The 56,822-nt window shown below is 66.6% G+C and carries 49 protein-coding genes, 1 tRNA gene, 1 other RNA gene and 1 pseudogene (2 of these 52 only partly in view); 32 read left to right on the top strand and 20 right to left on the bottom strand.

Translation table 11 applies throughout. The annotated features are described in order from the left end of the window. From rsmH to HEQ16_14960, 4 genes are all read right to left on the bottom strand, one after another. Window positions 1-716: the 5' portion of a 16S rRNA (cytosine(1402)-N(4))-methyltransferase RsmH gene (rsmH, locus tag HEQ16_14975; protein MCO4055319.1), read on the bottom strand. The gene continues 343 nt to the left of window position 1, outside the view; only the first 716 of its 1,059 coding nucleotides appear in the window; its start codon is at window positions 714-716; its stop codon lies off the left edge, out of view. A gap of 38 nt (window positions 717-754) precedes the next feature. Then, window positions 755-1,240, bottom strand: a complete 486-nt coding sequence (locus tag HEQ16_14970) for a division/cell wall cluster transcriptional repressor MraZ (protein ID MCO4055318.1) — start codon at window positions 1,238-1,240, stop codon at window positions 755-757. Between the two features lie 694 nt (window positions 1,241-1,934). Beyond that, window positions 1,935-2,335, bottom strand: an RNA gene (gene rnpB, locus HEQ16_14965) — RNase P RNA component class A. Window positions 2,336-2,367: 32 nt separating this feature from the next. Beyond that, on the bottom strand, window positions 2,368-3,309 hold the full coding sequence (locus HEQ16_14960; protein ID MCO4055317.1) for a LysR family transcriptional regulator: 942 nt from the start codon (window positions 3,307-3,309) through the stop codon (window positions 2,368-2,370). A gap of 152 nt (window positions 3,310-3,461) precedes the next feature. On the opposite strand from HEQ16_14960, the gene katG reads away from it, so the two are divergent. Then, window positions 3,462-5,624, top strand: coding sequence for a catalase/peroxidase HPI (gene katG / locus HEQ16_14955; protein ID MCO4055316.1), 2,163 nt, complete (start codon window positions 3,462-3,464; stop codon window positions 5,622-5,624). A 102-nt stretch (window positions 5,625-5,726) separates the two neighbouring features. Here the strand turns inward: katG and HEQ16_14950 are convergent, their stop codons facing one another. Then, complete coding sequence (locus HEQ16_14950; protein ID MCO4055315.1) at window positions 5,727-6,239, bottom strand: lytic transglycosylase domain-containing protein; 513 nt, start codon at window positions 6,237-6,239, stop codon at window positions 5,727-5,729. Window positions 6,240-6,536: 297 nt separating this feature from the next. Between HEQ16_14950 and HEQ16_14945 the strand changes: the two are divergent. The 8 genes and pseudogenes from HEQ16_14945 to HEQ16_14910 all read left to right on the top strand — a co-directional run bounded on the left by HEQ16_14945 (window position 6,537) and on the right by HEQ16_14910 (window position 13,819). Continuing rightward, window positions 6,537-6,810: pseudogene (locus tag HEQ16_14945) on the top strand (hypothetical protein). A 44-nt stretch (window positions 6,811-6,854) separates the two neighbouring features. Next, window positions 6,855-7,604 carry a DnaJ domain-containing protein gene (locus HEQ16_14940; GenBank protein ID MCO4055314.1) on the top strand — a complete coding sequence of 250 codons (750 nt, stop codon included), beginning with the start codon at window positions 6,855-6,857 and terminating at the stop codon, window positions 7,602-7,604. Window positions 7,605-7,629: 25 nt separating this feature from the next. After that, window positions 7,630-8,421, top strand: a complete 792-nt coding sequence (locus HEQ16_14935) for an N-acetylmuramoyl-L-alanine amidase (protein ID MCO4055313.1) — start codon at window positions 7,630-7,632, stop codon at window positions 8,419-8,421. Window positions 8,422-8,522: 101 nt separating this feature from the next. Then, window positions 8,523-10,217 (top strand): HlyD family efflux transporter periplasmic adaptor subunit, encoded by a 1,695-nt coding sequence (locus tag HEQ16_14930; protein MCO4055312.1) that lies wholly within the window; start codon window positions 8,523-8,525, stop codon window positions 10,215-10,217. Between the two features lie 8 nt (window positions 10,218-10,225). Continuing rightward, on the top strand, window positions 10,226-10,972 hold the full coding sequence (locus HEQ16_14925) for an ABC transporter ATP-binding protein (GenBank protein ID MCO4055311.1): 747 nt from the start codon (window positions 10,226-10,228) through the stop codon (window positions 10,970-10,972). Further along, entirely contained in the window at window positions 10,969-12,201 is a 1,233-nt protein-coding gene (locus HEQ16_14920; GenBank protein ID MCO4055310.1) for an FtsX-like permease family protein, read from the top strand. Before HEQ16_14925 ends, HEQ16_14920 begins: the two co-directional genes overlap by 4 nt. A 287-nt stretch (window positions 12,202-12,488) precedes the next feature. Then, on the top strand, window positions 12,489-13,262 hold the full coding sequence (locus HEQ16_14915; protein MCO4055309.1) for a LuxR family transcriptional regulator: 774 nt from the start codon (window positions 12,489-12,491) through the stop codon (window positions 13,260-13,262). A 374-nt stretch (window positions 13,263-13,636) separates the two neighbouring features. After that, the gene (locus tag HEQ16_14910) at window positions 13,637-13,819 is read left to right on the top strand and encodes a hypothetical protein (GenBank protein MCO4055308.1); all 183 of its coding nucleotides are present in this window, start codon (window positions 13,637-13,639) and stop codon (window positions 13,817-13,819) included. A 292-nt stretch (window positions 13,820-14,111) separates the two neighbouring features. On the opposite strand, the gene HEQ16_14905 is transcribed toward HEQ16_14910, so the two are convergent. The 4 genes from HEQ16_14905 to HEQ16_14890 are packed head-to-tail and all read right to left on the bottom strand — an operon-like array spanning window position 14,112 to window position 20,181. Beyond that, a complete protein-coding gene (locus HEQ16_14905; GenBank protein ID MCO4055307.1) occupies window positions 14,112-14,447 on the bottom strand; it encodes a hypothetical protein in 336 nt (111 codons plus the stop codon). Further along, window positions 14,444-18,196, bottom strand: coding sequence for a methionine synthase (gene metH / locus HEQ16_14900; protein MCO4055306.1), 3,753 nt, complete (start codon window positions 18,194-18,196; stop codon window positions 14,444-14,446). The genes HEQ16_14905 and metH overlap by 4 nt, the downstream gene beginning before the upstream one ends. Before the next feature lie 52 nt (window positions 18,197-18,248). Then, window positions 18,249-19,166, bottom strand: coding sequence for a methylenetetrahydrofolate reductase [NAD(P)H] (metF, locus tag HEQ16_14895; GenBank protein ID MCO4055305.1), 918 nt, complete (start codon window positions 19,164-19,166; stop codon window positions 18,249-18,251). A 1-nt stretch (window position 19,167) separates the two neighbouring features. Further along, window positions 19,168-20,181: a metalloregulator ArsR/SmtB family transcription factor gene (locus tag HEQ16_14890; protein ID MCO4055304.1), complete on the bottom strand. Its 1,014-nt coding sequence runs from the start codon at window positions 20,179-20,181 to the stop codon at window positions 19,168-19,170. A 233-nt stretch (window positions 20,182-20,414) separates the two neighbouring features. On the opposite strand from HEQ16_14890, the gene ftsW reads away from it, so the two are divergent. The 3 genes from ftsW (at window position 20,415) to HEQ16_14875 (ending at window position 24,179) form a co-directional block, all read left to right on the top strand. Then, entirely contained in the window at window positions 20,415-21,560 is a 1,146-nt protein-coding gene (ftsW, locus tag HEQ16_14885) for a putative lipid II flippase FtsW (protein ID MCO4055303.1), read from the top strand. Continuing rightward, window positions 21,553-22,689 carry an undecaprenyldiphospho-muramoylpentapeptide beta-N-acetylglucosaminyltransferase gene (murG, locus tag HEQ16_14880; protein MCO4055302.1) on the top strand — a complete coding sequence of 379 codons (1,137 nt, stop codon included), beginning with the start codon at window positions 21,553-21,555 and terminating at the stop codon, window positions 22,687-22,689. Before ftsW ends, murG begins: the two co-directional genes overlap by 8 nt. An 83-nt stretch (window positions 22,690-22,772) precedes the next feature. Further along, window positions 22,773-24,179, top strand: a complete 1,407-nt coding sequence (locus tag HEQ16_14875; protein ID MCO4055301.1) for a UDP-N-acetylmuramate--L-alanine ligase — start codon at window positions 22,773-22,775, stop codon at window positions 24,177-24,179. A gap of 65 nt (window positions 24,180-24,244) precedes the next feature. On the opposite strand, the gene HEQ16_14870 is transcribed toward HEQ16_14875, so the two are convergent. Next, window positions 24,245-25,042 (bottom strand): porin family protein, encoded by a 798-nt coding sequence (locus tag HEQ16_14870; GenBank protein ID MCO4055300.1) that lies wholly within the window; start codon window positions 25,040-25,042, stop codon window positions 24,245-24,247. A 563-nt stretch (window positions 25,043-25,605) separates the two neighbouring features. Here HEQ16_14870 and HEQ16_14865 point away from each other — a divergent pair. Together HEQ16_14865 and murB are read left to right on the top strand one after the other, a co-directional pair. Then, window positions 25,606-26,364 carry a hypothetical protein gene (locus HEQ16_14865; protein MCO4055299.1) on the top strand — a complete coding sequence of 253 codons (759 nt, stop codon included), beginning with the start codon at window positions 25,606-25,608 and terminating at the stop codon, window positions 26,362-26,364. 48 nt (window positions 26,365-26,412) lie between these two features. Then, on the top strand, window positions 26,413-27,336 hold the full coding sequence (gene murB / locus HEQ16_14860) for a UDP-N-acetylmuramate dehydrogenase (GenBank protein ID MCO4055298.1): 924 nt from the start codon (window positions 26,413-26,415) through the stop codon (window positions 27,334-27,336). A gap of 78 nt (window positions 27,337-27,414) precedes the next feature. On the opposite strand, the gene HEQ16_14855 is transcribed toward murB, so the two are convergent. Beyond that, window positions 27,415-27,762, bottom strand: coding sequence for a hypothetical protein (locus HEQ16_14855; GenBank protein ID MCO4055297.1), 348 nt, complete (start codon window positions 27,760-27,762; stop codon window positions 27,415-27,417). Between the two features lie 10 nt (window positions 27,763-27,772). Then, entirely contained in the window at window positions 27,773-27,982 is a 210-nt protein-coding gene (locus HEQ16_14850) for a DUF2892 domain-containing protein (protein MCO4055296.1), read from the bottom strand. 282 nt (window positions 27,983-28,264) lie between these two features. On the opposite strand from HEQ16_14850, the gene HEQ16_14845 reads away from it, so the two are divergent. The 8 genes from HEQ16_14845 to ligA all read left to right on the top strand — a co-directional run bounded on the left by HEQ16_14845 (window position 28,265) and on the right by ligA (window position 39,589). Further along, window positions 28,265-29,179, top strand: a complete 915-nt coding sequence (locus HEQ16_14845) for a D-alanine--D-alanine ligase (GenBank protein ID MCO4055295.1) — start codon at window positions 28,265-28,267, stop codon at window positions 29,177-29,179. After that, window positions 29,146-30,132, top strand: coding sequence for an FtsQ-type POTRA domain-containing protein (locus HEQ16_14840; GenBank protein ID MCO4055294.1), 987 nt, complete (start codon window positions 29,146-29,148; stop codon window positions 30,130-30,132). The genes HEQ16_14845 and HEQ16_14840 overlap by 34 nt, the downstream gene beginning before the upstream one ends. Then, complete coding sequence (gene ftsA / locus HEQ16_14835; protein ID MCO4055293.1) at window positions 30,129-31,457, top strand: cell division protein FtsA; 1,329 nt, start codon at window positions 30,129-30,131, stop codon at window positions 31,455-31,457. Before HEQ16_14840 ends, ftsA begins: the two co-directional genes overlap by 4 nt. A 127-nt stretch (window positions 31,458-31,584) precedes the next feature. Next, complete coding sequence (gene ftsZ / locus HEQ16_14830) at window positions 31,585-33,282, top strand: cell division protein FtsZ (GenBank protein MCO4055292.1); 1,698 nt, start codon at window positions 31,585-31,587, stop codon at window positions 33,280-33,282. A gap of 293 nt (window positions 33,283-33,575) precedes the next feature. Next, on the top strand, window positions 33,576-34,514 hold the full coding sequence (locus tag HEQ16_14825; protein MCO4055291.1) for a UDP-3-O-acyl-N-acetylglucosamine deacetylase: 939 nt from the start codon (window positions 33,576-33,578) through the stop codon (window positions 34,512-34,514). Window positions 34,515-34,843: 329 nt separating this feature from the next. Then, window positions 34,844-35,713, top strand: coding sequence for an outer membrane protein assembly factor BamD (locus tag HEQ16_14820; GenBank protein ID MCO4055290.1), 870 nt, complete (start codon window positions 34,844-34,846; stop codon window positions 35,711-35,713). Between the two features lie 7 nt (window positions 35,714-35,720). Continuing rightward, window positions 35,721-37,397 (top strand): DNA repair protein RecN, encoded by a 1,677-nt coding sequence (gene recN / locus HEQ16_14815; protein ID MCO4055289.1) that lies wholly within the window; start codon window positions 35,721-35,723, stop codon window positions 37,395-37,397. A gap of 8 nt (window positions 37,398-37,405) precedes the next feature. Next, window positions 37,406-39,589: an NAD-dependent DNA ligase LigA gene (ligA, locus tag HEQ16_14810; GenBank protein ID MCO4055288.1), complete on the top strand. Its 2,184-nt coding sequence runs from the start codon at window positions 37,406-37,408 to the stop codon at window positions 39,587-39,589. 61 nt (window positions 39,590-39,650) lie between these two features. Here the strand turns inward: ligA and HEQ16_14805 are convergent, their stop codons facing one another. Then, on the bottom strand, window positions 39,651-41,474 hold the full coding sequence (locus tag HEQ16_14805) for an ABC-F family ATP-binding cassette domain-containing protein (protein MCO4055287.1): 1,824 nt from the start codon (window positions 41,472-41,474) through the stop codon (window positions 39,651-39,653). Between the two features lie 347 nt (window positions 41,475-41,821). Between HEQ16_14805 and HEQ16_14800 the strand changes: the two genes are divergently transcribed. Then, on the top strand, window positions 41,822-43,360 hold the full coding sequence (locus HEQ16_14800) for a 2-isopropylmalate synthase (protein MCO4055286.1): 1,539 nt from the start codon (window positions 41,822-41,824) through the stop codon (window positions 43,358-43,360). A gap of 149 nt (window positions 43,361-43,509) precedes the next feature. Continuing rightward, window positions 43,510-44,415: a DMT family transporter gene (locus HEQ16_14795; protein ID MCO4055285.1), complete on the top strand. Its 906-nt coding sequence runs from the start codon at window positions 43,510-43,512 to the stop codon at window positions 44,413-44,415. Window positions 44,416-44,427: 12 nt separating this feature from the next. Here HEQ16_14795 and HEQ16_14790 read toward each other — a convergent pair whose 3' ends face one another. Continuing rightward, window positions 44,428-44,670 (bottom strand): Lrp/AsnC family transcriptional regulator, encoded by a 243-nt coding sequence (locus tag HEQ16_14790; GenBank protein MCO4055284.1) that lies wholly within the window; start codon window positions 44,668-44,670, stop codon window positions 44,428-44,430. Here HEQ16_14790 and HEQ16_14785 point away from each other — a divergent pair, their 5' ends adjacent. Further along, complete coding sequence (locus HEQ16_14785) at window positions 44,671-45,135, top strand: hypothetical protein (GenBank protein ID MCO4055283.1); 465 nt, start codon at window positions 44,671-44,673, stop codon at window positions 45,133-45,135. A 4-nt stretch (window positions 45,136-45,139) separates the two neighbouring features. Here HEQ16_14785 and HEQ16_14780 read toward each other — a convergent pair whose 3' ends face one another. Next, the gene (locus tag HEQ16_14780) at window positions 45,140-45,964 is read right to left on the bottom strand and encodes a DMT family transporter (protein ID MCO4055282.1); all 825 of its coding nucleotides are present in this window, start codon (window positions 45,962-45,964) and stop codon (window positions 45,140-45,142) included. A gap of 297 nt (window positions 45,965-46,261) precedes the next feature. Here HEQ16_14780 and HEQ16_14775 point away from each other — a divergent pair. Beyond that, window positions 46,262-46,337, top strand: a tRNA-Lys gene (locus HEQ16_14775). Window positions 46,338-46,635: 298 nt separating this feature from the next. Beyond that, window positions 46,636-48,024 carry an 8-oxoguanine deaminase gene (locus tag HEQ16_14770; GenBank protein MCO4055281.1) on the top strand — a complete coding sequence of 463 codons (1,389 nt, stop codon included), beginning with the start codon at window positions 46,636-46,638 and terminating at the stop codon, window positions 48,022-48,024. Window positions 48,025-48,040: 16 nt separating this feature from the next. Here HEQ16_14770 and HEQ16_14765 read toward each other — a convergent pair whose 3' ends face one another. From HEQ16_14765 to uraH, 3 genes are all read right to left on the bottom strand, one after another. Beyond that, entirely contained in the window at window positions 48,041-48,703 is a 663-nt protein-coding gene (locus tag HEQ16_14765) for a L,D-transpeptidase (protein MCO4055280.1), read from the bottom strand. 193 nt (window positions 48,704-48,896) lie between these two features. Next, window positions 48,897-50,330 (bottom strand): allantoinase PuuE, encoded by a 1,434-nt coding sequence (gene puuE / locus HEQ16_14760; GenBank protein ID MCO4055279.1) that lies wholly within the window; start codon window positions 50,328-50,330, stop codon window positions 48,897-48,899. Window positions 50,331-50,335: 5 nt separating this feature from the next. Continuing rightward, entirely contained in the window at window positions 50,336-50,689 is a 354-nt protein-coding gene (gene uraH / locus HEQ16_14755) for a hydroxyisourate hydrolase (GenBank protein ID MCO4055278.1), read from the bottom strand. A gap of 79 nt (window positions 50,690-50,768) precedes the next feature. Here uraH and HEQ16_14750 point away from each other — a divergent pair, with 79 nt between their 5' ends. Both HEQ16_14750 and HEQ16_14745 read left to right on the top strand, forming a co-directional pair. Further along, window positions 50,769-51,308: an AbrB/MazE/SpoVT family DNA-binding domain-containing protein gene (locus tag HEQ16_14750; protein MCO4055277.1), complete on the top strand. Its 540-nt coding sequence runs from the start codon at window positions 50,769-50,771 to the stop codon at window positions 51,306-51,308. Next, window positions 51,191-52,420: a cysteine desulfurase gene (locus HEQ16_14745; protein MCO4055276.1), complete on the top strand. Its 1,230-nt coding sequence runs from the start codon at window positions 51,191-51,193 to the stop codon at window positions 52,418-52,420. Before HEQ16_14750 ends, HEQ16_14745 begins: the two co-directional genes overlap by 118 nt. A 285-nt stretch (window positions 52,421-52,705) precedes the next feature. Here the strand turns inward: HEQ16_14745 and HEQ16_14740 are convergent, their stop codons facing one another. After that, entirely contained in the window at window positions 52,706-53,137 is a 432-nt protein-coding gene (locus HEQ16_14740) for a heme-binding protein (protein ID MCO4055275.1), read from the bottom strand. A gap of 530 nt (window positions 53,138-53,667) precedes the next feature. Between HEQ16_14740 and lysM the strand changes: the two genes are divergently transcribed. Continuing rightward, the gene (gene lysM, locus HEQ16_14735) at window positions 53,668-54,111 is read left to right on the top strand and encodes a peptidoglycan-binding protein LysM (protein ID MCO4055274.1); all 444 of its coding nucleotides are present in this window, start codon (window positions 53,668-53,670) and stop codon (window positions 54,109-54,111) included. Between the two features lie 3 nt (window positions 54,112-54,114). On the opposite strand, the gene HEQ16_14730 is transcribed toward lysM, so the two are convergent. Then, on the bottom strand, window positions 54,115-55,134 hold the full coding sequence (locus HEQ16_14730; protein ID MCO4055273.1) for a hypothetical protein: 1,020 nt from the start codon (window positions 55,132-55,134) through the stop codon (window positions 54,115-54,117). A 191-nt stretch (window positions 55,135-55,325) separates the two neighbouring features. On the opposite strand from HEQ16_14730, the gene HEQ16_14725 reads away from it, so the two are divergent. After that, window positions 55,326-55,640, top strand: coding sequence for a sulfurtransferase (locus HEQ16_14725; GenBank protein MCO4055272.1), 315 nt, complete (start codon window positions 55,326-55,328; stop codon window positions 55,638-55,640). 109 nt (window positions 55,641-55,749) lie between these two features. Next, window positions 55,750-56,822: the start of a xanthine dehydrogenase family protein molybdopterin-binding subunit gene (locus HEQ16_14720; protein ID MCO4055271.1), read on the top strand. 1,228 nt of this gene lie beyond the right edge of the window; 1,073 of the gene's 2,301 nt are visible here — the first part of the coding sequence; its start codon is at window positions 55,750-55,752; the stop codon falls past the right edge of the window.

Below are 56,822 nucleotides of genomic sequence, written 5' to 3'. Positions count from 1 at the left end.
TGGAAGCTCACGACAACGAGCCGGCCGCCCGGCTTCAGGGCCTCTTCGGCGCCGTGGAGCGCGCGCACCAGCTCGCTGAGCTCGTCATTGACCGCGATGCGCAGCGCCTGGAAGGTGCGGGTGGCGGGGTGGATGCCGCCGGGCTCGGCGCGGACCACGCTGGCCACGACTTCGGCAAGGCGGCGCGTGGTCAGGATGGGAGCCTGACGGCGCGCCTCGATGATGGCGCGCGCCACGGCGCGGGAGCGTCGCTCCTCGCCATAATGGAAGATGATGTCGGCCAGCTCGACCTCGGCGCCCTCATTGACGAGATCGGCCGCGCTGAGGCCTGATCCGCCCATGCGCATGTCGAGTGGACCGTCGAAGCGGAAGGAAAAGCCGCGCTCGGCCTGATCGAGCTGCATGGAGGACACGCCGATATCGAGCACGACGCCGTCGAGCGGGACAAAGCCGGCGCGGGTCGCCTCGGCCGCCAGTTCGCTGAAAGTCGCCTCGACCAGCCTGAGACGCCCCTCGCTGGCGGCGACGAGTTCGTAGCCGCCGAGGATCGCGCTGGGATCACGGTCGAGCGCGAGGACCTCGACGCCGGGCGCGGCAGCGAGGATCGCGCGGGTGTAGCCGCCTGCTCCGAAGGTGCCGTCGAGGATGCGCGCTCCGGGCACGATGGCGAGCGCCTCGACCGCCTCGCGCAGGAGAACGGGCGCATGACGGACCATTCCGCCAGCGACCGGCTCAGATGCCGTGCCGCCGCCCGTCATGGCGCGCCCCCTCCCGTGCGCGACGGCTCGTGCGGGCCAGGGCTGCCCAGATGCCGCTTCAAGGCACGAAGCCTGGCGCGCGCATTCTCGAGGTGAAGGCGGAAGCGCTCGGGCTCCCAGATCTGGAACTTGCGGCCCAGGCCCACGAAGGTGACCTGATCGGCAATGCCCGCATAGGATTTGAAGCTGTCCGGCAGCTGCACGCGCCCCTCCGGATCGAACTTGAGCACATCCGAAACGCCGAGCAGGGCCGTCGAGAGATGGTCCCGCTCGTCCGAATAGGGCGAGAGGCCAGACAGGAGCCTGTCGATGTCCGAAAGCAGCGCATTGCCACCGGCGTCCAGGGCCATCATATCGAGTGCCGGATGCACATAGAGCCCCTCGAAGCCGTCGCGTCCCAGAACCAGCCGGAAGCCCGCAGGGATCGAAACCCGCCCCTTCGCGTCCACGCGGTTGGTGAAATTCGACACAAAGCGGTCCATTGACCCGACGCTCACTCACCCGACGCATGACATGACCGGCGACGGTGAAACTCGCGCCGGCACCATCGAACCCTCCAAGCCCGGCAGCCGCCGGCCTGTCGTCCGGACCCATCGCAGCGGCGCCATGGAGCCGGACAGCCGAACCGGCCGGCCGTGACGCCGACAGTCCGGGCGCCCGAAAAACCCGGACCGGACTCAATCTTGGCGGGATGACTTGGGATATCATGGGTGTTTATGGGCGTCAACGAAATGAGCGGCGGTGCGGCCTGGTTAGGGCCCTGCGTCATCACACATCGTTAGGGTTAAGGAAGGGTTTGCTCGCCCGCCCAGCCGGGAGGGCGCGCTGTGCCCGCGCCGGGAAACGCAACGGGAAGCAAGCCATCCGTGGGGGCACCCTGACCTCCCGCGCTTCAGCTATGGCCTCTTGCCAGGGCGCCTTGCCGACCCGTGGCTGCGAGCGGACTGGCGCGCCGTCGATGGCGGCGGCCAGAGCGCGTATCCGGGCGCAGGGTGGGAAACTGGCCTGCCACCGCTCCTGTGCGCAATGCATGGCGGACTTCGGCTGGAAGCGCATTTATCACACGGCTCCGCCGCTAAAGCTGGGCACGCACGAGAGTGACCCCGGCGACAGGGTTGACGCAAGACCTCTGTCATATGCCCGTGGTTCGCGACAGCACATGAAGCGCAGAAACGAGTTGCCAGTCGGCCTGTAAGCCGGGTTCTGGATGGCCGGGGTCGCCCCCGGCGTGACGGCCATTCCTCTGGGACGGCTGTCGCCAGCCGCCTCAAGCAACCAACCCGGATGACTGGGCCGGAAACGGGCCTGCCGCCCTTGCGGGCGGCGCGTCATCCCTATTCGGTCTTGCTCCCGATGGGGCTTGCCATGCCGTCCCCGTTGCCGGGTCCGCGGTGCGCTCTTACCGCACCTTTTCACCCTTACCGCGCGGAACGGAGCCCAGGGGCCCCTGGCGCGGCGGTTCGATCTCTGTGGCGCTATCCCTGGGGTCGCCCCCGCCGGACGTTATCCGGCATCGTTGTTCCGTGGAGCCCGGACTTTCCTCGGCGCTTGCGCGCCGCGGCCGTCCGGCCGACTGGCGCGGCCGGTGTGCGCCCCGTGCGGGTGCGAGTCAAGCCTGGGGCTCGGGGGCGGCCGGCGCCGGCCATGCGGCTCGTCCTGCAAGGGCGGCGGCGCTGGCGCGCACGCAATCGGCAATGCGCTCGAGCTGCCGCGCCATCGGGTTGCTCTTGCGCCAGACGATGCCGATCCGGCGCGAGGGGCGCGGAACGGCGAGGGCCGCGATGGCCACATTCGCGGCGCGTGTCTCGATGGGCAGGGCCATTTGCGGGATGAGCGTGACGCCAATGCCGGCACCGACCATCTGAACGAGCGTCGACAGCGAGCTGCCTTCCATCAGCGGCCGCGCCATGGTGCGTGAGGGCTTGCAGAAGGACAGGGCCTGGTCACGGAAGCAATGGCCCTCCTCCAGCAGCAGCAGGCGCATCTCGCGCAGCATGTCGGTGTCGGGCACAGGCTTGTGCGCATCGCCTGCGGGACGGACCAGCACGAACTCCTCCTCGATCAGCATGTGCGCCACGATCGATGGCTCCGGGACCGGCAGCGCCACGATGGCGGCATCGAGCCGGCCGTCCCCAAGATCCGCCATGAGCCTCGCCGTGACCGCCTCGCGGGGGTGCACGTCCAGCTGCGGGAAGCGAGCGCCCAGATCGCCGATCAGCGAGGCGAGCAGATAGGGCGCGACCGTGGGGATGACCCCGAGGCGGAGCGGACCAGCGGGCGGGCCCGACACCGCGCGCGCCATGTCCGCCAGCTCGTCCACCGCCCGCAGGATGTCGCGCGCCCTCATCGCCAGATCCTGTCCAAGCACGGTGAGCCGGATCTGCCGGGCGCCACGCTCGACCAGCGGCGCCCCGAGCAGGGACTCCAACTCCTTGATCTGCAGCGAGAGCGCCGGCTGGGAAATCGAGCAGGCCGCAGCCGCGCGCCCGAAATGGCCATGCTGCGCCAGCGCGTCGAAATAGCGAAGATGCCTCATGGAAAGGTTGTTCATTTGAAAAATCTATCGCTTCGATTTGAAAATGCAAATTTCCTTTATCGGTCCAAGGTGCTAGACTGACTGCTTCAAAGCTTGAACGTCAGCATGTCGCCGGTTGGTGAGCGGACCGGCCGCGACGACGCGACACGGAATCGGAGGCAAGGATCATGCACGGCAGCCAACAGAATGGGGCGGGCAAATGCCCGGTGATGCACGGCGCGAACACAACCGTCAGCGCGAGCGTGATGGACTGGTGGCCACGGGCGTTGAACCTCGACATCCTGCACCAGCACGACGCCAAGACGAAGCCGCTGAAGGGCTTCAACTATCGCGAGGAAGTCCTGAAGCTCGACCATGCCGGGCTCAAGCGCGATCTCAATGCGCTGATGACCGACAGCCAGGATTGGTGGCCGGCCGACTGGGGCCATTATGGCGGCCTGATGATCCGCATGGCCTGGCATGCCGCCGGGAGCTACCGGGTGGCCGATGGGCGCGGCGGCGCCGGAACCGGCGACCTCAGGTTCGCGCCGCTCAATTCCTGGCCAGACAACGCAAATCTCGACAAGGCGCGCCGCCTGCTCTGGCCGATCAAGAAGAAGTATGGCAACCGCATCAGCTGGGCCGATCTCATGATCCTGGCCGGTACGGTGGCCTATGAGAGCATGGGCCTCAAGACCTTCGGCTGCGCGCTCGGCCGCGAGGATGTCTGGCACCCGAACAAGGATGCCTATTGGGGCTCCGAGAAGGAGTGGCTCGGCGCCTCGCGCTATGCCGACGAAAGCCGCACCTCGCTGGAAAACCCGCTGGCGGCGGTGCAGATGGGCCTCATATACGTCAACCCACAGGGCGTGGCAGGCCGTCCGGACCCGCTGCGCACCGCCATGGACGTACGCGAGACCTTCGCGCGCATGGCGATGAATGACGAGGAGACCGTGGCGCTCACCGCAGGTGGGCACACGGTCGGCAAGTGCCACGGCAACGGCCGCGCCGAGAACCTCGGGCCCGAGCCGGAAGGCGCGGGCATCGAGGAGCAGGGGCTTGGCTGGATCAACGGCGCATCGCGCGGCGTGGGCGGCGACACCGTGACCTCCGGGCTCGAAGGCGCCTGGACCACGCACCCAACCCGCTGGGACAATGGCTATTTCCACCTGCTGCTCAACCATGACTGGGAACTGCGCAAGTCGCCCGCCGGGGCCTGGCAGTGGGAGCCGATCAACATCCGCGAGGAAGACAAGCCGGTGGATGCGGAGGACCCGACCATCTGCCGCAATCCGATCATGACCGACGCCGACATGGCGATGAAGGTCGATCCGATCTACCGCGAGATTTCCGAGCGCTTCTACAAGGACCCGGCCCGTTTCTCGGATGTCTTCGCCCGCGCCTGGTTCAAGCTGACCCACCGCGACATGGGGCCGAAAGCGCGCTATCTTGGCCCAGACGTGCCAGCTGAGGACCTGATCTGGCAGGATCCCGTGCCTGCCGGCCGCACGGATTACGACGTCGCGGCCGTGAAGGCGAAGATCGCCGCCAGCGGGCTCTCGACCACCGACCTTGTATGCACGGCGTGGGACAGCGCGCGCACCTTCCGCGCCTCCGACATGCGCGGCGGCGCCAACGGGGCGCGCCTCCGCCTCGCGCCGCAGAAGGACTGGGGCGGCAACGAGCCCGAGCGCCTTTCCCGCGTGCTGTCGGTTCTTGGTCCGATTGCGGCCGCGACAGGCGCGAGCCTCGCCGACGTGATCGTGCTGGGTGGCAATCTCGGCATCGAGCGTGCCGCCAAGGCCGCCGGCTTCGATCTTGCGGTGCCTTTCGCCCCAGGGCGCGGCGATGCGACGGCCGAGCAGACCGATGCGGCCTCCTTCGAGGTTCTGGAGCCGGTGGCCGATGGCTACCGCAACTGGCTGAAGAAGGATTACGCCGTCTCGGCCGAGGAGATGCTGCTCGATCGCACGCAGCTCATGGGCCTGACGGCGCAGGAGATGACGGTTCTCGTCGGCGGCATGCGCGTGATTGGCGCCAATCATGGCGGAGCGGCGCATGGCGTCTTCACGGATCGCGTGGGGGCGCTGACGACCGACTTCTTCACGAACCTGACCGACATGGCCTATCGCTGGAAGCCGCGGGCGGACGGACACTACGACATCGTCGAGCGCGCCTCGGGCGCCACGAAGTGGACCGCCACCCGCGTCGATCTGGTGTTCGGCTCCAATTCGGTGCTGCGCGCCTATGCGGAAGTCTATGCGCAGGATGATGGCGCAGCGACCTTCGTGCACGACTTCGTCGCCGCATGGACCAAGGTGATGAACGCCGACCGGTTCGACCTCGCCTGAGGGCGGGTCGCCCCTTCCGGGTCGCCGCCAGAAGGGGCGCCGCGCTCACGCCGGCGCCAGGAGGCGGCGCCTTCAGGGGGATGGTCTTGATGAGGCTGGTTTTCAGTCAGCCTGGGCCATGATGACCTTGGCCTTGCTGCAATAGGTGCGGTTGGCGCCGTTCATGCGGATGGACCTGAGCCCGCTCTGGTAGCGCATGATCGCGCCGCAGGTTTCGCCGCCTGCCAGCCTGTAGGCCTCCGCAAGATACTTCATGCCGTAGGTCAGGTTGGTTTCCGGCTCCATCAGCCCCGATACGCCGCCGCGGTAGCCCATCGAGCGGGCGGTGGCGAGGCGGATCTGCATCAGCCCGAAATTCCCCGCATTGGCGGCCTGCGGCTTGAAGTTGCTTTCGAGCCTCACCACGGCCCGGGCCAGCGTCACGGGCACTCCGGCCTTATGGGCGTGACGTGCGATCTTGGCGTCGAGCGCGCTACGCGATGGCATCGCGGTGGAAGTGGCTTCGATCCTGGAAGTGCCGGATGCACTCGTCGCAGCGGTTTTTGAGGTTGCCGTGCAGGCAGCGAGAAACAAGGGCATGATGAGGACGGCAGAGGCATGAATCACGCGTGGCATGGCGTATCCTTCGGCTTTGGGGAAGCGCTGCCTCGCGCAGCCGATCCGTTCCAAGCGCGCTGGGTCCCAGAACTTGGTGTCCAAATCATGGCAGCGGCGAATCCGGGACGCGAGACTCCAGGGCGTGAAGCTCCGGGGCGCTCTCCCTCAGGCTCTAGCTTTTTGCGAAAGCAGGGCTGTTATGAATAGCCATGCGCGGTCCCGTCGCCGACTCGTGACGGGAGGCGCCGACAAGCGGCGTCAGCCGCATGGCGATACGGCCGCCCTTGCCGCACAACCAAAGTTCGGGAGCGAACCATGAAAACCAAGATCTTCGCACTGGCCCTCGTCGGCCTCACGCTCGGCGCCTGCAACAGCCCTGGTGAACGCGCTGTCGGCGGCGGCCTGATCGGCGCCGGCGCCGGCTGCCGTGCTGGGCGGCGCAGTGGCCGGTTCACGCGGTGTTGCGGCTGGTGCGGCCATCGGCGCCGTCAGCGGCGCGGTTATCGGCGCAGCAACCACCCCGCAGCGCAGCGGCCGCTGCCCGCGCGGCACCTATCTCGCCAGTGACGGCTACTGCTATCGCTATTGACCGATGACGCGCGGCCGACGCCGCGCCAGCCAGGGCAGGGTTCCATGTGGAGCTCCATGTGGGGCAAGCTTGGCGGCGCGGGCGTCGGCCTGGCGATTGGCGGGCCGCTCGGCGCGCTGATCGGGCTGTTCGCCGGCCATGTGCTGGTGGACCGCGAGGGCGCACCGTTCGGCGCTCCGGACCGCGCTACCCTGTTCTCCACCGGCATGATCGCGCTGTCAGCCAAGATGGCGCGGTCCGATGGCGTGGTCACCCGCGACGAGGTGAGCGCCTTTCGCCAGATCGTGGATGCGCCGGATGCCGACATGCCGCGCATCCAGGCGCTCTTCGACATCGCAAAGGCGAGCACGGCCGGGTTCGAGGCCTATGCCGCCCAGCTCGGCGCCCTTTTCGCCGAAGAGCCAGCGCTTCTCGAGGATGTCCTCGATGGCCTGTTCCATGTCGCTGCGGCCGATGGCGTGCTGCATGAGGCCGAACATGATTATCTGGCGGCGGTGGCGTCGATCTTCGGGCTCGACGAGGCCCGCTTCGCCCAGATCGAGGCCCGCCATGTCCGCCGCGCCGACGATCCTTATCGCGTGCTCGGCGTCTCCCGCGACATGACGACCGAGGAGATCCGCAGCGCCTGGCTCAAGCTTGTCACCGCGCATCATCCGGACCGTGCGCTGGCCAGAGGCCTGCCGCCCGAAGCCGTGACGATCGCCAATGAACGGCTGGCCGCGCTGAACGGCGCTTGGGAGCGGATCGGCCGCGAGCGCGGCGCAAAGAAGCCCAAGGCCGCGATATCGTCATGAACCGCGAACCGGAAGGCCGCGCCCGATGAACGAGCGCCTGCAACCGGACAGCGCCGGGGCGGCAAAGGTATTCGCCTCGCCCAATCATGGCCCGCGGCGGCATGCTGACGGCACGGAGGGCCGCCGCCCCGACATGCTGATCCTGCACTACACCGGCATGGCCGATGCCGGCCAGGCGCTGCAATGGCTGTGCAATCCCGTTTCAAACGTGTCCTCGCATTACTTCGTGTTCGAGAACGGGCATGTCCTCCAGCTTGTGCCGGAGGCACGTCGTGCATGGCATGCCGGCGTGTCCCACTGGCAGGGCGATGCAGACATCAACTCCTGCTCGATCGGCATCGAGATCGCCAATCCGGGCCATCCCGGAGGGCTGCCGCCCTATCCGGTTGGGCAGATCTCGGCCGTTCTGGAACTGTGCCGCGACATCTGCGAGCGCTGGTCGATCCGGCCCGATCGGGTGCTGGCGCATTCGGATGTCGCGCCCGGCCGCAAGATCGACCCGGGCGAACTCTTCCCCTGGCGGCGCCTGGCGGAGGGCGGCGTCGGCCTATGGATAGAGCCCGCGCCGATCCGCAGCGGCCGGTTCTTCCAACGCGGCGAGAGCGGCCCTCCCATCGAGGCGCTGCAGGCGATGTTCGTGATGCTGGGCTATGGCGCGCCGGTGAACGGCGTGTTCTGCGAGCGCACGCAAGCCGTGGTGGAGGCTTTCCAGCGGCACTGGCGGCCCGCGCGCGTGGATGGCGTCGCCGATGCCTCGACCATCACCACCTTGCGTGACCTGATCGCGGCATCAGGCGCCGCCTCGCAGGTGGCGTGAGGGTTCGACATTGCTGATTTGTCATGAGGCGGCGGCCTTTTTCCGTGATAGACCACACGAGGCAGTATTGGTGACGGCCCGCATCTGATGAGGGTTTCGGCTTGAAACGGTGGCTCTGGCCCGCGCTGGTCCTTGGAGGCGTGATGCTTGCTGGCGGCTATGTGCTGTCGGTGTCGCGCGGACAAAGCCAGGACCCGGCCTATCGTCTGGCCAGCCTCGACCGGGGGGCGATCATCGCCTCGGTGCGGGCCACGGGCACGCTGACGCCTGTCTCGACCGTGCTCGTCGGATCGCAGCTCTCGGGGCTGATCGTCGACATCCTCGCCGACTTCAACAGCGAGGTGAAGGCGGGGCAGGTGGTGGCCCGGCTGTTCTCCGAACAGATCCGCTCGCGGCGCGACGCGGCGGCTGCGGAGGTGGCGGGCGCTGAGGCCGATGTCGGCGTCAAGACCGCACAGCTCGAACGCGCCAGGGCCACGCGTCTGAGGGCCGACTCGACCCTGCGCGACATAGCCGCCCAGCGCGAACGGGTGGTGGCCACGCTGGCAGAGAACAGACGCCAGCTGGAACGCCAGAGTGACCTCACCCGGTCCGGTTCCGGCTCGCGCTCCGCGCTCGAGGCGGTGCGCACGCAGGTCGATGTCCAGACCGCGCAGCTGGCGTCGGTGGATGCGCAGGCTGGCTCGGCCCGCGCCGAGATCATGGCGTTCGACGCCGACATCGCGCTGGCCATGGCGCAGGTGGAAGCGTCGCGCGCGGTGCTGCTGCAGCGCCAGTCGCGCCTGAAGGACATCTCCATCGATCTGGCCAACACAGAGATCCGGTCCCCTGTGGACGGGGTGGTGGTGCAGCGGCAGATCGAGCTGGGGCAGACAGTGGCGGCTTCGCTCTCGGCGCCCACGCTCTTCACCATCGCGCAGGACCTGCGCCGCATCGAGATCTACGCCAATATCGACGAGGCCGATGTGGGCCGCATCAAGCCCGGCCAGAAGGTCAGCTTCAGCGTCAATGCCTATCCCAACCGCACCTTCGAGGGCTCCGTCCGGCTGGTGCGGCTTGCGGCGCAGACCGTGCAGAACGTCGTCACCTACACCGGCGTCATATCGGTGCGGAACGATGACCTTGCGCTGATGCCGGGCATGACGGCCAACCTCCAGATCATCACCGATGAGCGCCGCGACGCGCTGCGTGCCCCCAATGCCGCTCTGCGCTTCCGCCCGGTGACCGCGGCGACGACCGGCTCAGGCAATGGCGCGGCGCCGGCGGAGGATGCCAATCCCTTCGCCGCCGGCCCTGCGGGTGGCGGGGGACCGGGCGGGGCGCGGGCCATACAGGTCTGGCGCGAGCGGCTGGTCGCGGATGTTCGGCCGACGCCCGAGCAACTGGCGGCCATCGACGCGCTGCTGGACGCTGGACGCGAGCGCTTGCGCGCCGAGCGGCAGGGCGCAAGCCCCGAGGAGATCCGGCGCAACGCGCAGATGGTGCGGCGCGACAATGGCCGCGCGATTGCGGAATTGCTGGACCCTGAGAGGCGGGCCCGCTTCGAGGCCATGGTTCAGGCGCAGACCGCTCAGGGGCGCCAGCGCCGCGACCGCGAGACGACGCCGGGCCGCCTGCATGTGCTGGGCCCTGACGGCCAGCCCAAAGCCATCGAGGTGCGCCTTGGCGTGAGCGACGGCGCCGTGACGGAGATCGTCGGCAGCGATGTCGCGGCCGGCGCCAGCGTCATCACCGGCGGCGGGCCGCTCCGGCCTGCGCAGCCTGCCGTGCGGCCGCGCGCGCCGCGCCTGTTCTGAGGCTGGCCATGGCCCTTATCGAGGCGAGGGGGCTCTCCAGGGTCTATCATCTGGATGCCGGGCAGGTGGTGGCGCTCGCCGGCATCGATCTCGATATCGAGGCAGGCGAGATGGTGGCCGTGATGGGCCCGTCCGGCTCCGGAAAATCGACCCTGATGAACCTGATCGGCTGCCTCGACCGGCCCACCGGCGGGAGCTACCGGCTTGACGGCGTGGATGTCGGCGGGCTCGACGCGGATGCGCTTGCCGGGCTGCGCAACCGCAAGATCGGCTTCGTATTCCAGCAGTTCAATCTGCTGGCGCGGGCCGATGCCGCCACCAATGCGGAACTGCCCATGCTTTATGCGGGGCTGGGCGGCCGGGCTCGGCGCGCGCGTGCGCTCGAAGCGCTGGCGCGCGTCGGGCTTGCGGATCGCGCGGGGCACAGGCCCATGCAGCTTTCGGGCGGGCAGCAGCAGCGCGTCGCCATTGCGCGCGCTCTCGTGAATGATCCCCGGCTCATCCTCGCGGACGAACCCACCGGCGCGCTGGATTCGCGCACCGCGCTCGACATTCTCGCGCTCTTCCAGGCGCTCAATGCGGAAGGCGTGACCGTGATCCTTGTGACGCATGATCCGGAGGTCGCGCGCCATGCACGGCGCGTGGTGCGCTTCCGCGATGGCAGCGTGATCGCCGATGAGCGGCAGGAGCCGGCCTCGGCTGCGGCGGCGCTGGCGCAGCTCTCGCCTGGGGTGATGGCGGGGGCGGCCTCATGAGCCTGACCGAAGCGCTGCGATCCGCCTTCCAGGCCATTCTGGCCAATGCGCTGCGCAGCATCCTCACCATGCTCGGCATCATCATCGGCGTCGCGGCCGTCATCGCCATGGTGGCGATCGGATCGGGGGCACGGGCGCGGGTCAATGACCAGATCAGGAGCCTTGGCGCGAACCTCGCGGTCATCTCGGCCGGCAACGTGCAGATGGGCGGGGTGCGGCTGGGCGCCGGCGCCTCGTCGAGCCTGACGGATGACGATGCGCGGGCGATCAAGCGGGAGATCGATGGCGTCGAGGCCGCCGCGCCCTTCATCCGGGCGCAGGCGCAGGCGATCTTCCAGGGCGCCAACTGGTCCACCGGCATCCAGGCCGTGGACAATGACTTCTTCGCAGCGCGGGAGTGGGACGTGCCGTCGGGGCGCCTGTTCGACCCCGAAGAGCTGCGTCGCGGCGAGATCGTCGCCATCATCGGCCAGACGGTGGCGGCCACCCTGTTCGGAACGGATGATCCGATCGACCAGGTGGTGCGCGTGCGCAACACGCCGTTCCGGATCATCGGAGTGGCCGCGCCCAAGGGCCAGTCGGCCTTCGGGCAGGATCAGGATGACGTGATCTTCGTGCCGCTCGAAACGGGACGACGGCGGATCATGGGGCGCAACTATGCGCGCGACCGCTCGGTCGCCTCGATCTTCGTCAAGTTCTCGCAAGAAAGCGCCATGACGAACGGCATCGAGGAGATCAGGGCCCTGCTGCGCCAGCGTCACAGGCTGCCCGAGGAGGCCGAGGATGACTTCACGGTGCGCAACCTGACCGAGATCGCCAATACGGCAACCGCGAGCGCCCGCACCTTGTCCTTCCTGCTGGCGGCGGTGGCTGCGGTGTCGCTGCTGGTCGGCGGCATCGGCATCATGAACATCATGCTCGTGTCCGTAACCGAGCGCACGCGCGAAATTGGCCTCAGGCTCGCCGTGGGGGCTCGCCCGCGCGACGTGCTGGCGCAGTTCCTCATTGAGGCGACCACGTTGGCCGCGCTGGGCGGGGCGGTCGGCGTGGCGCTCGGGCTCGGCATCGCGATGACGATCGCCAGCACGGCTGGGTGGCCCATGCTGGTGGCGCCGGAATCCATTCTGATCGCTGTGGGCGTGTCGGGGCTGGTCGGCGTGTTCTTCGGCTACTACCCAGCGCGCCGCGCGGCCCGCCTTGACCCGATCGAGGCGCTCCGGCGGGAATGATCCGTCCCCCGGTCGGATGCCCTGCCGACGCGCGGCGTGGCAGACCTCCTGGGACTTGACGCTTTACTGGCGCGACATAACTCTAGGACGCCGGCACCTCAAAGTCCGGCGTCAGCGCCAGCCTGTCCTCTTCGTACTATTTTCTGCGGAGGAGCGTTGCGCCTTGAGCCTGAAAGCTGGATGATTATACGAGTGTCTATGCCATTATGGAATTGGTTTAAGATAAAGTTATCAAAAAATCGATTTTCGCCCTAGTCGCATTCCCGTAAGAGACGCAGTCTTGAACCATGAACAAGCGCTCACGCCCATACCCGACGATCAGCGCTGACGACCTGCTGGGCTGCACGGCCCTGATGGCGCGGCAGGCAACCGCCGACGACCTGCGCGATTGCCTGGCGACATTTCTCGCGGGTTTCGGCTTTAAGGGCTTCACCCTGGCTGTCGTGCGCCGGGTCAAGAGCCTTTATCTGCATGCCCGGATGCTCTCGACCTGGAGCGCTGCGATGCAGTCCAGCTTCGAACAGGAGCGCCTTTTCAATTCGGATCCTGTCATCATCCGTTCGCGCACCGCGCTCGAACCCTTCGTCTGGGACCTGTCGATCTACCGCACTGACGACCCTGTCCAGGTCGAATTGCGCGATTTCCGGAAGCAGAATTTTGTGAGCGGGGGCGTCTGCATTCCGCTTGCTGAGGCCTTCCAGGGGCGCTGCGTTCTTTACCTCAGCGGCGACGGATTCGCGGTCGGCGAGCGCACCCTGCTGATCCTGCAGCTTTTGGCGCAGCATCTGTGCGTCTGCTTCAACCGCCTCAACAGCCTCGACAAGACCTTGTCCATGCCCGGTGGCGTGTTCCAGAGCGATGGGGAGCTTTCGCCGCGTGAGCGCCAGGTCTTTGGCTGGATCGCCTTCGGCAAGTCCAGCAAGGACATCGCGCTGATCATGGCCATCAGCGAGCACACCGTAAACGACTATATCGCCTCCGCAGTGGCTAAGCTGAAGGCATCGAACCGGACCGAAGCGCTGCTGCGCGCGTTCCTCACCAATCAGGTCGACCTCACCTGAATGCAGTCACAGGTTGTATATGCAGCTTGCAAATCGCAGCTGTGACCTGAATCATAGAGCTGCCGCAATCTTGATGGCCTAGCCTATGACGGCCAAAAAATAGCACGATATACGCCAAATTCGCCCATATGGACGGCGATAAAGTCCGAATGAGTTGCAGGCGATCACTGATTTAACCAAACTTACGCCATCTTTGCGCGTTTTTCGAGCCAGCAAAAATAGGGGGGTTGCGGGACGAATTGCTCGTGATAGTTGTAATTATAGCCGGGTGATTCGGACTGACCGACCGGCGGTTCTGTCGAGTTCCAGTGTGTGTGCAGGCGTAAGCGTCCGCCGGGCGCTCCACCATTTTTGGGAACAAGGATTCAAGCGTCATGAAACACATGGCCTCAGACAGCATTAGCAACCGCACCGCGCAGCTGGCCTATCTCGCCGAGGATAAGCAGCTCGTGGACCTGATCTGGAAGATTTCGGCGTTGCCGGAAGAGGCGCGGTTGATCGTCAGCCTGATGGTTTCGCATCTCTCGGATGTCGAGAAGGTCCGCAAGGCGGCGTGAGCCTCATCCGTGGCGACCGTTCAGGCCTGCAGGACGGTCCTCGACTTCACCTGTGCTTTCTCCTGGCGCAAGCACCAGGGCCGTGACAGTTCAGGCCGTTCGCGACATGACGGCTTGTCCCTTGTCGGGCAAACTCACCGGGCGAGCACCGGGCAGGCCCAGGGGCCGCGATGGCGGCCGGATGCTGTCTGCGCCTTGCACTTCACGAATCTTGGCTCGCCGTGACCATGGCCGTCCGCTCCCGGCGGCGTCTGATTGATCGCCTACGGCCAGGAAAAGGCCCTGCCTAACCTCACCGCGGGCAACGGAAGGGCGGAAAGGTGCTGGCCGTGCCGGCATTCATCGCCGCGATCACCATGATGTTCGCGACATTCAGCTCCGCAGCTGATTGTGGGCATACATCTGGCGCGCTTGTGCAGCCCGAGACGATGAAGGCTTCATGGCGGCCGAGGAAATCAGCGCCGAGGCCGTAGGGGCCGCGCCGGGTCATGAGCGCGGACCAGGCAGCCGTGTAACGCGCGCATTTCGTCTCGCTCCAGCTTGAGGGCTGGCCGGAGGCGAGGGCAGGTCCGGCCCAACTCGAACAGGCCAGAACCAGCGCGACGGCGGCCGCGATGCAGCCCTTCACTCGGCCGCTTCCACGCGATAGGCAAGCGGATCGTAGTTGAGGATAGGCGTCAGCCAGCGCTCGACCTCGATGATGCTCATGCCCTTGCGGGTGGCATAATCCTCGACCTGATCACGCTCCACCTTGGCGACGCCGAAGTAATGCGCGTCGGGATGGGCGAGATACAGGCCCGAGACCGAGGAGCCTGGCCACATGGCGAAGCTTTCCGTCAGCTTCACGCCAACCTGCCGTTCGGCGCCCAGCAGCGTGAAGAGCGTGGACTTCTCGGTGTGGTCGGGCTGGGCGGGATAGCCCGGCGCCGGGCGGATGCCCTGATACTGCTCCAGGATCAACTCCTCATTGGAGACCGTCTCGTCGGCGGCGTAGCCCCAGAACTCCTTGCGCACGCGCTGGTGCATGCGCTCGGCGAAGGCCTCGGCGATACGGTCGGCCAGCGCCTTCACCATGATCGAGCGATAATCGTCATTGTCGCGCGCGAAGCGCTCGGCGATGCGCTCCTCCTCGGGGCCTGCTGTCACGACGAAGCCGCCGATGTAATCCGCCATGCCGCTGGAGACTGGCGCCACGAAGTCGCTCAGGCACAGGTTCGGGCGGCCATCGCGCTTGGAAAGCTGCTGGCGCAGCCCGTGGAATGTGGCCAGTTCCTCCGTGCGGCTCTCGCCCGTGAAGAGGCGGATGTCGTCGCCGTCGGCGTTGGCCGGCCAGAAGCCGATCACGGCCTTGGGGTTGAACCAGCGTTCGTCGACGATGCGCTTGAGCATGGCCTGGGCGTCGTCCCACAGAGCGCGGGCGGCGGCGCCCTGCTTCTCGTCGGAGAGGATGGCGGGATAGCGCCCCTTCAGCTCCCAGGTCTGGAAGAAGGGGGTCCAGTCGATGCAGCTCACCAGATCGGCGAGGTCGTAGGTGCGGAAGGTGCGCGTTCCGGTGAAGCTTGGCCTTGGCGGCGTGTAGCTCGCCCAGTCGATCTTCTGCGCATTGGCGCGGGCCTTCGCCAGCGAGAGACGTTGCTTGTCGGCCTCGGAACGGCGATGGGCGTCCGCGACCCTGGCATATTCGGCGCGCACGGTCTCGACATAGCCGCCCTTGTTGTCGTTCGAGAGCAGGGTCGAGACCACGCCCACCGCGCGGCTGGCATCGGTCACATAGACTGCCTGCCCGCGTGAATAGGAGGGGTGGATCTTCACGGCGGTGTGGACGCGAGACGTGGTCGCCCCGCCGATCAGCAGCGGAATGTCGAAGCCCTCGCGCTCCATTTCCGCCGCGACATGCACCATCTCGTCGAGCGAGGGCGTGATGAGGCCAGACAGGCCGATGATGTCGACCTTCTCCTTGCGGGCGATCTCGAGGATCTTCGCCGCCGGGACCATCACGCCCAGATCGATGACCTCGTAATTGTTGCACTGGAGCACGACGCCGACGATGTTCTTGCCGATATCGTGGACATCGCCCTTGACCGTCGCCATCAGGACCTTGCCGGCGGCGGAGGACTGGGAGAGGCCGGACTTCGCCTTCTCCTCCTCCATGTAGGGCATGAGGCAGGCGACGGCCTGCTTCATGACGCGGGCGGACTTGACCACCTGCGGCAGGAACATCTTGCCGGCGCCGAACAGATCGCCGACCACGTTCATGCCGGCCATCAGCGGGCCCTCGATGACGTGCAGCGGCCGCTCGGATTTGGCCCGCGCTTCCTCGGTGTCGATGTTGATGAACTCGGTGATGCCGTTGACCAGAGCGTGCTCGAGCCGCTTCTCGACCGGCTGGTCGCGCCAGGCGAGGTCCTTCAGGTTCACCGACTGGCCGCCATCGCCCTTGAAGCGCGGGGCGGCGTCGAGCAGGCGCTCGGTGGCGTCAGCGCGCCGGTTGAGGACCACGTCCTCGCACAGCTCGCGCAATTCGGGATCGAGGTTCTCGTAGACGCCGAGCTGGCCGGCATTCACGATGCCCATGTCCATGCCGACCTTGATGCAGTGGTAGAGGAAGACCGAGTGCATCGCCTCGCGCACGGGCTCGTTGCCGCGGAAAGAGAAGCTGAGGTTGGAGACCCCGCCCGAGATGTGAGCATGGGGCAAGGTCTCGCGGATGGTCTTCGTCGCCTGGATGAAGGCGTTGCCGTAGTCGTTATGCTCCTCGATGCCGGTGGCGACGGCGAAGATATTCGGATCGAAGATGATGTCCTCGGGCGGGAAGCCGACCTGATTGACGAGGATGTCGTAGGCGCGGCTGCAGATCTCGACCTTGCGCTCGTAGCTGTCGGCCTGGCCCTCCTCGTCGAAGGCCATGACCACGACCGCTGCGCCATACATGCGGCAGATGCGGGCCTGCTCGATGAAGGCGTCAACGCCTTCCTTCATCGAGATGGAGTTGACGATCGGCTTGCCCTGGATGGTCTTGAGGCCGGCCTCGATCACGGGGAACCTTGACGAGTCCACCATGATCGGCACCCGGGAAATGTCCGGCTCCGAGGCGATCAGGTTCAGGAACTCGACCATCGCCTTTTCCGAGTCGAGCAGGCCCTCGTCCATGTTCACGTCGATGATCTGGGCGCCGTTGGCCACCTGGTCGCGCGCGACATCGAGGGCGGCGGCGTAATCGCCTTCCTTGATGAGCTTGCGGAATTTGGCTGAACCGGTGACGTTGGTGCGCTCGCCTACATTCACGAAGCGGATCGCGTCATCGAGATTGAAGGGCTCGAGGCCCGAAAGCCGCATCATCACCTTCGGGCTGGGGGGCACGCGCGGGGCCTTGCCCTTCATCGCCTCGGCGATGGCGCGGATATGCGCAGGGGTCGTGCCGCAGCAGCCGCCGACCATGTTGACGAGGCCTGCATCGGCGAACTCCGCCAGCATGTGCGCGGTCGCCTCGGGGCGCTCGTCATAAAGGCCGAACTCGTTTGGCAGGCCGGCATTGGGATAGGCGCAGACCAGCGTTCCCGCCACACGCGAGAGGTCCGCGATGTGGGCGCGCATCTCGCGTGCGCCGAGCGCGCAATTGAGGCCGATGGTCAGCGGGTTCGCATGGTTGACCGAGGCCCAGAAAGCCTCGGTGGTCTGGCCGGACAGCGTGCGGCCGGACAGATCGGTGATGGTGCCGGAGATCATCACTGGCAGGCGCACGCCCTTCTCACGATAGACCTGCTCGACGGCGACGATGGCCGCCTTGGCGTTGAGCGTGTCGAAGATCGTTTCGATCAGGATCAGTTGCGATCCGCCATCGATGAGCCCGCGCACCTGCTCGGCATAGCTGCCCTGCACCTGATCGAAGGTCACGGCCCGATAGCCTGGGTTGTTGACGTCCGGCGATATCGACAGTGTGCGGTTGGTCGGCCCGATGGCGCCGGCCACATAGCGCGCCCGGCCGTCCTGCTTCCGGGCGAGGATCGCGGCCTCGCGGGCAAGGCGGGCCGCCTCGACATTCAGTTCATAGGCCAGCGCCTCCATGTGGTAGTCGGCCTGCGCGATGGCGGTGGAGGAAAAGGTGTTGGTCTCCACGATGTCCGAGCCGGCCAGGAAGTAGTCGAGGTGGATCTGGCGGATCGCATCGGGCTGGGTCAGCACCAGGAGGTCGTTGTTGCCCTTGAGGTCGTGGCTCCAGCCCTTGAAACGCTCGCCGCGAAAGTCGCTTTCGGAGAGCTTCAGGTTCTGGATTTCCGTGCCCATCGCGCCATCGATGACAAGGATGCGCTCCGATGCAGCCGCACGCAGGGCCTTGCCGATCGCGGCGCCGTCGACGGGCGGGAAGGGGTTGGGCATCAGGTCATTCCTTGGTTCTGGCGATCCGCAGGGCATGCGCCGGGCTGGCGCGTCACTCCGCGGCCACGGCGACGGCAGCGGCGGGCTTGTCCGCGCGCAGGCCGATCAGATGACAGATGGCGTAGACCAGATCCGCCTTGTTCATCGTGTAAAAGTGCAGGTCGCCGCAGCCGCGATCGATCAGGTCGAGCACCTGCTCGGCGCAGACCGCCGCCGCCACGAGGCGGCGGGTCGCGATGTCATCCTCGAGCCCCTCGAAACGGTCGGCCAGCCACTGCGGCACGGACGCGCCGGTCTTGCGGGCGAAGTTGGCCGTCTGCTTGAAGTTCTGCACCGGCACGATGCCCGGCAGGATGGGTATGTCGATGCCGCGGGCGCGCACCTTGTCCATGAAACGGAAATACAGGTCGTTATCGAAGAAGAACTGGGTGATGGCGCGGGTCGCGCCGGCATCCACCTTCATCTTCAACGCATCGATGTCCGCGTCCAGAGAGGCGGCCTCGGGGTGCTTCTCCGGATAGGCCGAGACGGTGACCTGGAAATCGCCGATGGCCTTGATCCCGGCCACCAGATCGGAGGTCTGGTGATAGCCATGCGGGTGCGGCTCATAGGCGGTGCCCAGCCCGCCCGCAGGGTCGCCGCGCAAGGCCACGATGTGGCGAACGCCGGCATCCCAATATGAGCGGATGACCTCGTCCACCTCCGTCCTGGAGGCGGATACGCAGGTCAGATGCGCGGCGGGCCTGAGCTTCGTTTCCTCGACCATGCGCTTGACCGTGGCGTGGGTGCGCTCGCGGGTCGAGCCGCCGGCGCCGTAGGTCACCGACACGAAGCTCGGATCAAGCGTCTCGAGTCGGCGCACGGATTCCCAGAGCGCCAGTTCCATCTCCTCGGTCTTTGGCGGGAAGAACTCGAAGGAGACGTTGGGACGCCGGGTCGAATGACGGCTCGGGCGGTAGGAAAGGGCCATGTCAGGCGACCTCCAGTCGATTGCTGCGAAGCGGAAGATCGCCGTGCTGTCGGGCATCCTCGGCGATCCAGAGTGTGACGGTGAGTGTGGCGGCATCGCCCGACCCGTGCCCCACCGTGCGCGGCGCGCTGACGGCAAGCCCGGCCTGGCCGAACCACTCGGCCATCTGCTCGCCGGTGAAGCCGAGGCGGCGATGCGCGTGGTCGGTGCGCAGGAACTCGAGTCCATGGGCCGCGAAATCGATGACGATGATGCGGCCGCCCGGAGTGAGCGCGGCGGCCGCCTCGCGCAGGGCGCGGGCCGGATCGTCCAGAAAATGCAGGACCTGATGGACGATGACGACATCGAAGGCGTTGCGGCCAAAGGGCAGGGCATGGATGTCGCATTGCCGCAGCTCCACCCTTGCCAGCCTGCCGCGCTCCAGATTGGCGCGCGCCACCGCCAGCATGGCGTGACTGGCGTCGACGCCGACCGCGCGGCTGGCGCGGGGCCCGAAGAGCTGGAGCATCCGCCCCGTGCCGGTGCCGAGATCCAGCAGCGAGCCGATCGGGCCAGCTCCGATCACATCGGCGACCGCAGCCTCAACGGCCTCGTCAGGAGCATGAAGAGAGCGCACGCGGTCCCAGTCGCGCGCCACCCGCGTGAAATAGACCTCGGCCGCCTGCGAGCGCTGCGCGCGCACGGCCGCCAGCCTCTCCTGATCGCTGGCCACGACAGGATCATCGGGCGAGATCGTGTCGGCTAGAGCCCGCGCCAGGGTTCCGCTGGCAGTGCCCTGCGCAAGGCGGAAAAAAGCCCAGGCGCCTTCGCGATGGCGCTCGATCAGGCCCGCCTCGGCCATCAGCTTGAGATGACGCGAGATGCGAGGCTGCGATTGGCCAAGAATGTCGGTCATGTCCGAGACCGAGAGCTCACCCTTGGCGAGCAGAGCAAGGATGCGCAGGCGCGTCTCCTCGCCAGCGGCGCGCAGCCCGGCAAGCAGGCTCGGCAAGGAATGGTGAACAAGATCGACCATGCGGCAGCTTCCCCGAAGATATAAACATATCTTTATGTCAATCCCCAGGTGAGGGCAAGTGCCTTGCCGACATCTCGCCGGTGGCGAGGAACGAAGCCATGCAGCCGGGGTTGGGCCTTCAGCAGAGGGCGAGCGTCAACGCTCCCTTAACCGTTCCGCCACATGGTGAACGCTGGATTACCGCGGGGTCCGCCCAGCGTGCGCTCGAATCCTTTTCCTGGAGCCAGCCTGCCATGTCATCGCGCGTCGAGCCGACCCTTCTGGGCAACTGGTGGTGGACGGTCGACCGCACGCTGCTCTTCGCGATCTTCGGGCTGATGGTGATCGGCGTCGTGCTGCTGATGGCGGGCGGACCGCCCGTGGCAGAGCGGCTCGGCCTTCACACCTTCCACTTCGTCAGCCGGCAGGCCATCTTCCTCGCTCCGGCTGTCGTGATCCTGCTGGTGGTCTCGTTCATGTCGCCGCGCTGGGTGCGTCGGCTGGCTCTGCTCACCTTCATCGGCTCGCTGATCGGGGTGATCGCGTGCCTTTACATCGGCGCGGAGGTGAAGGGGGCGCGGCGCTGGCTTTCTCTCGGCGGCATGACCCTGCAGCCGTCGGAGTTCCTCAAGCCGTCCTTCGTCATCCTGATTGCATGGGCCTTCTCCGAAAGCGCGAGGCGGCCCGATGTCCCGGGCACGGCGCTCGCCTTCCTGCTCTTGCCGCTGACCGTGGTGCCGCTCATCCTCCAGCCCGATTTCGGGCAGACCATGCTGGTCACGCTGGTCTGGGCCGGTCTTGTCTTCATTGCGGGCCTGCACTGGTTCTGGGGGCTGAGCCTGGGCGGCCTGGGTCTCATCGGGATCGGCCTTGCCTATGAATTCGTGCCCCATGTGCGCGAGCGCATCGAGCGCTTCATGGACAAGAATTCCGGCGACAGCTTCCAGGTCGACACCGCCCTCGAGAGCTTCGTCGCGGGCGGCTTCCTCGGCAAGGGGCCGGGGGAGGGAACCGTCAAGCGCATCCTTCCCGACGCGCACACCGACTTCATCTTCGCCGTCACCGCCGAGGAGTTCGGCGTGGTGGCTTGCCTCGTCATCGTCGCCATCTTCGCGACGGTGGTGTTGCGGGCGCTTTGGATCGCGCTCTCGGCGGAGGATCCGTTCCGGCGCCTGGCCGTGACCGGGCTTGCCCTGCTGTTCGGCATGCAGGCGCTCATCAACATGTTCGTGAACGTGCACCTGATGCCGGCCAAGGGCATGACGCTTCCCTTCATCTCCTATGGCGGCTCGTCCTTGTGGTCGCTGGCTCTGGCCATGGGCTTCTTGGTGGCGTTGACGCGCAAGCGGCCACGCGCCGAGGGGATGGTGCAGTTCGGGGAAGGGCGCGGCCATGGCTGAGCAGGATACGGCGCAAGGCGCATCCGCGGCTGATGGTCTGCTCATCCTTCTCGCCGCAGGCGGCACAGGAGGGCATCTGTTTCCCGCCGAGGCGCTCAGCCATGCCCTCCAGCGCCGGGGGGTGAGCGTGGAACTGGTCACGGACCTGCGCGCCATTGAATTCACCAGCGGCTTTCCCGCCGCGGCCGTCCATGCCGTGCCGGCTGCGACGCCGTCGGGCCGCTCATTCAGCGACAAGATCCTGGCGGCGTTCGCCATCGTCAAGGGCGTGTTCGCCGCCCGACGCCTCATCAGGCAACTCCACCCCGATGTCGTCGTGGGCTTTGGCGGATATCCCACCGTGCCGCCGCTGCTTGCCGCCACGCTCGGGCGCCATGCGACCATCCTGCATGAGCAGAATGCCGTGGTTGGGCGCGCCAACCGCTTCCTGAGCAGCCGTGTGGACGTCATCGCGACAGGCTTCGCCGAGGTTGGCGGGCTTTCGGAGGCGGCGAAGGCCAAGTGCGTGCATGTGGGCAATCCTGTCCGCACGGCCGTCACACATGCCGCCGCCGCGCCCTACAGCCCTCCCGAGGCGAACGGCATGCTGCGGATTCTGGTGTTCGGCGGCAGCCAGGGCGCGCGCATCATGGCCGATGTCGTGCCCACCGCCATCCAGCAACTCAAACCGGAGGAGCAGGCGCGCCTGATGATCGTGCAGCAGGCGCGCGTCGAGGACAACAGGCGGGTGTCCTCGCTGTACCAGAGCCTTGGCGTGCGCCACGAGGTCTCGCACTTCTTCGACAACCTGCCAGAGCAGATGGCCGCCGCCCACCTTGTCATTGCCCGCTCGGGCGCGTCCACCGTGGCGGAGCTCGGCGTGATCGGGCGGCCCTCGATCCTGGTGCCGTTGCCGGGCGCGCTGGATCAGGACCAGATGGCGAATGCCATGACGCTCGGCCGGACCGGCGCTGCCACCGTCATCGCGCAGCCCGAATTCACGCCCAAGCGCCTGGCCGCTGAACTGAGCAAGGCGCTCTCCGACCCCGCCGGCTTGACGAAGGCGGCCGAAGCGGCGAAGAGCGCCGCCATGCCAGATGCCGCCAACCGGCTCGCCGAACTGGTGATCGCCACCGCGCGCCGCGCCTGATCGGCGCAATCACCGGCGCCTGGGCCTGCCGCCGCATTGCCTGTTTTGTCCTCCAGCCTGACCGTCCGCAGAAAGCCGCAGCCATGAAACTGCCCGTCCAGACCGGCCCCATCCACTTCATTGGCATCGGCGGCATCGGCATGTCCGGCATCGCGGAGGTGCTGCACAATCTGGGCTACACGGTGCAGGGCTCTGACGCCGCCGACAATTACAACGTCAAGCGGCTGGCGGACAAAGGCATCCGCACCTTCATCGGCCATTCGGCCGAGAATATCGCCGGGGCCGAGGTCGTGGTCGTCTCCACCGCCATCAAGCGCGACAACCCCGAACTGGCCATGGCGCGCGAAAGGCGGCTGCCCGTGGTGCACCGCGCCCAGATGCTGGCCGAACTCATGCGGCTGAAATCCTGCGTGGCGGTGGCCGGGACCCATGGCAAGACCACCACCACATCCCTGGTGGCGACGCTGCTCGAGAAGGGCGGGCTCGACCCGACGGTGATCAATGGCGGGATCATCAACGCCTATGGCACCAATGCCCGCATGGGCGACGGGGCCTGGATGGTCGTCGAGGCCGACGAAAGCGACGGCACCTTCCTGCGCCTGCCGGCCGACGTGGCGATCGTCACCAACATCGATCCTGAACATCTCGACCATTTCAAGAGCTTCGACGCGATCAAGGCCGCGTTCCGCTCCTTCGTGGAGAACCTGCCGTTCTATGGCTTCGCCGTGATGTGCATCGATCATCCTACCGTGCAGACGATGGTGGGCCAGATCGAGGACCGGCGCGTCATCACCTATGGCGAGAACCCGCAGGCCGATGTCCGGCTCGTCAATGTCGATCTGTCCGGGGGCAAGTGCCGGTTCTCGGTGCTGATCCGCGACAGGAAGCGCGGCTCGGAGGTCGAGATCGCCGATCTCGTGCTGCCGATGCCGGGCCACCACAACGCGCTCAACGCAACCGCCGCGATCGCGGTGGCCTATGAGCTGGGCGTGAGCCCCGCGATGATCCGAGCCGCGATCGCAGGCTTCGGCGGCGTGAAGCGGCGGTTCACACGCACGGGCGAGTGGAACGGCGCGCAGATCTTCGATGATTACGGCCACCATCCGGTGGAGATCGCCGCCGTTCTGAAGGCGGCGCGCGCTTCCACGACCGAGCAGGTGATCGCCATCGTCCAGCCGCATCGCTACACGCGGCTGCACTCGCTGTTTCCGGATTTCTGCACCTGCTTCAACGATGCCGACGCGGTTCTTGTGGCCCCCATCTACGCTGCCGGCGAGCAACCCATTGCGGGCGCCTCGCGCGATGACCTCGTGGCCGGCATCAAGGCCGCCGGTCACCGCAACGTGCAGGCGCTCGATGGGCGTCATGCGCTCGCCGGGCTGGTGGCGGGCCTTGCGAGGCCAGGCGACTACATCGTGTGTCTTGGCGCCGGCGACATCACCCAATGGGCTTATGCCCTGCCGAAAGAACTTGAAGCGTTGAAAAGCTGAAATGAGAAGGGCCGACCCTCAGGCCGACCCTCTCAAGCTGCCGCTCGGCACGCAGCCGGTGACGATCAGAATTTATAGCTCACTGCACCACGAATGACCGAGCCCCGGATGCCGGTGCTGCTGGCATAGTCGATGCCGTTCAGCGCGCCAACGGCGCGCACGGCGGCGTTGCCGCCGGCGCTCGCACCCTGCTTGCCAAGGTCGTAGAAAAGATACTCGAAACGCCCGATAAGGTTGCTCGTGAATGCGTACTCTGCTCCGGCGCCGAGGACATATCCCGTGCGTAGGCTGGATGTAGTCCCCTGCCAGACCAGAGCTGGAGCGTCGACACCATTAACTGACGCGCTGACCGTGCTTTTGCCATAGGCAAGCCCGGCGGTGCCGTAGACGTGGAAACGATCGAAAGCCACGCCCAGTCGACCGCGCACTGTGCCGAGGTAGTCAAGCTTGCTCTCGGTTCCCGTGCGCAAGCGGGTGCCGAGGACAGCCAAACCAGTGAAGGAGGCGCTCTGCGTGGACTGGCCACCCTGAATGTCGGCCTCAACGCCTACGACAATCGAACCCAACTGAGCGCTTGCGCCGATTTGTCCACCACCAATGAAGCCCTCAGCGCCCGATGAGAGGACGGCGGGAACGAAACCAGGAGCGATGAGCGTCTGGAAGGCCGGAGTTCCGATCGTCGTGCTGCGACGATCGCCGAAGGCATAGCCTGCGTTCGCGCCGATGTGAAACCCGCTCCAGTTGAAGACCGGAGCACTGAGCGGAGGCGGTGGCGGCGCGCCGCCACTCCGGTCACGCAGGTCAGCGGAGTGAGCTGCGCTTGAGACAGCAAGCACCCCGAACACTGTCACGAGAAAACGCATCAATAGCTCCCTTTTCATCGTCGTTGCGACCCGATCATACTTGACGCTTATGGTTAATAAACTGTTAACATTTGAATTTCAAGAGAGATTATGACTGATTATGGGTCATTTCAAGCAATGTTGATGAGATTTGCTGCCTTTCCATGCGCCAATAGTCGATTTTGTGCGAAACGATGCGATCAGGATAGCAAGTCAGGTGCACTGATTGTGTTTGGTGATTCGTCGGCGTGGAAACGCCGACAAGGTTTTCCGACAAACTGGCGAGATAGGGTTGCTGAGCGAAGCGCAAGCGCAGGACCAGTCCCGTCCTGTGCGCCTGTTTGCCGCAGGGTGAACCCGGCGGAATAGTCGCAGGATCGCCCTTGAGGAGCGCCACAATGTCGCGGCCAACAACCGCACCAACGCCTGATCATCTCGCGAGCACGAAGGACCCCACTCCGGTGAGTTTGTGGATCAAGCGGTTGGGGGTGGCTCTGATTCTGGCGACCACGTGCTGTGCGCTGCCTGCGGCACATCCGGTTTTCGCTGCGAACAGCGTTACCTCGCCGCTCGGCGTCGTCCGTGTGCAACATGACGCACCGACCAATCCTGCGCATCAGGCGGCCCATGAGCGCATTCGCGGCGACGCGACCTTTGCGCGTGCGAGCCAGGCTTTCGCGGCCTTTCGCCTGCCGCGCGAACTCTCGTTCCGGACACGGAGCTGCGGCGGGCGTCGCGGGGCCTGGTATTACGAAGGGGCCGTGACGATCTGCTACGAGTATCTGCAGGACATCATCGACAATGCGGCCGATCCCAGCCGGCCCGACTGGGTGAGCCAGGAGGCGGCCATTGCCGGACCCATCGCCGATGTGGTGCTGCATGAGGGTGCCCATGCGCTTTTCGAATTCTTCCGCACCCCGCTGCTGGGGCGCGAGGAGGACGCTGCCGACATGGTGTCGACCTATGCGATCCTCGCCTTCTTCGGAGCGGAGGCGGGCGATCTCGTGCGCGGCGTGGCCTATTCCTATCTGGTTGACGCCAAGGCCCGGAACTTCACCGATCTTCCGACGCTCGAAAACCGTGTGTTGCCCAGCCGGGCCTATGGCGGGGCACACTCCACGCCGCTGCAGCGCCTGTTCAGCGTGGTGTGCCATGCCGCTGGCTTCGACCCGTCTGCCTATCAGGACCTTGTGGAGCGTAGCGGACTGCCGCATTGGCGGGCCAGCGGCTGCGAGGACGAGTTCAAGCAGATCAGCTTCGCCGTGGGGCAATTGCTGGCGCCTCACCTCGACACGGCTGCGCTGCTGCAGCGCTTTCCGCAGGCGCGGCTTCCCGAGCGCTGAAGCCTGGGCAGTTGATCGCGGCGTGCTGGCGGGCTATCGCCCGTGCCCATGTCCGATCCCGCCGCCGACCGCCTTGCCAGCCTTGCCGCGCTGATGCCCGCACTGCGGGGTCGTCTGCTGGCCGGCCAGCCTCTCGCGCCGCTCACCTGGTTCCGCGTGGGTGGGGCGGCGGAGATCCTGTTCACGCCGGCCGATGAAGCCGATCTCGCCTATTTCCTGGCTGCCTGCCCGCAGTCGCTGCCCGTGCAGGTGATCGGCGTGGGCTCGAACCTGATCGTGCGCGATGGCGGCGTGCCGGGCGTGGTGGTGCGGTTGTCGCCGCGCGGCTTCGGGCAGGTGGCCACCGAGGGTGAACTTGTGCGTGCCGGTGCGGCCGCGCTGGACAAGCGCGTGGCGGAGGTCGCGGCTGAGGCCGGGCTTGGCGGCCTCGAGTTCTACCATGGCATTCCCGGCACGATCGGCGGCGCCGTCACCATGAATGCCGGCGCGAACCAAGGCGAGACCAAGGATGTGCTGGTCGAGGCCCGCGGCGTGCTGCGCGACGGGCGCATCGTGACCCTGAGCCATGCCGATCTGGCTTTCGCCTATCGCCGATCGAACCCGCCGGCGGGGATGATCTTCACCGAAGCGCTGTTCAGGGGGCGACACGAGCCGGGACAGACGATTCGCGAACGCATGGCTGCGGTCCAGCATCACCGCGAGACTGCTCAGCCCATCCGCGAGAAGACCGGCGGCTCGACCTTCAAGAACCCGCCCGGACAATCTGCCTGGAAGCTGATCGACGCGGCCGGATGTCGTGGCCTGCGCAAGGGCGGGGCACAGGTGAGCGAGATGCACTGCAATTTCCTGATCAACGCCGACGATGCGTCGTCCGCCGACATCGAGGCGCTGGGCGAGGAGGTCCGCGCCCGCGTCATGGCGCATAGCGGCATCGAGCTGCAATGGGAGATCAAGCGGATAGGGACGGCCTGAGCCGCCCCTTCAGATCCGTGCAGCGCAAGTCAGGTCAGCGCTGCGCCAGCCGTCGCTGCGTGGTGAAGGCGATGACGATCAGCATCGCCGCCAGGCCCATGAACCAGACATGGTCCGGCACGCCCACGGGAGCCTCGCCTTCCCGAGCGTCCAGACGCTCAAGACATTGGCCTGCACCCAGCCGAAGCTGAGCCCGTAAAGCACGCCGCCGACGAGCATGCCGACAGCGCCGACCAGGGCGTGCAGGCTGCCGGCACCGATGGCCCCGCCGGATACCTGCGACAGCGAGGTCGTGATGCCGATCAGCTTGTTGACCAGGACGAAGACGGCGATGCTCAGGACGCCTATCCCGGCTCCGACCAGATAGGGCCGCGAGCCGGCATTTGCCGGCAGCGCGACCGGATGATCGAGGCTGATCGCGCTCATCACGGCCTCCTCAGCGGGGCGTCGCGCCGCTGAGGGGGCAAGTGCTGAGCCCCAGGAGCGTGTAGGCGGGGCACCAGCCCAGCAGGCCCGTGGCGAGCGGCACGACGCCGATCAAGCCGGCCCACCACCAGTCGCCGCCTGACAGAAAGGCGAAAGCAAGCAAGGCAATGCCGGCTGCGATGCGAAGGATGCGGTCGATGGTTCCAATGTTCGTGGTCATGGCGGTGCTCCGGTTCCGATCGATACAATCTTACTTATACATTCTGATGTATGAATGTGTTTGATCGTGATCAAGGGGCGGCGACCTCACGGGCTCTTGCCGCGCAGTCTTGATGAGCTTGCTGTCCGCAGTGAACGCGACATGGCCGCCGGCGTCGAAGCGTGCCGGCAGGTTTGAGGTCGGCTGCGCGGCGCGCCTGGGCTCTTATGGTTAACCACTCCCTAAGGTCTGCGGGTGCACATTCCCGCTTCGGGATTCGGGTGATGGAGAGCGCTGACCCTCATGGCGAAGCATGTGGCTGTATTGATGGGGGGCTGGTCGGCAGAACGACCCGTCTCGCTCAACTCGGGCAGGCAGATAGCCGATGCGGCTGAAAGCATCGGCTATCAGGTCACGCGCATCGACGCCCAGCGCGACGTGGCCGAGGTGCTGTCGCGGCTCAGGCCCGATGTGGTGGTCAACTGCCTGCACGGGCCGTGGGGCGAGGATGGCTGCATCCAGGGCGTGCTGGAGGTCCTGGCGATCCCCTACACCCATTCCGGCGTGCTCGCTTCGGCTCTCGCCATGCACAAGGCGCGGGCGAAGGCGGTGGTGGCCGCGGCTGGCGTGGATGTAGCCGCCGGCGTGGTGGTCAGCCGCTTCGAGGCCGCCAGGCGCCATGTCAGGCAGCCGCCCTATGTGATCAAGCCGGTGGATGACGGCTCGTCCATTGGCATCGTCATCGTCAAGAAGGACCGTTCCCATCCGCCGCAGGAACTGGCGCGCGAGGATTGGCCCTGCGGCGACTGGATGCTGGCGGAGGAATTCATCCCCGGCCGGGAGCTGACCTGCGCCGTCCTTGGCGACAGGGCGCTCGACGTGATCGAGATCACCACCTCGACCGGCGATTTCTACGATTACGATGCGAAGTACGCTCCGGGGGGCTCGATCCACATCCTGCCGGCTCCTCTTAAACCGAAAATTTACCAACAGGTTCAAGAGTGGGCGTTAACGGCGCATCAAGCAATCGGCTGTCGCGGCGTGAGCCGCTCGGACTTCCGTTATGACGAGGACAATGATCGCCTTGTCTGGCTGGAGGTCAACACACAGCCCGGCATGACGGCCACGAGTCTTGTTCCCGAGTTGGCGGCCCATGCGGGCCTTGAGTTTGGCGAGTTGGTGCGATGGATGGTGGAGGACGCCTCCTGCGATCGTTGACGATGGCGCTCTTCGGAGTGCGGTCCCAGCGCGTTCGCCCGGGAGACATCGATGTGCCGCTGCTTGTCGGCGAGCGCTCGGGGCGCAGGGCCCTGCTGCTCGGCCTGTGGCCATTCGGCTCGCGCGCTTCCGTGACGCTGCCGCTCCACGAGCGCGTCTCGGGCAAGCTCTTCCCCATGGCAGCGCTCGCCGCTCTCGGCGTGATCGTCTTGTCCGGCCTGGCGCGCGGCGGGCAACTCGATACCTTCCGCGAGCGCTTCGGCGAACCGCACCATGTGGCGGCGCGGCTGATCGGCCTCGGCATGGATCGGGTCACGATTTCCGGAGTGGTCGAACTTGAGCCGACCGAAGTGCTGCAGGCCGCCGGCGTCAGCCCCAGGGGCTCGCTCGCCTTCTTCGACGTCAACGCGGCGCGGACACGCCTCGAGGCCCAGCCGCTGGTGCGCGAGGCCACTGTTCGCAAGCTCTATCCGGGCGAACTCACCATCCAGATCAAGGAGCGCGAGGCCTTTGCGCTCTGGCAGCTCAACGGCGAGATCTCGATCATCTCCTCCGACGGCACCGTGATCGACAAGTTCCGCGACGGCCGCTTCGCGCATCTGCCGCTCGTGGTGGGTCCGGGCGCCAACAAGCGTGCGCGGGACTATGTCGCCCTGCTCAATGAAGCGGGATCGCTGCGCGGTCAGATCCGCGGCGCGACGCTGGTGTCCGAGAGGCGCTGGACGCTGAAGCTCACCAATGGACTCGACGTGCGCCTGCCGGAAGAAGACCCGGAGGCGGCGCTCCGCCGGCTCGAACGTCTTTCAAGAGAGCAGAAGCTGCTCGACAAGGACGTGATCGCCATCGACCTGCGGCAGCCTGACCGCATCACCGTGCGCCTGACCGAGGAAGCGGCGGCAGCCCGCTCCGAAATGCTGAAGAACCGGCCCAAGCCGAAGGGAGGCGCGGCATGAGCCTGTTCTCCCAGGGCCTGACGCCGCGGTTGCGCCCGCTCTCCTTGCGCAAAAGCGCAACCTTGTCGGTGCTGGATGTCGGCACCAGCAAGGTCGTGTGCCTGATCGCCGAACTCCAGCCGACCGAAAGCAGCGACCGCCTGCGCGGACGCACGCATCTGGCCCGCGTCATCGGCATTGGCCACACCCGCTCCCTTGGCCTCAAGGGCGGCGCGGTGGTCGATCTCGAAGCGGCCGAGCGCTCCATCCGGCAGGCCGTTGACGCAGCCGAACGCATGGCGAAGGTCGAGGTCCAGTCCGTCATCGTCAACCAGACCGGCGGCCGGCTCGGCTCCCACAGCTTTGCAGCCAGCGTCGATCTTCGCGCCGGCTCGGTGGCTGATCAGGACGTGCGGCGCGTGCTCGCCGCAGCCGCTTCGCATTCGGTGCGTCCGGGCCGCGCCGTGCTGCACGCGCTGCCGACGGGCTTCGCGCTCGACGGCCAGCCCGGCGTGACTGATCCGCGCGGGCTGATGGGCCGCTCGCTGGCCGTCGACATGCATGTGGTCACGGGCGAGGGCTCGGCCGCGCGCAACCTGATGCTTGCCGTCGAACGCTGCAATCTTTCCGTTGAAGCGGTCGTCGCCACGCCCTATGCGTCCGGCCTCTCCGCCCTTGTCGATGACGAGGCCGAAATGGGCGTGGTGCTCGTCGACATGGGCGGCGGCACGACCTCGATCGGCGTCTTCTCGCAGGGCCACCTGATGCATGTCGATGGCGTCGCGGTCGGCGGCCAACACATCACCATGGATCTGGCGCGCGGGCTCTCGACCAAGGTCTCCGCGGCTGAACGGCTCAAAACGCTCTATGGCGGCACGATCGCCGCCGCATCCGACGAACGCGACATCATCACCGTCCCGGCCGTGGACGAGGATGAGCGCGACCATCAGAACCACGTGCCCAAGTCGCAGCTTATCCGCATCATCCGGCCGCGCGTGGAGGAAATTCTCGAGCTTGTCCGGGACCGCCTGAAGGCTGCCGGCGTTTCCAGCGATGCTGGGCGCAGGGTCGTCCTCACGGGTGGAGCCTGTCAGCTCACGGGCCTGCCCGAACTGGCGCGATCGGTTCTCGGAGGGCCGGTCCGCATCGGCCGGCCTCTCGGAATCAAGGGCCTGCCCGAGGCCGCGAAGGGCCCCCCCTTCACCGGCGCGGTCGGACTTCTGGTGTATCCGCAAGTGGCGCATATCGAGCATTTCGAGCCGCGCTCCTCGGGAGGTCATCTCGCGACCGGTACGGATGGAGGCTACTTCACCCGTGTCGGCCGATGGCTGAAGGACAGCTTCTGAACGAAGCAGGCCCGGCCCGCGTGGCGGCGGACCAGGCTCAGTACGGCGGATCGTGGCGGCGATCCTCCCGGAACGACAACAAGAAGAGGCGCTTGCCGGGCGTCGCAATGTGAGAGAGGCCAGAGCGATGGCGATGAACCTGCAAGCCCCGGACATCCGGGAACTCAAGCCCCGGATCACCGTGTTCGGTGTCGGCGGCGGTGGCGGAAACGCCGTCAACAACATGATCAACGCCGGCCTTCAGGGCGTCGATTTCGTCGTGGCCAACACCGACGCGCAGGCTCTGGCCATGAGCGCCTCCCAGCGAATCATCCAGATGGGCCTTCAGGTCACGGAAGGCCTCGGCGCCGGCTCGCAGCCGGAAGTGGGCCGCGCGGCGGCCGAGGAAGTGATCGACGAGATCCGCGATCACCTCGCCGGCGCGCACATGGTCTTCATCACCGCGGGCATGGGCGGGGGCACCGGCACGGGCGCCGCCCCGGTCGTGGCCCGGGCCGCGCGCGAGCTGGGCATCCTGACCGTGGGCGTGGTGACCAAGCCCTTCCAGTTCGAGGGCACGCGCCGGCTTCGCATGGCCGATGCGGGCATCAACGAGTTGCAGGCCTCGGTCGACACGCTGATCGTGATCCCCAACCAGAACCTGTTCCGCATCGCCAACGAGCACACCGGCTTTGCCGACGCCTTCGGCATGGCCGACCAGGTGCTCTATTCCGGCGTCGCCTGCATCACCGACCTGATGGTCAAGCCCGGGCTCATCAACCTCGACTTCGCCGACGTCCGCGCCGTGATGCGCAGCATGGGCAAGGCGATGATGGGCACCGGCGAGGCCTCGGGCGAGAAGCGCGCCGAGACGGCCGCGCAGGCCGCCATCTCCAACCCGCTGCTCGACGAAGTGTCGATGCGCGGCGCGCGGGGCCTGCTGATCTCGATCACCGGCGGGCGCGACATGAAGCTCTACGAAGTCGATGAAGCGGCCACCCGCATCCGCGAGCAGGTCGACGAAGAGGCCAACATCATCGTCGGCGCCACCTTCGACGAAAGCATGGAAGGCGTGATGCGCGTCTCGGTCGTCGCCACGGGCATCGACCAGGCGTCTTTCCAGATCCAGCCCGAAGTCTCCGCCATCGACAAGCGCATCGCCGAAGTGGCCGAGCGGCTGAAGGCGGAAGCCAGGCTGCGCGCCCAGTCCAGCGCCGCCGCGCCCCCGTTCCGTCCGGCATCCCCGATCGTGACCACGCGGTTCGCGCCGCAGGCTGTGGCTCCCCAGCCCGAGCCGCAGGCCACGATCATTGCCGAGACCGTTCGGCTCGAGCCTGTGCAGCCGCGCGTCGTGCTCGCGGCCGAGCCGCCGGCACTGACCGTCATGGCGCCGCAGCCCGAGGAATCGCTGGCTGCACGGCAGGAAACCTTCATCCCGCCGCAGGCCGAGCGCATCAAGCCCGCCCGCCTGCCGCGCGTCGAGGACCTGCCGCTCCCGGCGCAGAACCAGCTCGCCGCGCGCGCCGTTCCGCCCGCGCAGCAGGCCGGACAGTCCGCCGACCAGAAGCGCATGTCGCTGATGCAGCGCCTGGCTTCCGTAGGCTTCGGCCGCAAGGACGAGGCCGCACCTGAAGCGCAGGCTCCGGCGCGCCCCGCCATGCCGGCCGCCGCTCCTGCGGCCGCGCCTTCCGTGGCCCATGCCGAATACATGCGCCGGCCCCAGCAACCTGCCGTTCCGCGTACGGCTGAAGGCCAGCTCGACTCGCGAGGCCGCGCTTCGGCGCCGCGCGGGATCGAGGATGACCAACTGGAAATTCCGGCGTTTCTGCGGCGGCAAGCCAACTGAAACATGGCCTGAAAACGGCTGAATTGACGATTGGTTAACCTTCAACCACCTCAAGCGAGGTGGTTGAAGGCATCTTAACAAACCCTTGATTATTGTAATCAAATTTGGCGAAGAAAATAAGTTTGCTATTGTAACAGAGCGATAAAAACCGTGATTTTGCCGATGCTTCGCGAGGGGTTAGTTTGGTCGTGCTGGCTGAAGGCGCAACGAGTCGGTTGCGGTGAAGCGGGACATGATCCGGACGCGAGAAGCGGCATCAAGCCGCGCCTGGCCGGAGCAGAAGGGACTGACCGATGACATCTGGACGCCAGGCAACAGTGCGGGACGCGATCGTGCTCGCCGGATATGGTGTCCACACAGCCGGTCAGGCCACGCTCGTCATCCGTCCCGCTGGCGTGAACCACGGCATCGTCTTCCTCCGCAAGGGCCTTGATGACGGCATCGAGCGGCGTATCCCGGCCCGTTACGGCAATGTCAGCATGACCGAACTCTGCACCGTTCTGGGCGATCCCGGATACGGTGCCGTGTCCACGGTCGAGCACATCATGGCCGCGCTTTATGGCCTTGGTGTGGACAATGCGCTCGTCGAGATCGATGGCCCCGAAGTGCCGATCATGGACGGCAGCGCCGAGGCTTTCGTCGAGGCGATCCGCGAAACCGGGCTGGTTTACCAGCGTGCGGCGCGTCGTTATGTGCGCGTGCTGCGCAAGGTGTCGGCCTCTCGCGGTCAGTCCATGAGCGAATTGCTGCCGCATGACGAGGACGGACTTCGTTTCGACGTCACCATCGATTTCGACTCGCCCGTCATCGGCCAGCAGCGCCGTGTGCTCGACCTCAACCCCGAAAGCTTCGTCAACGAAGTGGCGCGCGCCCGCACCTTCGGCTTCATGCGTGACGTCGAGATGCTGTGGAAGAACGGCTTCGCCCTCGGCGCCTCTCTCGAGAACACCGTGGCGATCGGCGACGAGGCCGTGATCAACCCGGAAGGGCTGCGCTACGAGGATGAATTCGTGCGTCACAAGCTTCTCGATGCCGTGGGCGACATCGCGCTTGCCGGCCTGCCCATCATTGGCCTGTTCCGCTCGCATTGCGGCGGCCATCGCCTGAACATCGCGGTGCTGCGCGAGCTGTTCTCCGATCCGGCCAATTTCGCGATCGTCGAGGGCAAGGATCATGTCGCCTCGCGCCGCGTGCAGATGGCGGCCGCGGCCTACGCGCCGTCCCTGAGCTGAGGCCGGAAGGACCGCGTTTTCCGGCTGTTTCCAGAAACGGGCTATGCGGGTTCCTCGCATTCGCTGTGATCTCCATTGTTGTCTGGCTGCACGCCCCTGGCGACGAGCCTGCCGGATGTCATGATTTGGCCACAGCGCGGCTCAAAGCGGGTGCGCGGAGGGCGGCAGGCGGCCAGTCCAGCCGCGTTCGCCTGAGGCGGCCGCCGCGGCGCACCGGATCGAGACGCTGGTTGGAACTCGGATTGAGACTTGGCTAAAGCGCCTTGCATGGGTTACATGCTGCGCATCATGGATGGGGCGGCGCGTGCCGCCGATCGAGGCGAACCGGAATGGCTCACGTGAGAATCGCGCAACTGCTGGTGTTGGGTGTCGCGCTTGGTCTGGGCGGCTGCGATACGGTGGCGTCGCTCAATCCGTTCGACAGCACGGCGCGCTACAAGCAGGAAGTGCTGCCCGATGTCGCTCCCGAAACGCTCTACAATCAGGGCCTCGCCCGGCTGGAATCGGGCGACTCGGAAGGCGCTGCCAAGGTGTTCAGCTCGATCGACCGTCAGGCGGCCTTCTCGCCGCAAGCGCGTCGCGGGCTCCTGATGACTGCCTATGCGCATTATGAGGGCAAGCGCTATGACGAGGCCATCAATGCCTCGCGACGCTTCCTGCAACTGCATCCCAGCGACAAGGATGCCGCCTACGCGCAGTACATCCTGGCCATGTCGAATTTCGAACAGATCCCGGATGTCGGCCGCGACCAGGAGCGCACCGAGCGCGCTCTGGTCTCGCTGCAGGAGCTGATCGACCGCTATCCGCGCTCCGAATACGTCGTGGACGCGCGCGAGAAGATCCTGTTCGCGCGCGATCAGCTGGCGGGCAAGGAAATGAATGTTGGCCGCTACTATCTCAAGCAGCGGAATTTCCCTGCCGCGATCAACCGCTTCCGCGATGTCGTGTCGAAGTATCAGACCACGCGTCATGTCGAGGAGGCGTTGATGCGCCTCACCGAGGCCTATCTCGCGCTCGGCGTGACAAACGAGGCGCAGACGGCTGCGGCCGTGCTCGGCCACAACTTCCCGGACAGCCCCTGGTATCGCGACGCCTATACGCTGCTACAGTCGGGCGGGCTCGAGCCGCGCGAACAGCAGAGCTCGTGGATCAGCCGCGCATTCCGCGGCGTGGCGCGCACGGTCGGGCTCAATCCCTGAGCGAGCCATGCTCGCCCGGCTTCTCATTCGCGACATCGTCCTCATCGATCGTCTGGAGCTGAGCTTCTCTGGCGGCTTGAGCGTGCTCACGGGGGAAACCGGCGCCGGCAAGTCCATCCTGCTCGATGCCTTCGCGCTTGCGCTGGGCGGGCGCGGCGATGGCTCTCTGGTGCGCCATGGCGAGGCGCAGGGCCAGGTGACGGCGGTCTTCGACCTTGCCCCTGATCATCCCGCCCGCGCGCTCGCCGCAGGCCATGACATCGACATCGACGGCGATCTCATCCTGCGGCGCGTGCAGGTGGCTGACGGGCGCACCCGCGCCTTCATCAACGACCAGCCTGTGTCCGTGCAGGCGCTGCGCGGCATCGGCGCAAGCCTTGTCGAGATTCACGGCCAGCATGATGACCGGGCGCTGATCGAGCCCGAGACCCACCGGGCGATGCTTGACCTGTTCGGTGACCATGCCGCGCTGGCCCATGCCGTGGCAGAAGGCTGGCGCGCCTGGCGCGAGACGCGCGGCGCGCTGGACCGGGCGCGGGCGAGGGTGGAGGCAGCGCGCAAGGAGGCCGATTTCCTGCGCCATGCCGCCGAGGAGCTGGCGGCGCTGGCGCCCGAGGCGGGCGAGGAGGCGCGCCTTGCGGAGCGCCGCGCCCTTATGATGCAGGCCGAGAAGGTGACCCGCGACCTCGCCGAGGCCGCCGAGGCCCTGAGCGGCCAGGGTTCGCCCATTCCGGAGATTTCATCGCACATGCGCCGGCTCGAGCGACGCGCCGCGCAGGCGCCGCAGCTTGTCGAGGCCCCGATCAAGGCGCTGGAGGCCGCGCTGGTGGCGTTGGACGAGGCTTCGTCGACCCTCGAGGCGGCCTTGCGCGCCGCCGAGTTCGACCCGCGCGAGCTTGAAACCTGCGAGGAGCGGCTCTTTGCGCTGAGGGCCGCCTCGCGAAAGTATGATGTGCCGGCCGATGAGCTGGCTGCCCTCCAGGCGCGGCAGGTGGCCGAATTGGCCGCGCTCGATGCAGGGGAGGAGCAGCTCAAGACGCTCGAGGCGGAGCTCGCGATGCGGGCCGCGCGGTTCAAGGCAGATGCCGGGGCGCTGAGCGCTGCCCGCCGCGCCACGGCGCTGAGGCTTGACGAGGCCGTGAACCGCGAGTTGCCGCCGCTCAAGCTTGAGCGCGCCCGCTTCATCACCGAGCTCACGTCGGACCCCGAGAGCTGGAGCGCCAGCGGCATCGATCAGGTCGAGTTCTGGGTGCAGACCAATCCGGGCACGCGGGCCGGTCCGATGTTCAGGGTGGCGTCGGGTGGCGAGCTTTCGCGCTTCATGCTGGCCCTGAAGGTGGTGCTGGCCGACAAGGGCTCGGCGCCGACGCTGATTTTCGACGAGATCGACACAGGCGTGGGCGGAGCGGTCGCGGACGCCATCGGGGACAGGCTCGCCCGTCTCGCCGCGCGGGTCCAGGTGGTGTCGGTGACGCATGCGCCGCAGGTGGCGGCGAAGGCTCAGCAGCATTTCCTGATCTCCAAACATGCGGTGACGCCCGAGCGCGTGGCGACGCGGGTTTCGCCGCTGGCGCCGACCGAACGCAGCGAGGAGCTGGCCCGCATGCTCGCTGGCGCGACCATCACCGACGAGGCGCGGGCTGCGGCCCGGCGGCTCCTCGACAGCGCGTTGGCCAGGCGCTAGGGCACGTCATGGCCGCCTCCAACCTGCCCGCTCCCAACCTGCCCGCCTCATCGCCTGCTGAACCCGCACCTTCGGAGGATGCGGCTGCGCGCCGCGCCGCCGCGCCCGATACGCTCGATCCCGTCGCGGCGGAGGCGGAGCATGGCGATCTGTTGCGCCTGATCGCTGAGGCCGACGAGGCCTATCACGGGCAGGACACGCCGGTGATGAGCGATGCGGCCTATGATGGCTTGCGCCGCCGCGCCGAAACCATCGAGGCGCTGTTTCCGGCGCTCAAGGCGAAGGGGCTGGCGCTCAAGGTCGGCGCCAGGGCGCAGGAGCGCTTTCCCAAGGTGCGCCATCGTGTGCCGATGCTCTCGCTCGCCAACAGCTTCAGCCAAGCTGATGTGGCGGAGTTCGTGGGCCGGGTGCGCTCCTTCCTCGGGCTTGGGCCGGGGGAGCCTGTGGCTTTCGTCGCCGAGCCGAAGATCGACGGGCTGTCGCTCTCGCTGCGCTATGAGAAGGGCCAGCTCGTGCAGGCCGCGACGCGCGGTGACGGCGAAGAGGGCGAGGATGTCACGGCCAATGCCCGGACGATAAGCGAGATCCCGCGCCAGCTTGCCGGCGCTGTGCCGGCTGTCTTCGAGGTGCGCGGCGAGGTCTATCTCGGCCATGCCGATTTCGCCGCGATCAATGCCCGCCAGCGCGAGGCGGGCGAGCGGGAGTTCGCCAACCCGCGCAATGCGGCGGCAGGCAGCCTGCGCCAGCTCGATGCGCGGATCACGGCATCACGGCCGCTGCGCTTCTTCGCCTATGCCTGGGGCGCGCATGAGGCGCTGCCGGCGGAAACGCAGTTCGGCGTCGTCGAAGCGTTCCGATCCTGGGGGCTGCCGGTCAACCCGCTGACCTTGCGCTGCGATGGGGTGGAAGCGCTGCTGGCGCATTATGCCGCCATCGAGGCGCAGCGCGCCATGCTCGGCTATGACATCGACGGCGTGGTCTACAAGGTGGACCGCATCGATCTTCAGCGCCGGCTCGGCTTTGTGGGGCGTGCGCCGCGATGGGCGACGGCGCACAAGTTTCCGGCCGAGAAGGCGCGCACCCTGGTCGAGGGCATCGACATCCAGGTGGGCCGCACCGGCGCGCTCACGCCCGTCGCCAAGCTGAAGCCGGTGACGGTCGGCGGCGTCGTGGTCTCGAACGCGACCTTGCACAATGCCGACGAGATCGCGCGGCTGGATGTGCGCATCGGTGACATGGTGGTGGTGCAGCGCGCGGGCGACGTGATCCCGCAGGTTGTCGAGGTGGTGGCGGAGCAGCGCCCGGCAAGCGCCGAGGCCTATGTCTTCCCGCATGTCTGCCCGTGCGATCTGAAAACGGAGGTGGTCCGGGAGACGACGGCGGCCGGCTTGGAGAGCGTGGTGCGCCGCTGCACGGGCGAGTTCGCCTGCCCTTACCAGCGCATCGAGCACCTCAAGCATTTCGCCTCCCGCCGCGCCTTCGACATCGAGGGGCTGGGCGACAAGCAGATCGAGTTTTTCTTCGAGAAGGGGCTGATCCGCGAGCCTGCCGACATCTTCACCCTCGCGACGCGCGATGGCGCCGAGGGCAATCTCCAGCGTATCCGCAACTTCGAGGGCTTCGGCGAGGTTTCGACGCGCAAGCTCTTCGCGGCGATCGGGGAGCGGCGGGCCATCCAGCTCGAGCGGCTCATCTTCGCGCTCGGCATCCGCCATGTCGGCGAGACGACGGCCAAGATGCTGGCCCGCGCCTATGGCTCATGGTCAGCCTTTGACGCCGCGTGCATGCGTATCGCAGTCGGCGATGCCGAGGCGGCGGCGGAGATGGACGCGATCGACCAGATCGGGGAGAGCGTGATCGCGGCGGTGCGCAGCTACTTCGCCGAGGCCCATAATCGCGCCATCGTGGACCGGCTGGCGGCGCAGCTCACCATTGTCGATGCCGAGCGGTCTGCATCGGATTCGCCGGTTGCGGGCAAGACTGTGGTGTTCACCGGATCGCTGGAAAAGATGACGCGCGACGAGGCCAAGGCGATGGCCGAGCGGCTGGGGGCCAAGGTGTCGGGCTCGGTCTCCAGGAAGACAGACCTTGTCGTGGCCGGGCCGGGAGCGGGCTCGAAGCTGAAGGCGGCGGCCGAGCTTGGCGTTGCGGTGATCGACGAGGACGCCTGGCTGGCGCTGGTGGGCGGATAGGGGCCTTTGGGCGCGGCCCCATGGGGGAGGAGGTGCGACCGCTCTCGCGGCCGGCGCTGCGTTACGCCTCCGCTTCCTCGCGGAGCATTTCGAGGCGAAGCCATTCATCCTCGCTCTCGGCCAGGCGGGCCTGCGTCAGGACGAGCGCTTCGAGGGCCTTGTTGAAGCGGGCCGGATTGCGCTCGAACAGCCCTTCCTCCGCCAGCAATGCGTTGAGCTTGTCGATGTCGTGATGAAGCTTGACGATCGTGGCCGGCAAGGTATCGAGCGCATGGCGTTCCTTGAAGCTGAGCTTCGCCTTCGCCTCGCGCGGCGCCGCCGCACTGGCCTGTGCAGAGGCGCCCTTGCCTGTCGTGGACGGCTTCGGCGCAGGCGGCTTGCGCGCCGCCACGCCTTCGCCGCGCTGGGTGACCATGTCGCTGTAGCCGCCCGCATAGGTCGTGAAGCGGCCATCGCCCTCGGCCATGATCACGGCGTTGACCGTGCGGTCGAGAAAGTCGCGGTCATGGCTGACCAGGATGACGGTGCCCTGATAGTCCGCGATCATCTCCTGCAGGAGGTCGAGCGTCTCGAGGTCAAGGTCGTTGGTGGGCTCGTCCAGCACCAGAAGGTTCGAGGGCCTGGCGAGTGCCCTGGCCAGCATCAACCGGCCGCGCTCGCCGCCTGACAGCACATGGATGGGCGTGCGCGCCTGCTCGGGCGTGAACAGGAAGTCCTTGAGGTAGCCCATGACGTGCTTGCGCTCGCCGCCCACGTCGATGAAGTCGCCGCGGCCGTCCGTCATGGCTTCGGCAAGTGTCCATTCCTCCTTCAGGCTGTCGCGGCGCTGGTCGAGCGTGGCCAGAGCGGTCGCCGGGCTGAGGATGATGCTGCCGGAATCGGGCTCCAGCCCGCCGGTCAGCATGTTGATGAGGGTTGTCTTGCCCGCGCCATTGGGCCCGACGACGCCCACGCGCTCGCCCCGTGCGATCCTGATCGAGAAGTCGGCCACGATGGGCCTGCCGTCGTAGGCCTTGGCGATGTTCTTCGCCTCGATCATCAGCTTGCCGGCGCTCTCCGCCTCGGTGACGGTCAGCGTCACATTGCCCTGGGCGCGGCGATAGGTGCGGGCTTCCTCGCGCAGCGCGTGCAGGTTGCCCAGCCGTCTGACGTTGCGCTTGCGCCGCGCCGTCACGCCATAGCGCAGCCAGTGCTCCTCATTGGCGATTCTCCGGTCGAGCTTGTGCCGCTCGGCCTCTTCCTCTTCGAGCACCTTGTCGCGCCATGCCTCGAAGGAGGCGAAGCCCTGATCGAGCCGGCGCGCCTTGCCGCGATCGAGCCAGATGGTGGCGCGCGACAGGCTCTCCAGAAAGCGCCGGTCGTGGCTGATGAGCACCAGAGCGCTTCTGGATTGCGCCAGCTCCTGCTCGAGCCAGGCGATCACCGGCAGATCGAGATGGTTGGTCGGCTCGTCGAGCAGCAGAAGGTCGGGCTCTGGCGCGAGCGTGCGAGCCAGCGCCGCGCGGCGCGCCTCCCCGCCGGAGAGCTGCGCGGGATTCTCATCGCCGGTGAGGCCGAGCTGTTCGAGAAGATAGCTCACGCGGTAGGCGTCGTCGCCTGGCGCAAGACCGGCCTCGGCATAGGCGCGCGTCGTGGCGAAGCCCGCGAAATCGGGCTCCTGCGGCAGGTAGCGCATGGTGACGCCCGGATGCACGAAGCGCTGGCCGCGCTCCGGGTCGATCAGCCCCGCCGCGATCCTGAGCAGCGTTGACTTGCCCGAACCGTTGCGCCCGATCAGGCAGATGCGGTCGCGCGGGGCGACGGAGAGTTCCGCGCCGTCGAGGCAGGGGTAGCCGCCAAAGCCGTGCCGGACGTCCTTGAGCGTGAGGAGAGGGGGTGCAGCCATCGCGCCCAAGTGGACCGGGGCGCTGCGTTTTGCAAGGTTCGGCTTTGCTGCGCCGTGCGCCCGGCCGGCATCTTGCCTAAATTGCGAAGCCCACGTATCACAGCGCCATGATGTTTGATGACGCCCTGCCGCGCCCTGCCGCCTGCGATCGCCTCGCAGGTCTGGCTGCGCCTGCGTCGCTTCTTTCCGGCCTGCTTCTTATCGGCCCCTGAGGGCCGTCCGGGCATGCCTGGGCTCTCAGGGGACGAAGCGCAACCAGCTTTCCGACGAGACCCCCTGAACCCATCCGCCGCGCGCCGCCAGACCACAGCTCCGTGAAGCAGCCGGCAAGCCCTGAGGACAGATCCATGGCCAAAGACCGCGTCGTCATCTTCGACACCACCTTGCGCGACGGCGAACAGTGCCCCGGCGCCACCATGACCTTCGAGGAAAAGCTCGAGATCGCCGACATGCTCGACGCCATGGGCGTCGACATCGTCGAGGCGGGCTTCCCCATCGCCTCGATCGGTGATTTCGAGGCCGTGAACGCCATCGCCAGGCGCCTCAGGCGCGCCACGGTGGCGGGCCTGGCCCGCGCCATCAACGCGGACATCGACCGTGCCGGCGAGGCCGTGAAGGTCGCCCAGCGCGGGCGCATCCACACCTTCGTCTCGACCTCGCCGATCCATCTGGCGCACCAGATGAAGAAGACGGAAGCGGAAGTGCTCGACATCATCGCCGCGACGGTGGCGCGGGCGCGCAACCTCGTCGAGGATGTGGAGTGGTCCGCGATGGACGCAACCCGCACGCCGATCGAATATCTGTGCCGCTGCGTGGACACCGCGATCAAGGCCGGCGCCACCACCATCAACCTGCCCGATACGGTCGGTTACGCCATGCCGGACGAATATCGCCGCATGTTCGCCGATGTGCGCGAGCGCGTGCCCAACTCCGACAAGGCGGTGTTCTCGGTCCATTGCCACAATGATCTGGGCGTCGCGGTGGCCAACTCGCTGGCCGGGCTCGACGGCGGCGCGCGCCAGATCGAATGCACCATCAACGGCATCGGCGAACGGGCCGGCAATGCCGCGCTGGAAGAGGTGGTGATGGCGATCCGCACGCGCGGCGACGTGCTGCCCTACGAGACGGGCATCGACGCGCGCATGCTGACGCGCGCCTCCAAGACCGTCTCCACCGCGACCTCCTTCCCCGTGCAATACAACAAGGCGATCGTGGGCCGTAACGCCTTCGCCCATGAGAGCGGCATCCATCAGGACGGCATGCTGAAGAACCAGTCCACCTACGAGATCATGACGCCGGAATCGGTGGGCGTGCAAAAAACCTCGCTGGTGATGGGCAAGCATTCGGGCCGCGCCGCCTTCAAGGACAAGCTCAAGACGCTTGGCTACGACCTCGGCGACAATCAGGTCGAGGATGCCTTTGTGCGCTTCAAGGCGCTCGCGGACCGCAAGAAGCATGTCTATGACGAGGACATCGAGGCGCTGGTGGACGACAACATCGCCACTGCGCATGACCGAGCCAAGCTGGTCTCGCTGTCAGTCATCGCCGGCACGCGGGGACCGCAACGCGCCACGATGAAGATCGAGATCGACGGGCGCATCGTGACCGAGGAGGCGGAGGGCAATGGCCCGGTGGACGCCACCTTCAACTGCATCAAGGCGATCATGCCCCATGAGGTCACTCTGGAGCTATACCAGGTCCATGCCGTCACCGAGGGCACGGACGCGCAGGCGGAAGTCTCCGTGCGCCTCAGCCGTGACGGCAACTCAGTGACCGGGCGCGGTGCCGACCCCGACACGCTTGTGTCATCGGCGCGGGCTTATCTGATGGCGCTCAACAAGCTCGAGGCGCGTGGGGCGCGGGTGCATCCGCAAGCTGCGGAGTAAGCGCTTCGTGGACCTGCCCCGCCCCGGCCCGCAGGGGCGGGATGCGGTGCGGCCGATGGCGTCGTCCGTTCTGATCCTGCCATAAAGCCAGCCCTTTCCCGTTCCGCCTCGCGGGGCGGGCAGGGGCGGGGCATTTCACAGAAGACAACATGCCCATCGCCCGCAAGCACCTTCTCGTCCTCGCCTGGATGCTCGGCTCGCTCGTCTCCTTCGCGGGGGTCGCGCTGTCGGTGCGGGGCCTTCAGGGCGCGATGACCGTTTTCGAGATGCTGGCGATCCGGAACATAGGCGGCCTTGTCATCCTCGCCGGCATGATGCTGCTGGCGCCAAACCCCCAGCAGACCGTCCGCATGGCGCGCCCGGCCATCCACGGACTGCGCAACGTCGCCCATTTCATCGGCCAGGCGCTGTGGGTCTATGGCGTGACCGTGCTGCCGCTGGCGACGGTGTTCGCCATCGAGTTCACTACGCCAGCCTGGGTGGCGCTGTTCGCTGTCTTTTTCCTGAAGGAGCGCATGACGCTACCGCGCGCCATCGCCATCGCGCTGGGCTTCGCGGGCGTGCTCATCATCCTCAGGCCCGGCATGGAGAGCTTCCGGCCCGAGGCGCTGGCTGTGGTGATGGCGGCTGTGTTCTTCGGCGTCCAGATCACCACGACGAAATTCCTCACGGGCTCGAACGCGACATGGACCATCATGTTCTGGATGAACCTGATGCAATTGCCGATGAACATGGTGGCGAACATGGCTATGGGCCACTCGCCGCTGATCGTCGGCAAGCTTGATCCTGCGCTGTGGCTGCCGGCGCTGGGCATCGCCGTCACGGGCTTTCTCGCGCATTACTGCCTCACCAACGCCTTCCGCCATGGCGACGCGACATTGGTCATCCCGATCGATTTCCTGCGCGTGCCGCTGATCGCGCTGATCGGCTGGATGTTCTATGCCGAGACGCCGGAATTGCCCGTGCTGCTGGGCGCCGCTGTCGTCATCGGCGGGGTCTGCGTGAACCTCTTGGCCGAAGCGCGGGCCAACAAGGCCCGCAATCGCGGCGCCTAGGCTGACTTACGCTCATGGCGGGAGGGGCAGGCCGCGATCGGGCTTGACCAGGCCCATGACAAAGCTCGACCGCACATCAGCCACGCCCGGCAGCGTCAGCAGCCGGTTCATCGCAAACTCGCCATAGGCATCGAGATCGGACGCGACGCAGCGCAGCAGCAGGTCCACCTCGCCCGAGAGCGCCCAGCATGCCACCGCCTCGTCGAAGAGCTTCAGCCGCTCGACCAGCCTCGTGCGCCAGCCTTCTTCGGGCATGTGCCGCTGCTGACCAACCAAGCCTATGCCGATTTCATCCAGGCCTATGGCGAGGCAGGCCTCAAGGCGCGCGACGCGGACGAACTCAAGCAACTGGCGCAGCTTTACTGGTACACGGTCGAGTTCGGGCTCATCGCCACAGGGGACGGCATGCGGATCTTCGGGGCGGGGATCGCCTCATCGCCGGGAGAAACGCTCTTTGCGCTGGAAAGCGCCTCGCCGCACCGCATCGCTCTCGACCAGGGCAGGGTGATGCGTACCGATTACCGCATTGACGATTATCAGGAGAGCTACTTCGTCATTGAGGCGTTCGACAAGATGCCCCCGCTTGACGGGGCCTCGCTCCGCCGCGTGCGCAAGGCCATCGCCGGCCAGCGCATGCTGGCGCCGGCTGAGATGGAGCCGGGTGACCGCGTGATCGCGACCGGCGACGGCGCCTACCACCGAGCGAAGCGGGCGGCGTGAGGGCTCAGACCGGCTTCTTCTGCTCGTCCCAAAAGATCCACACGCCCGCAGCCACGATGATGACGGCGCCGATGAAGGTGGAGGCGGGTGGCACGTCACCGAAGACCAGATAGCCCAGGATCACGGCCCAGACGATCAGGGTGTACTGATAGGGCACCACTGTCGAGGCGGGGGCAAGCTTGAGCGACTTGTTGGTGAAGATATGCGCGAACAGCGCCACCACGCCCAGCATGCCGAGAAGCGCATAATCCCGCAGGCTGGGCTCCACCCAGCCAAAGGGGGCCAGCACCGCGCCCAGGGCGAGCGCGGCGCCCGTTTGCCAGAACACCAGCGTTGTGTCGGGCGTGCCCTTGAGCTGGCGGGTGATGATCATCATCCCGGCGAAGGCCAGCGAGCTGGCGATGGCGATCAACGCAGGCCAGCCGAAGGCCGCGCCGCCGGGGTTGAGCGCGATCAGCACGCCGAGAAAGCCTATCGCGATGGCGATCCAGCGGCGGGGGCTGATCGTCTCGCCCAGGAAGGGCCGGGCCAGCAGCGCCACATAGATCGGGCCCGCGAGATAGAAGGTCACGGTCTCGGCAAGCGGCAGATAGGTCAGTGCCCAGTAGAAGAAGGCGATCTCGAGCGTGGACATCGCCACGCGCAGCGCCTGGAGCGCAGGATGGGGCGGGTTCAGCACCGTGCCCAAGCCCTCGCGCGCCACGGCAGGAGCCAGCACGGCCATGGCTGCGATCGAGCGGATCAACAGCAGCTGGCCTACCGTATAGGTGGCGACCAGCCATTTGCCGATCGCATCGTTGACCGAGAACAGGAACATGCCCGACAGCATGAACAGGATGCCTGCCAGGACCGGCCGCGACGTCATCAGGGTGCGCATGGAGCCTCAACGCGTGAGCGATGCCGTTCCGATAGCGAAGGGATTCGTGGCTGTCACCCTTCGGCAGCGCTGACTGCCAGGCCGGCCATGTGCCAGGCCGGAGACGCCATCGCCCCCATCCCCCCGGCGCTGCCCATTGCGAAAGCGCTGGACACGGCGCAGGGGCTTTGCTACTGCCCACCTCGTCGCGCGGAGGTGTCACCTCCGCGTCACTGTTTCGGCGGGTTGCAGCGCAACCACGTCGCTGGCGGGTGATTAGCTCAGTTGGTAGAGCAGCTGACTCTTAATCAGCGGGTCGTAGGTTCGAGCCCTACATCACCCACCAAATATTTCAGTGACTTAACCCCTCCTATTCATAAGCGGCCTGTTTCGGGCGGCCTTGCATCCGTTTCCTTGTTCGGGGAAAGCGTTGGCGTTGCGTGGTTTCACTGCGGCGTTGAGCGCGCCCGCTCCTTCGGGGCGGTCGGCGCGATGGAAGCCTGCGTGCTGGCTTGCTGGCGTTGCGCGGACGGCGGCCGGAGCATGGCGGCCTGATCGCGATGACGCCTAACGCCTCGCCCGGCGTTTTCTTTTCGGCGTGAAGCCTTATGGTCCGGAGCCGTTGACGCCATTCCGGGCCGAGGATGTCAATGACCGAAAAGTCCTTGCTGCTGAAGAACGCGCTCGTGCTCGCAACGATGGATGATGCGCGGCGTGAGATCGCCGACGGCGCCGTTCTGGTCAAGGGCCGGCAGATCATGGCGGTGGGCACGACGGCCGAGGTCATGGCCGGACTGGAAAGGACCGCCGACGAGACCATCGACCTCAGCGGCCATGTGCTGCTGCCCGGTCTGGTGAACACGCATCACCATATGTTCCAGTCGCTGACGCGCGCCACGCCGGGGGGGCAGGACGCCGAGCTGTTCGGCTGGCTGACGGCGCATTATCCCATCTGGTCGCACATCACGCCCGAGATGATCCGCATATCGGCGATGACGGCGATGGCCGAACTCGCGCTGTCAGGATGCACCACTTCGAGCGACCATCTTTATCTTTATGTGAACGGCTCGCGCCTCGACGACGCGATCGAGGCGGCGCAATCCGTCGGCATCCGCTTCCATGCCGCGCGGGGCGCGATGACGGTCGGCGTCAGCAAGGGCGGGCTGCCGCCGGACGCCATCGTGGAGGAGGAGGGCGCCGTCCTTGCCGAGATGCAGCGGCTGATCGAGGCCTGGCATGATCCGGAGCGCTTCGCGATGCTCAGGATCGTGCTGGCGCCGTGCTCGCCCTTCACGGTCAGCGACGACCTGATGCGCGAATCGGCGAAGCTGGCGCGCGCCCATGGCGTCTCGCTGCACACGCATCTGGCGGAGAACGACAATGACGTGGCCTATTCACTGGAGGTCTATGGCAAAACGCCGGGGCGTTATGTCGAGGATCTGGGTTGGATCGGGCCAGATGTCTGGCATGCGCACTGCGTGAGGCTCGATGACCACGCGATCGACCTGTTTGGCCGGACCGGAACCGGCGTGGCGCATTGCCCATGCTCCAACATGCGGCTCGCATCCGGCATCGCGCCGATCGGTCGGATGCGGGCGGCCTGCGTGCCGGTGGGGCTCGGCGTCGACGGTTCCGCCTCGGCGGATTCCGGCCATCTGCTCGGTGAGGCGAGGCAGGCGATGCTGCTGGCGCGCGTGGGCTTCGGTCCTCAGGCGATGACGGCGCGGCAGGCGCTGGAGCTGGCGACGCGCGGCGGGGCGAAGGTGCTCAACCGCGACGATATCGGGCAGATCACGCCGGGCCATGCCGCCGACATGGTGGCCTTCGACGTGCGCGGGCTGGACTTCGCCGGCGCGCAGGCGGACCCGCTCGCGGCGCTGGTGTTCTGCACCCCGGCCAAGGCGAGCTGCAGCGTCATCAACGGACGCATCGTGGTGCGCGATGGCCAGCTCGTCACGCTCGACGTGGCGCGCCATGCGCAGATTCACAACGCTGCGTCACGACGGCTGCTGACCAGCGCCGGCCTCGCCTGAGACGCAAAGCCAGACTTCAGCGCAGAACGTTGACCGTGGCGCCGACAGGAACGCGGGCATGCAGGTCGATGATGTCCTGATTGATCAGGCGGATGCAGCCGCTGGAGACACTCTGCCCGATGCTCCAGGGCTCGTTCGTGCCGTGGATGCGGTAAAGCGTGTCGTGGCCATTGGCATAGAGATACAGCGCACGCGCGCCGAGCGGGTTCGCCGGGCCGCCCGGCATGCCGCCGGCCCATGGCCCGTTGCGCTCGGGATCGCGGCGGATCATCTGGGGGGTCGGCGTCCATCCCGGCCATTCGCCCTTGCGCTGGATGGTGGCGCGGCCGCGCCATGTCGCGTCGTCACGGCCGACGCCCACGCCGTAGCGGATGGCCTTGCCGCCCGGTTCGACGAGGAACAGGTGGCGGCGCGCGCTATCCACCAGAATGGCGCCAGGTTGCTCGGGGCCGTCGTAATCCACAAGGCGGCGCAGATAGCGCGGGTGGATCCCGCTGACATCCACTGCGGGCACCTCGAAGGGCTCGTCCGGGACGGCCGCATAGATCTCTTCTGGCCAGAACGGGTTGTCGTCCCGGCGCCGCCGCACAAGCAGACGCTCGCGTTCCATCTCGGCGCGGGAGGACTGACAGGCTCCCAGCAGGGCCGGCGCGGCCAAGGCCAGCCCGAGTATCAGCATGCGGCGGCGGTCGGAGCGCGCGGGCGCGCGAAGGGGATCAGGCGAAACCAAGTCTGATGGCATTGCGGTGGAGGTTCTCTCGCTGAAGCTGGCTGCAGCCACGACAGCCGCAGGCGCCTCGAAAGACGAGGCATTCCTGCCATCAACCCGCCACCAGGACGTTTGTTTCAGCCAGGCTCCGTGGCAGCGCGGCTCAACCCAGCAGCGCTTCGAGCCTGAGCCGCGCGATCCGCTCGATCTGGTCGAGCGCCGTGGCGAATTCGGTGTCCGCATCATGGGCGAGGCGCGCCTCGAAGGAGGCGATGACATCGGCCTTGCTGCGGCCCTTCACGGCAATGATGAAGGGGAAGCCGAAGCGCGCCTTGTAAGCGTCATTGAGGGCAGTGAACCGCGCCTTCTCGTCTGGGGAGAGCTGGTCGAGCCCGGCGGAGGCCTGCTCGGCGGCGGATTCGGGCGTCAGCATGCGCGCCGCAGCGAGTTTTCCGGCCAGGTCGGGGTGGGCGAGGATGAGGCTGCGCTGCTGCTCGGGCGTGCCGGCGCGCATCGCCTTGCACATGGCGGCATGCAGGCCCGCCGCGCTGTCCTGACCGCTGGTTAGACCTGCGGAAAGCGTGGCCTCTGCGACCCAGGGCGAATGTTCCCAGACCGCGCCGAAGCGCTCGATGAACAGGGCCGGCGGCACGGCGGACGGGCGATATCCCCCGGCTGGCGGATGATGGCGCACCCAGTGCCGCGCGATGTCGAGCCGTGTAGCGACCCAGGCCTTGTCATGTGCCTGAACGTAATCGAGGAAACGGGCGAGGGCAGCGGCGCGGCCCGGCCGGCCGACAAGGCGGCAGTGCAGCCCGATGGACATCATCTTCGGCGCAGTCTCGCCTTCGGCATGGAGCAGGTCGAAGCTGTCTTTCAGATATGAGAAGAACTGGTCGCCGCTGTTGAAGCCCTGCGGCGTGGCGAAGCGCATGTCGTTGGCATCGAGCGTGTAGGGCGTGATGAGCTGCGGGCCACGCGGGCCTTCGATCCAGTAAGGCAACTCGTCGGAATAGCTGTCCGCCGTGTAGAGAAAGCCGCCTTCCTCCATGGCAAGGCGCAAGGTGTTGGCCGAGCAGCGGCCCTGATAAAAGCCGAGCGGCCGGCTGCCTGCCACCTCGCGGTGAATGCGGATGGCCTCGAGGATGTGCGCGCGCTCATCCTCGGGCGCATGGTCGCGGTAGTCGATCCATTTGAGGCCATGGGTGGCGATCTCCCATCCGGCCTCGTTCATGGAGGCGACCACATCCGGCGCCTTGGCCATGGCGGCGGCGACGCCATAGACCGTGACGGGCATGTTCCGCGCCATGAACTGGCGCCAGAGCCGCCAATAGCCGGCGCGTGAGCCATATTCGTAGATCGACTCCATGTTCATGTGGCGCTGGCCCGGCCATGGCGCGGCCCCCACGATTTCCGACAGGAAGGCCTCCGAGGCGGCATCGCCATGCAGGATGCAGTTCTCGCCGCCTTCCTCGTAGTTGATGACGAACTGCACCGCGATGCGCGCGCCGTTCGGCCACCGGGGATGAGGCGGGTTCCTGCCATAGCCGGTCAGGTCGCGCGGGTAGGGGGCGGTGGCCGGGTTGAAGAGAGACATGGCGATCAGCTTCCCCGGTATGTGGAATAAGCCCATGGCGAGCAGAGAAGCGGCACGTGATAATGGCCATCGGTTTCGGCGATGCTGAAGCGAACCGGCACGACGTCAAGGAAGGGCGGATTGGCCTGAGCCGCTCCGGTGGCCGCGAAATAGGCGCCGATATGGAACTCCAGCTCGTAGCTGCCGGGTCGATAGCTCTCGCCCAGCATCAGCGGCTCGTCGGTGCGGCCGTCCGCATTGGTGAGGACGTCTTTCATCGGTGCGCGGGCGGGGCCTTCGAGACGGTGGAGCGTGATCCTGACGCCGCGCGCAGGACCGCCCTTGACGGTGTCCAGGACGTGGGTTGAGAGGCGGCCCATGGCGTCGGTCTCCGGCTGTCTGTGAACTTGGATGCTGCAATGACATACATCACGCATGTATATCCTCAAGAAGGACATCATGCAGGTTTCGAAATGGGGAAACAGCCTCGCCCTGCGGCTGCCGAAGGCGCTGGCAGACGCGCTCGGGATCAGGGAGGGCGACGAATCGACCATGGTCGCGCAGCCTTGCCGCACGATCTCGCTCGGCAAGGAGGAAAGGCGGGCCATGGCTGTGGAGGGCCTGAAGGCTTTGAACCGGATCTTTATCGGGGTTGCAGTGGGGCCAGCCGCGCCGCCCGCCATCGAGACCCATCGCCCCGGCGACGACATTGCCCGGAACCATGGCTTCCAGATCGATGACAGCATGATCATCGCCAGCGCCTCCCTTGCAGGCTGCTCCATTCTCCACAACGAGGGTCGCCCAGATGGCGCTGTGATCGCAGGTGTGCAAATCAGAGATCCCTTCAACCTGCCAGATGACTCGTTTTGTGAGCCCGGTCGATGCTTGACGCCTACCTTCTCGAATGGGGATCGCTGCTGCTGCGCTGGCTGCATGTCATTGCTGGCGTCGCGTGGATCGGCTCGTCCTTCTTCTTCATGCACCTTGATGCCTCGCTGAAGACCGCGCCGGATATCCCCGCCGGCAAGGGGGGGCACGCCTGGCAGGTCCATGGCGGGGGCTTTTACGAGATGAAGAAGCATCTCGTTGCTCCTGCGGCCATGCCCGCCGAACTGACATGGCACAAATGGCAGGCCTACTGGACATGGTTCTCCGGCTTCTTCCTTCTGGTCTGGATTTACTACGCGCAGGCCGAGCTCTACCTCATCGACCCGGCGGTGATGGTCCTGCCGAAGTGGCAGGCGGCGCTGATCGGCATGGGCTCGCTCGTGCTGGGCTGGGCTGTCTATGACGCACTGTGCCGCTCGCCGCTGGCGAAGAACGACCTCTGGCTTGCGGTGTTCGGCTTCGGCTTCGTGGTGGCGATGAGCTTCGCCTATGCGCAAGTCTTCTCTGGCCGGGGCGCAATGATCCACATCGGCGCGCTGATGGCCACGATGATGGCCGGGAATGTGCTGATGGTCATCATCCCCAACCAGCGAAAGGTGGTGGCCGACCTGATCGCAGGCCGCACGCCTGATGCAAGGTACGGCAAGATCGGCAAGCAGCGCTCGACCCACAACAACTACATCACGCTGCCCGTGGTGTTCATGATGCTGGCGAACCACTATCCGGTGACCTACAGCAGCAATGCCGTCATTCCGCTCATCACAGCGCTGGTGATCGTGGCCGGGGCGGTGATCCGGCACTTCTACAATGTGCGCCATTCCGACCACGCCCGGTCGCCCTGGTGGGCATGGGCCGTGGCCGCTCTGGCGATCTGGCTCGCCTTCTGGGTGGCGATGGCCTCCTCGCCAGGCGGGCGCGAACGGCTGGGACTGGCGCAGCTCGACGAGCGGCGCGTGCAGCTGGCCGGGCTGTCTTTGCCGCCCGGGCCCGTTTCCGACATCATCACCGGGCGCTGCTCGATGTGCCATTCGCCGACGCCGGGCTGGGCCGGCATCCAGATCGCGCCCAAGGGCGTGCTCCTGCACACGCCCGAGCGCATCGCGCTCCAGCGTGAAGCCATCCGGATGCAGTCCGTGCTCACCCACGCCATGCCGCCCAACAACCTGACCGAGATGACGCCCGAGGAGCGCAAGGCCGTGGCTGCCTGGGCCATGGCGCGCTGAGGAACGGCCAGCCGCCGGGCAGAGCCCGATCGGATCAGAAGGCATCCATCACGCAAGCGTTACCAGCGTGGGGCAGGCGGGGCATGGCCTGCCCCACGCTGGGGGATTGGCCTGCGTGAACCACCAGTCATCTGGCTTGCGTCCCCGCGCGCGGCTTCATCGTCGAGACGGCGCGGGCTGGCATCCTTGTCCTGAACGATGTCTGGCGCCCGTGGCGGAGCGCGACCATCAACGGCCGGGACGCCGGCGCAAGACGCTCAGGCTGCTTGACCGCAACAGAGGCGATCAGGCGCCGGGGTCGCCCTTGAGTCCCGCTGCCGCGATGCCGGCCATGGCGGCGATCTCGTCATTGTCGGACGTGTCGCCCGACACGCCGATCGCGCCCAGCAGGGTGCCGGCCGCATCGCGAACCAGGACGCCGCCGGCGACGGGAATCAGCGCTCCGCCAAAGGCTTGGGTCGCTGCGGAGATGAAATGGGGCCGCTCGCCAGCCATGCGCGCGATGGCGCGCGAGCCGACGCCGAGGCTGATCGCCCCCATGGCCTTGCCGCGCGCTATGTCGGCGCGCTTGAGGCTGGTGCCATCCTCGCAAGCCGCCAGCTTGACCGCGCCGCGGTCATCCAGGATGCAGATCGCGAGCGCATTCATCGATTTGGCGCGCCCTTCGGCAAGCGCTGCGGCGAGGATGGTCTGCGCGTCGGATAGTGTCAGGGGCATGGCGGATCCTTGGGTCGAACTGAAACCTGATCTGCGGATAGACCCGATCCAGCGCGAAGGGCAAGCCCGGGGCCTGCAAAAACGCGGTTTCTCGCAGAGCACGAAGGCGGGCAGACGCCGTGCCCGGCCTCAGTCGCGCTTGCGGCCTGTCGCGTGCCGGTCCTGGGCCTTCATCGCCATGACGGCCGCCCATAGGCTTGCGATGGAGAGCATCAATCCCGCGCCGAGATAGAGCGTGAAGCTTTCGCGAACACCTTCAAGCATGCTTACCATCACTCGGCCTCCCTCGCATCGATCTGGCCGGCGCTGACGCCAGACGCCATCATATTGCAGTGCAAAACAAGGCGCTGTAATGGCCGGACCAGCGCCTGTCCGTCTCGACGGCTTCACAGATCCGTCAGTGGCCGAGCGTGCAGGGAAACGCCCGCATGGGCGTTTCCTGAGGCAATCCTGCAAGGATCGTTAAACGCTTGATCCGCGGCGCGCGCCTGTGCTTGATTGCCGCCCGACAAGGACCATGGAGATTGGAAATGGGGCTGTTCAAGTTCATCAAGAATGCCGGCGCCAAGATCTTCGGTTCCAGCCCGGCTCAGGCGGCCTCTGCTGACACGCTGCAGAAGGAACTGGCCAATCACGGACTTCCCTCCAATGTCAATATTGTGGTGAATGGTGATAAGGTTTCCGTATCCGGCCCCGCAATGACAACTGAAGAAGCTGAAAAGATCATCCTTGCTCTTGGCAATACTGTGGGGGTTGGCGAGGTCGAGAGCAATCTGATAGTCAACAACGAGGTGGCCGCCTCGGCCATGTACACCGTCCAGAAGGGCGACACGCTCTGGAAGATCGCCGAACAGCACTACGGCAAGGGCAAGGGTGCCAATTACACGGAGATCGTCAAGGCGAACTCGCCGCCGGTCAAGAACCCGGACCTCATCATGCCGGGCTGGGTGCTGCGGATTCCCCCGATGAACTGAGGCTCAACCGGCCTCGTCCATGAGGTAGCCGATCTGAGCGGCGCCCCAGCGGCGTCCCGACACGATGATCGGCGCAGAGACCTCGCGCACGACCTCGCCCAAGCCTTTGGGCACGTCGCGCGGATAGGCCTGCACAACCGGACCTTGCGCGAAGATGGCAGCGCGCAGGGTCCATCGGTCGTCATAGATGCGGCGATCGCGTGCGAAGCCGTGGTTGAAAGCCAGATCCCCGGATCGCTGCGCCTGCGAAAACCGGCTGTTATGCACCGGCACATAGCAGGAACGGTCCGTCGCGACCGCGTAGACGATGCCGGCCTCTGGCTTGCAGAAGCGGTTCAGCACCGGCGGCAGGATCTCGGCGAAGACCGGGCCGGCCGGATGGCTGAACTGGGCCGGGTCGCTGCCGGCAAGCCGATCGAGTTCGCCCGAGCAGAGATCCGCGATCGTGGCCTGCCGACGCTCCACGCAGGCCAGAAGGGCGCTGGCAATGTCATGCGCGAAATGCCGCGCCGTCGTGATCGCGGCGGCGTTGTCGGACTCCAGCAAACCGAGCAGCTGAATCAGCCTCTCCCCCGACGAGGGCGTCAAGGGGGCTTGCAGCGCCAGGGAAACGCTGTCGAGGTCCAGCGCAGCGACTCGCGCAGAGAAGTCGCCAATTCCGTGAACGGACAGCTTGACCGCACCGCAGTCGCCATCGACCGGCGGCCAGCCCGCGGCGCGCTCGATCATGATGCCCTCATTGCCGATGTCGAAACTGCGCGATTCGATGACGACGCCTTGGGTCTCCACGCAGACCTTGGCGCGGTAGGGCAGGCGGGCTCCGATCCGGCGATCCGCGCCCAGTGTCCGCGCCGCTATCAGCAGCCGCTCCAGGCGCCGCGCGCGGCGCGGGTCTCTGGTGAGCTTCATCAGCTTCTCGGCCGAGCCGGCGATGACGTGCGCCAGGGCCGGGTCCGCCAAGGCTGTCGCTTCGCCTGCGATGGCGGGAGCGGCGATGAGGCGCGGATCTTCGATGCTGGACATGCGAAACCGGTTCGAGGCAAAACGTGGCGCTCATCAAAAAGGAGAACAATTTACAAATACATAATAATTGATATTCAATCCGGTGGCTGGTCCGGCACTTTAATTCGGGCGCTTCGGCCTTCGACTTCTTGGCAGTTCGTGCGGCTTCCGATAGCTCTGTGGTGCGACGGCCAAACAGGAGCGAGGCAGCCATGGTGCGCGACTGGACACGGGACGAGGTCAGCAAGGGGCTTGCCGGAGGCACGATCCTGCTCGTCGACGTGCGCGAGCCGCACGAGTTCGCGATGGCGCACATTCCAGGATCGACCTCGATGCCGCTCTCGCAGTTCACGCCCGAGGCGCTGGCCCAGACCGAAGGCCGGACGATCGTTTTCTCCTGTGCTGCCGGCATCCGGTCCCTGCGCGCGCTCGATCTGGCGCAAGCGGCCGGGCTTGCGGCGGACAGCCACTATGGGGGCGGCTTCAAGGATTGGCTGATGTCGGGCGGGCCGGTCGAGCAGGGCTGATGCTGCCTTGGCGGGGACACATGGCCGCACTGCGCACTGCGCCCTTGCCTAACCGGCCTGATTGCTGCCCAATACCTATCTTCGGACTGAGATTCAGGATGCGAGCGATATGCGACCAATGAAGTTCGGCATGGGCCAACCCGTGCATCGTCTTGAGGACAAGCGTTTCATAACCGGAGCGGGGCGCTATACAGCCGATCTCCTGCCTGAGAAGTGCCTGCATGCGCTCGTTCTGCGCAGCCCGCACGCCCATGCCACGTTCCGCTTCACCGATCTTGAGACGGCGCGGGCGATGAAGGGCGTGAAGCTGGTGCTGACCCATGCCGAGATCGGGCATCTGGGCGATCTCCCCTGCAAGGGCCTGATCCAGACCATCGACGACACGCCGGTTAAGCCCACGCCCCACCCGGTGCTGGCCAATGGCACGGTGCGCCATGTCGGCGAGCCCGTGGCCTTCATCGTGGCGGAGACGATTGACCGGGCGCGCGACGCCGCCGAGGCGATCGGAATCGACTACAGCCCGCTGCCGGCCGTCACCGGTCTGCGCGAGGCCGTCGCGCCGGGCGCGCCGCAGGTTTGGCCCGACCGGGCAGGCAACATCGCCTTCGTGGCGCAACAGGGCGACAAGGACAGGGCGGATGCCGCCTTCGCCCGCGCGGCACGCACCGTCTCGCTGACGATCGTGAACAACCGCCTCGTCTCCAGCTACATGGAGACGCGCGCGGCGCTTGGCGAATACGACACCAAGACCAGGCGCTACACGCTGACCCTTGGCAGTCAGGGCAGCCATGGCGTGCGCGATCTGCTTTGCGACAACGTTCTCCATATCGAACCAGCCCGGCTGCGGGTGGTGACGCCCGATGTGGGAGGGGGCTTCGGCACCAAGATCTTCCTCTACAGCGAATATCCGCTTGTGCTCGTCGCGGCGGAGATGCTGAAGCGCCCCGTGAAGTGGGTGGCCGAGCGGACCGAGCATTTCCTCGCCGACGCGCATGGTCGGGCGAACCTCGCCACCGCGACGATGGCGCTCGACGAGAAGGGCAGGTTCATCGGGCTGAAGGTGCAGCTTGACGCCGACATGGGCGCGACGCTCTCGCAATATGGACCCTTCATTCCGTGGGTCGGCACGACCATGACCTCGGGCTGCTATGACATCCCGGCGGTGCATGTCGAATTCAGGGG

The sequence above is a fragment of the Bosea sp. (in: a-proteobacteria) genome (assembly GCA_023910605.1).
GTDB lineage: Bacteria > Pseudomonadota > Alphaproteobacteria > Rhizobiales > Beijerinckiaceae > Allobosea.
The sequence above is the reverse complement of the archived record's forward strand: the minus strand, read 5'-3'. Positions and strand labels throughout refer to the sequence as shown.

Excerpts from the sequence above, each read along its gene's own strand:
- HEQ16_14970 (MCO4055318.1), bottom strand. The coding sequence starts at position 1,240 with ATGGACCGCTTTGTGTCGAATTTCACCAACCGCGTGGACGCGAAGGGG.
- HEQ16_14960 (MCO4055317.1), bottom strand. The coding sequence starts at position 3,309 with ATGAACAACCTTTCCATGAGGCATCTTCGCTATTTCGACGCGCTGGCG.
- katG (MCO4055316.1), top strand. The coding sequence starts at position 3,462 with ATGCACGGCAGCCAACAGAATGGGGCGGGCAAATGCCCGGTGATGCAC.
- HEQ16_14950 (MCO4055315.1), bottom strand. The coding sequence starts at position 6,239 with ATGCCACGCGTGATTCATGCCTCTGCCGTCCTCATCATGCCCTTGTTT.
- HEQ16_14940 (MCO4055314.1), top strand. The coding sequence starts at position 6,855 with ATGTGGAGCTCCATGTGGGGCAAGCTTGGCGGCGCGGGCGTCGGCCTG.
- HEQ16_14935 (MCO4055313.1), top strand. The coding sequence starts at position 7,630 with ATGAACGAGCGCCTGCAACCGGACAGCGCCGGGGCGGCAAAGGTATTC.
- HEQ16_14925 (MCO4055311.1), top strand. The coding sequence starts at position 10,226 with ATGGCCCTTATCGAGGCGAGGGGGCTCTCCAGGGTCTATCATCTGGAT.
- HEQ16_14920 (MCO4055310.1), top strand. The coding sequence starts at position 10,969 with ATGAGCCTGACCGAAGCGCTGCGATCCGCCTTCCAGGCCATTCTGGCC.
- HEQ16_14915 (MCO4055309.1), top strand. The coding sequence starts at position 12,489 with ATGAACAAGCGCTCACGCCCATACCCGACGATCAGCGCTGACGACCTG.
- HEQ16_14910 (MCO4055308.1), top strand. The coding sequence starts at position 13,637 with ATGAAACACATGGCCTCAGACAGCATTAGCAACCGCACCGCGCAGCTG.
- metH (MCO4055306.1), bottom strand. The coding sequence starts at position 18,196 with ATGCCCAACCCCTTCCCGCCCGTCGACGGCGCCGCGATCGGCAAGGCC.
- metF (MCO4055305.1), bottom strand. The coding sequence starts at position 19,166 with ATGGCCCTTTCCTACCGCCCGAGCCGTCATTCGACCCGGCGTCCCAAC.
- HEQ16_14890 (MCO4055304.1), bottom strand. The coding sequence starts at position 20,181 with ATGGTCGATCTTGTTCACCATTCCTTGCCGAGCCTGCTTGCCGGGCTG.
- ftsW (MCO4055303.1), top strand. The coding sequence starts at position 20,415 with ATGTCATCGCGCGTCGAGCCGACCCTTCTGGGCAACTGGTGGTGGACG.
- murG (MCO4055302.1), top strand. The coding sequence starts at position 21,553 with ATGGCTGAGCAGGATACGGCGCAAGGCGCATCCGCGGCTGATGGTCTG.
- HEQ16_14875 (MCO4055301.1), top strand. The coding sequence starts at position 22,773 with ATGAAACTGCCCGTCCAGACCGGCCCCATCCACTTCATTGGCATCGGC.
- HEQ16_14870 (MCO4055300.1), bottom strand. The coding sequence starts at position 25,042 with ATGCGTTTTCTCGTGACAGTGTTCGGGGTGCTTGCTGTCTCAAGCGCA.
- murB (MCO4055298.1), top strand. The coding sequence starts at position 26,413 with ATGTCCGATCCCGCCGCCGACCGCCTTGCCAGCCTTGCCGCGCTGATG.
- HEQ16_14855 (MCO4055297.1), bottom strand. The coding sequence starts at position 27,762 with ATGAGCGCGATCAGCCTCGATCATCCGGTCGCGCTGCCGGCAAATGCC.
- HEQ16_14850 (MCO4055296.1), bottom strand. The coding sequence starts at position 27,982 with ATGACCACGAACATTGGAACCATCGACCGCATCCTTCGCATCGCAGCC.
- HEQ16_14845 (MCO4055295.1), top strand. The coding sequence starts at position 28,265 with ATGGCGAAGCATGTGGCTGTATTGATGGGGGGCTGGTCGGCAGAACGA.
- HEQ16_14840 (MCO4055294.1), top strand. The coding sequence starts at position 29,146 with ATGGATGGTGGAGGACGCCTCCTGCGATCGTTGACGATGGCGCTCTTC.
- ftsA (MCO4055293.1), top strand. The coding sequence starts at position 30,129 with ATGAGCCTGTTCTCCCAGGGCCTGACGCCGCGGTTGCGCCCGCTCTCC.
- ftsZ (MCO4055292.1), top strand. The coding sequence starts at position 31,585 with ATGGCGATGAACCTGCAAGCCCCGGACATCCGGGAACTCAAGCCCCGG.
- HEQ16_14825 (MCO4055291.1), top strand. The coding sequence starts at position 33,576 with ATGACATCTGGACGCCAGGCAACAGTGCGGGACGCGATCGTGCTCGCC.
- HEQ16_14820 (MCO4055290.1), top strand. The coding sequence starts at position 34,844 with ATGGCTCACGTGAGAATCGCGCAACTGCTGGTGTTGGGTGTCGCGCTT.
- recN (MCO4055289.1), top strand. The coding sequence starts at position 35,721 with ATGCTCGCCCGGCTTCTCATTCGCGACATCGTCCTCATCGATCGTCTG.
- ligA (MCO4055288.1), top strand. The coding sequence starts at position 37,406 with ATGGCCGCCTCCAACCTGCCCGCTCCCAACCTGCCCGCCTCATCGCCT.
- HEQ16_14805 (MCO4055287.1), bottom strand. The coding sequence starts at position 41,474 with ATGGCTGCACCCCCTCTCCTCACGCTCAAGGACGTCCGGCACGGCTTT.
- HEQ16_14800 (MCO4055286.1), top strand. The coding sequence starts at position 41,822 with ATGGCCAAAGACCGCGTCGTCATCTTCGACACCACCTTGCGCGACGGC.
- HEQ16_14795 (MCO4055285.1), top strand. The coding sequence starts at position 43,510 with ATGCCCATCGCCCGCAAGCACCTTCTCGTCCTCGCCTGGATGCTCGGC.
- HEQ16_14790 (MCO4055284.1), bottom strand. The coding sequence starts at position 44,670 with ATGCCCGAAGAAGGCTGGCGCACGAGGCTGGTCGAGCGGCTGAAGCTC.
- HEQ16_14780 (MCO4055282.1), bottom strand. The coding sequence starts at position 45,964 with ATGCTGTCGGGCATGTTCCTGTTCTCGGTCAACGATGCGATCGGCAAA.
- HEQ16_14770 (MCO4055281.1), top strand. The coding sequence starts at position 46,636 with ATGTCAATGACCGAAAAGTCCTTGCTGCTGAAGAACGCGCTCGTGCTC.
- HEQ16_14765 (MCO4055280.1), bottom strand. The coding sequence starts at position 48,703 with ATGCTGATACTCGGGCTGGCCTTGGCCGCGCCGGCCCTGCTGGGAGCC.
- puuE (MCO4055279.1), bottom strand. The coding sequence starts at position 50,330 with ATGTCTCTCTTCAACCCGGCCACCGCCCCCTACCCGCGCGACCTGACC.
- uraH (MCO4055278.1), bottom strand. The coding sequence starts at position 50,689 with ATGGGCCGCCTCTCAACCCACGTCCTGGACACCGTCAAGGGCGGTCCT.
- HEQ16_14750 (MCO4055277.1), top strand. The coding sequence starts at position 50,769 with ATGCAGGTTTCGAAATGGGGAAACAGCCTCGCCCTGCGGCTGCCGAAG.
- HEQ16_14745 (MCO4055276.1), top strand. The coding sequence starts at position 51,191 with ATGCTTGACGCCTACCTTCTCGAATGGGGATCGCTGCTGCTGCGCTGG.
- HEQ16_14740 (MCO4055275.1), bottom strand. The coding sequence starts at position 53,137 with ATGCCCCTGACACTATCCGACGCGCAGACCATCCTCGCCGCAGCGCTT.
- lysM (MCO4055274.1), top strand. The coding sequence starts at position 53,668 with ATGGGGCTGTTCAAGTTCATCAAGAATGCCGGCGCCAAGATCTTCGGT.
- HEQ16_14730 (MCO4055273.1), bottom strand. The coding sequence starts at position 55,134 with ATGTCCAGCATCGAAGATCCGCGCCTCATCGCCGCTCCCGCCATCGCA.
- HEQ16_14725 (MCO4055272.1), top strand. The coding sequence starts at position 55,326 with ATGGTGCGCGACTGGACACGGGACGAGGTCAGCAAGGGGCTTGCCGGA.